This window comes from Treponema parvum, from assembly GCF_017893945.1.
GTDB lineage: Bacteria > Spirochaetota > Spirochaetia > Treponematales > Treponemataceae > Treponema_D > Treponema_D parvum_A.
Genome location: NZ_CP054257.1, coordinates 1 through 57,671 on the forward strand (window position 1 = coordinate 1; position 57,671 = coordinate 57,671).

Here is a 57,671-nt window from a genome sequence, read left to right on the forward strand (position 1 = left end):
TTATTTTTTATAATCTTTTACCTGCCTCATGAGCATTTGAACCAGCGAATTTAAAGAAGAATCCGTCTTGAGCATATTTTCAATCTTTTCATACGAATGCATCGCCGTAGTATGATCTCTTCCTCCGAATTCGTTTCCCAGTTCGGGGAATGAGTATTCGGTCAATTCTCTTGCTATGTATAAGGATATCTGCCTTGGAAATACGAATTTTTTGTCCCGTTTTTTGCTTTTAATGTCCGAAATTGAAATATTAAAATGATCGGCCACTATTTTTTGAACAGTATCTATCGTTATCGTTCCGGACATTGGAGAGCTGAAAATGTCTCTCAGTTGTTCTTGGGCTATCTCTATCGTAAGATTTTTGTTTATAAGCTCCGAATATCCTATCATCTTGGTTAAAGCCGATTCAAGATCGCGCACGTTTGTAACTACGTTTTTTGCTATGTAAGAAACCACTTCTTCGGGGATCTTTTTTTGAAGCATTTCAAGTTTTTTTAAAAGAATCGCATAGCGGGTTTCAAAATCGGGCGGCTGAAGATCTACTACAAGTCCGTTTGAAAACCTTGAGCGAAGTCTGTCGGTCATATCTTTAAGTTCAGTTACGGGCCTGTCGCATGTGAATACCATTTGCGAGCTGCTGTCGTGTAAAGCGTTAAACGTGTGAAAAAGTTCTTCCTGAGTTTGTGTTTTTCCCTGTAAAAAATGAATGTCGTCCAAAAGCAGAACGTCAAGATTTCTGTATTTGGATTTGAATTTGGCTATGGTTTTATTTCCTATGGAGGTGGTGAATTCGTTTATGAACGTTTCCGCCGGAACGTAACAGATTTTAAATTTTTCTCCTTTATCCTGATATATGTAATTTCCTATAGCTTCCATGAGATGAGTTTTTCCCAAGCCTACGCCGCCGTAGAGCAATATAGGGTTGTAAGTTTTTCCGGGATTTTTTGCTACGGCTATGGAAGCGTTGTAGGCGTAATCGCTGTTACTTCCGGGAATAAAGGTTTCGAACGTGTAATTAGGATAGAGCTGCGGATGCCGTTTCGCTTCAGTTTTAACGCGGGTGTTGTTTAACGAGGAATTTTGAGGGTCGTTTTGCTTTTTGCCGGTCTGCTCTTCGATAGGATAATCTTTTTGACTTTGTGAAAAAACGGATTCGTTGTTTACAAGATGTTTTAATGAAATGTTTTTTTGCCCGGTAAGATCTTTGATTTTATCGGTTATCCTTTGAACGTTTCCTTTAGATACCATCGATTGCCATAAAAACTCCGAAGCGACGGAAACGGTTATGGTTGAAATAGTGTCTTCTTCGTATTTCATGTTGTACCAAAGTTTAAAATCCGTTTCTTTTCCGGCTTTTTTATATTCTTCGTGGATTTGATTTAAAGCGAATGTCCAAACATCTTTGTAATTATGTTCACCCATAAATCTCATTATAAACCGTCTTTACTTTTTTCTGCAATATCGATATACTATTATTTACGTTTCTATTTTCCGCAATGTGCTTATTTCATATAATAGAAGGAATTACATTAATCAAATTTAAGGACGAAAATAATGACAGCTACATATTCAGCCGGTAATATTCAAGTTCTCAAAGGACTTGAAGCGGTTCGTAAAAGACCGGGAATGTATATCGGATCGACCGGTCCGGAAGGTTTAAACCATCTGGTGTATGAAGTTGTCGATAACAGCATAGACGAGGCAATGGCCGGTTTTTGCGATACTATAACCGTAGCTCTTGAAAAGGACGATATCTGCCGCGTCGTGGATAACGGGCGGGGCATTCCGGTCGACATACACCCTACGGAACACATAAGCGCGCTTGAACTTGTTTTAACAAGGCTGCATGCCGGCGGTAAATTCGATAAGGGATCTTATAAGGTTTCAGGCGGACTTCACGGCGTAGGCGTAAGCTGCGTAAACGCTCTTTCCGAATGGATGGAAGCCTTTATCGAGCGCGACGGAAAAAAATACGTTCAAAAATATGAAACGGGAATTCCGAAGACTAAGGTGGAAGTTGTAGGAGATTCTGAAAGTCACGGCACGATGATCAGGTGGAAAGCGGACAAATCCATCTTTACCGAAACTACGACTTACAATTTTGACGTTCTTGCAAAGCGCTTAAGAGAATTGGCTTTTTTAAACAGCGGGATTACTATTGTATTTCGCGACGAAAGACTTGAAATGCCCAAAGAAGTAGTGTTTAAATTCGAAGGCGGAATAAAACACTTTGTGTCTTATCTTGACGAAGGAAAATCTACCGTTCCGGCCGAGCCGATTTATATGGAAGGTTCCGAAAACGACGTCCTTGCGGAAATTGCCATGCAGTACAACGACGGATATGTGGAAAATATTTACAGCTATGTAAACGACATCAATACGCGCGAGGGAGGAACACACTTAGAGGGATTTAAAACAGGCCTTACCTTTGTGATGAACAAATTCCTTGAAAAATATCCTAAGTTGCAAAAGCGGCTCGACAAGGATGAAAAACTGTCCGGAGAAGATGTAAGGGCAGGCTTAACGGCGGTTTTGTCCGTAAAAGTTCCAGAACCTCAGTTTGAAGGACAGACAAAAACAAAACTCGGCAACACTGAAGTTCGCAGCATAGTGGAAAATCTCATAAAAGAAAAACTTGTGTTGTTTTTTGAGCAAAATCCTTCGGAAACCGAAAAGATCCTTGAAAAGTCCGTGAGCGAAGCCGCCGCGAGAATCGCCGCACGTAAAGCTAAAGACGCTACGCGCAAAAAATCCGGCTTGGACAGTTTCGGCCTTCCCGGAAAACTTTCGGATTGTTCGTTAAAAGATCCTTCTCTTTGTGAAGTATACATAGTTGAAGGAGATTCGGCCGGCGGTTCGGCAAAAAAAGGAAGGGACAGCAAAACACAGGCCATCCTTCCTCTTTGGGGCAAAATGCTCAATGTTGAAAAAGCCCGTATAGACAAGGTTATAAACAATGAAAAGCTTGAGCCGGTAATTGCGTCCCTCGGAGCGGGAATCGGAAAGGAATTCAATATTTCAAAACTCCGCTATCACAAGATAATAATCATGGCGGATGCCGACGTTGACGGATCTCACATACGTACCTTGCTTTTAACGTTTTTTTTCAGATACATGCCGCAGATCATAGAAGACGGATATGTTTATCTTGCCATGCCGCCGCTATATAGAATCAGCTACCAAAAGAAAGAATGGTATGTTTATGACGACGATGAAAAAACCAGAATTATTTCGGACATAGGAGCCGACACGGATAAAATATCGGTACAACGCTATAAGGGATTGGGTGAAATGGACGGAACTCAATTGTGGGAAACCACGATGGATCCTTCCCGCAGAAAGATGAAAAGAGTTACATTGCCGGACGCCGTTGCGGCGGATAAGATCTTCAGCGTCCTTATGGGAGAAGAAGTTGAACCCAGACGGCAATTCATAGAAGAAAACGCCGTTTACGCCAACCTTGACGTTTAAAGGATTTTTTAATGGAAGAGATAAAAACGCCCGAAGGCGGAACCCTGATTCCCATACCTATCGATACTGAAGTAAAGCAGGCCTATATAGATTATTCCATGTCCGTCATCGTAAGCCGCGCTTTGCCGGATGTCCGCGACGGTTTAAAACCCGTTCATAGAAGAATTTTATACGCAATGGAAGAGCGGGGCCTGCGCAATAACGGACCTACGCGAAAATGCGCTAAGATCGTAGGCGACGTTTTGGGAAGTTATCACCCTCACGGAGACGCTTCGGTTTATGACGCGCTTGTGCGATTGGGGCAGGATTTTTCTTTACGATATCCCGTTATCACTCCTCAGGGAAATTTCGGAACCATAGCCGGAGATCCGGCGGCAGCCTACCGTTATACCGAAGCGAAGATGGCAAAACTTGCCGAAGAGATGACGGTCGACATAGGTAAGGATACGGTTAATTTTATTCCCAACTTTGACGAAACCACTCAGGAACCGACGGTTCTTCCGGCAAAATTTCCGTTTCTTTTGGCGAACGGCTCGTCCGGAATCGCCGTAGGTATGGCTACAAATATGCCGCCTCACAACTTAAAGGAAATAGCGTCGGCGGTGACGGCTTACATAAACAATCCTGACATCGACGTAGATGAACTTTGTAAATATATAAAAGGACCGGATTTTCCGACCGGCGGAATAATTTTCGGCAAAGCGGGCATAAAAAAAGCTTATAAGACCGGCCGCGGTAAGATCATCGTAAGAGGAAAATTTACGATAGAAACTTTAAAAAACGGAAAAGAGTCTATCGTCTTTACGGAAGTTCCTTACGGTATAAATACTAAGGTTTTGTGTGAAAGAATAGCGGAGTTGGCAAGAAACAAGGCTATAGACGGCATCGCCGGTATAAACGACGAATCGTCGGATCGCGTCGGCATGAGAATAGTTGTCGATCTGAAGCGGGGGGCTATCACAAAAATAGTATTGAACCAGCTTTTTACCAAGACGGCGCTGCAATCGAATTTCGGCGTTATAAACCTTGCGCTTGTAAAGGGTCGGCCTCAAATCTTAAATCTTAAAGATCTTGTAAAATACTTTGTCGAACACAGAGACGAAGTGGTTACCAGACGCACAAAGTATGATTTGGCTAAGGCCTTGGCGAGAGCCCACATACTTGAAGCTCTAATAATTGCGATCAACAATATCGACGAAGTTATAAAACTCATTCGATCCAGCCGCGACACGGAAGACGCAAAGAACGCTCTTATGCAGAGGTTTTCTTTTGACGACGTTCAGGCGCAGGCTATCGTCGACATGCAGCTTAAACGTCTCACTCATCTGCAGATCGATGAGCTTAAAAAAGAAATAGCCGAGCTTGAAGCGTTGATAGCTCATCTTCGCGATTTGCTGGAACACCATGAAAAAATATTGGAATTGATAAAAACCGAAACCAACGAAATAGCGGAAAAATACGGCGACGACAGAAAAACCGATATTGTAGCCGACGAAGTCGAAGATATCAACGTCGAGGATATGATAAAAGAAGAAGACGTCGTTATTTTGATTTCGAAACTGGGTTATATAAAGCGCGTACCGGCGGTTCTGTATAAACAACAGGGCAGAGGCGGAAAAGGAAGCGCAAGCGCAAACCTTGTTGAAAACGATTATATTAATCAGCTTTTTATAGCTTCCACTCACGATTACCTTATGTTCATAACGAACGAGGGCAGGGCTTATTGGATCAAAGTGCATGAAATTCCCGAAGCGGCAAGGACGAGCAGGGGTTCCCACATAAAAAGCCTTTTGGCCGTTTCCGCAAACGAAGAGATAACTACGATAGTGGCGCTTAAGGATTTTGAGGAAAACACTTATCTTTTTATGGCTACTGCAAACGGAATCGTAAAAAAGACGCCCGTAACGGATTTTTCCAACGCAAAGACAAGGGGAATTATTTCCATAAAATTGGATGACGGCGACAAGCTCGTAAGCTCCATTTTAACGACGGGTTCGGATGAAATAATGTTCGTTACCAGAAGAGGTCAGGCGCTCAGAGTTTCCGAAACGGATATACGGCAGATGGGACGGGCCAGTCGAGGAGTACGCGGTATTCGTTTACGCGACGGAGACGAGTTGACCGGCGCCGTAAGAATAGAAAATGACAAATCCATCTTGGTGATGACGGAAAAAGGATACGGAAAACGCATAGACTTCGATCAATTCCTTTCGCACGGCAGAGGAACCGGCGGCCAGCGCATATTCGGAAACACCGAAGCCCGCGGAGAAATAATAGGGATTTTGGCGACTGCAGAAACGGATGAGATTGTCTGTATGACAAGCCAAGGAAAGACGCTGCGGGTACTCGCTTCGGCTATAAATAAACAGGGAACAAACGCCAGCGGAGTGAGCATTCTTAAAATAGAAGACCCCGATTATCTGATCGGAATCGACCGCGTAGCCCAAAACAACGAAAAAGACAAATAGAAAACCGCCTTGTGCATCCGATAATGTTTCACGTGAAACATTATCGGAATTTTTTGCGGTTTTAAATCCGCCGGCGTCAGTCGCTTATTTGCATTCTCAACAGTTTGGAATTTCTGTTTGCCGTCCATGTTTTTTTTCTTTTTTCCGGAAGAGTTTGAATGTCTGCGGCTTTAAATCCTAAATTTTCAAACCAATCGGCGGTTTGAGTCGTCAGGACGAAAATATTTTTCAGTTTTTGTTTTTTTGCCCGCTGGGTAAGGTGAGATATTAACTTCGGACCTATTCCCGTGTGGGAATAGGATTCGTCTACGGCGAGGGCCGCTATTTCACCCTGTGCGCCTTCAAAGATGTGAAGAGCGGCGCAAGCGCGTATACCGTCGTCCAGTTCATATATTATAAAGTCGTTTATTTCGTTAAAAAGGGAGCTTTCCGTTCGCGGCAAAAGAATTCCTTTTTCGACAAAGGGACGCATAAGTCTTAAAACCGCCGGAATATCTTCAGGCCGCATTTCACGTATACGACCGTAATTGTTTGTGTAAATCATAGTGCCGGATCCCAGCTCGGAAAAAATTTCACAGGGAATCACGCCGTCCGACAAGCCGTTTAAGATATGTACTCTGTGCACTCCGAGGTCGCAGGCTTTTTTTGATAAGCGCAAAAGAGAAAGAATTTTTTCTTTTATTCGTTTTTCTCTTGTTCGTGCGGAAGGTTCGACACCCTGATAGCTGCGGTTTTGCTCGGAATCTGCGGCCGGGTTACCGATTTGATTGTTTGATCGATCGTCTGCACGGCTGTCCGTGCAATCCCCCGTGCAAGAGGGCGCACAATCGTCCGCCGGGCTTTTTTGATTTATATCCATAAAAGCGTTTAATTCTTCTATGTTTAAAGCGGGAAGATGCCCTTCTTTTGATAGGATCATATTGTCGGGAATTATAAAATTTTCCTTTGAAATTTCCGCTTCGGGAACCACAAAAAAAAGTTTATCCGCTTGTAAATATACGGCTATCTCCTGCGCAAGCTGTAAAGAAGAAATATTGTAAGGCTTTCCCGTAAGACTCCAGCCTATGCACGGAAATATGGGAATGAACCGTTTTTCCAGTATCGTGCGTATGGAATCTATTTCAAGTTTGTCTATTTCTCCGGAAGTCGCAAAGTCAAAACCGTCTATCACGCCCATTCCCCTCGCTCTTACCCAGTTTCCTATTACGGCGTTTATGTGTTCCCCCGCCAAACCGGTCATAACTATGTTTGAAATTTCAAAGGCGGCGGTTTTTATAAGAGGCATGGCGTCTTCGCTCGTAATGCGGCAGCCGTTTTTTATTTTCCAGGGGATGTTAGCTTTTGTCAGAGTTTTATCGATGTAGTTCCTCGCTCCGGGTATGATGACTACGTTTAAGCCTGATGCGTGAATGAGGGCGATGTCGCGGATGTGGCTTGAAAACAAAGGAGAGTCTATGAGTTCATCATCGATGTATATGACTACGGTTGCGTCTTTAAATTTTTTTATGTATCGAATAACGCTTCTTATCTGTTCCGCTTTTGCCGTTTCCGTTTTCATTTTTGCCCCCGCTGATTTTAAAGTCGCACAACTGTGAATTCGATTTTATCACACGGAAGACATTTTTTAAACCGAGAAGGAAAACAAGGACGATAAAACAGTATTTAAAAAGAGATGAAACTGCACTATGCAACTGCTTTGTAGACAAAACGCTTAAATATGTGGTAAAATAATCCCACGAGGAGATAAAATGCCGAGAATCGTTCCTATAAGGGATTTAAAAAACACTACAGCAATTTCACAAATATGCCATGAGGATAAAGAACCTATTTTCGTTACGAAAAACGGTTATGGTGACATGGTAATTATGAGTATGGAAACCTATGAGAAAAATCTTTTTCTTTCTAACGTTTACGGTAAACTTGAAGAAGCAAAACAGGATATGAAAAACGGCAGATATTCTTCCGTAGAGGATGCCGTTGCTCGTATAAAGGAAAAACATGGCCTATAATGTTCGAATTATGGAAAAAGAGATTACAATAATTTAATATAAATAAAGCCGGCCGAGTCCGCTTTAAATCAGTTCTTCGAGGTCTATTTCACCGGCAACGCACGGAACGTTTATAGCCCAGTTTTCAAGGACAGCCGGATGGATCTCGCCGAACACGCCTACCTGCTTACCGTTTACGATAACGGCTGCCTGTCTGCCCGGTATAAAGCGCGGATCGCTGCTTTCTTTTACTTCATATTTGTGGTCAAGATAATACAAGAGGGCGGAAACTTCTCCGGCGGCGCCGTTAAAATTGGCGTTGTTTGCGGCTGTCAAAAAACCCAGGTTCTGTCTTGTTCTTGTTCCCGTGTTCTCTTTTTCACAGATATAAGCTACTTTACCTATTTCAAAAATTTTGTGCGGAAAGACGGCGTTTGCGGAAATGCTTTCGGCCTTAAGCAGGGACGGAATTACGGAAGATCGTATGAACTGATAATTTTCGCTCATGGGGTTGGCAATTTCTATCACATTCGAACCGTCCGTGTTCATTTTTTCAATATAGTCCTGTCTGCTGCCCACGTAGTTGAATATCATTTCCTGATAGCCGAGTCCCACCATAAGGGTTTTGGTTTTTCTGGAAAATTCCGTAAGAGGCAAAAGGCGGCCTATCGTAAAGTCGCCCGGTTTTTCGGGTTTAAAAGTCGTAAGATCAAGTCCAATCATAACGTCTTCGATTATGTCGACTTCGTGTAAAAAATCATTGCGGTAGGGCGGCGGATTTAATATAAATTGGGTATCTTCGCCGCCGTCTTTGTATTTTATGTTTTTTACGCTTACGGCGTTACCCATGCGCTCAAGAGCCGCCGTAACTTCCTTTTGCGTTAATTCCAATCCCAAAAGCTTATTTATGTGTGAAAGAGAAGTCGTTGTGGGAAGCTGGAAATAATACGGCGCGACTATGTCTTTTCCCAGCCCGGTATCGTAAGGATGGCAGACTTTTACGGGCAAAATTTCATATCCGCAGTCGGCAAAATCGCAGGCGACCATGTTGGCCGAAAGTATGAGATTTTCGATATTGTCGCCGGTAAGCTCTACCATTAGATCTTTTTCTCCGACTTGTACGGCGCCCAATGTGGCGCTGTTGATTATAGGCGCCATGGACAAGATTTCACCTTTGTCGTCTACCAGCAGGGGAAATTTTTTCATGTCTTTTAAAATCCAGCCGTAGTCTTTCCCTTTTGGATGATCTGTAAGGATCTGCCTGCATGTCATGGGCTCGGTAACCTGCAGGGGGACAAAGGACGTTTTATCGGGATCTACAGCCTTATAGTGAACAGGGAATTTTATTTGCGACACATTGTATATTCCCATGGAAATGGATTTTCTCTTTCTTCCGAAATTCCAGGCAAGTTTTTCCTGTGTCTGGATGATATCCAAGAGCATGGGTTCGTCGATAGCCTTGCCGGAAATGACGAAGGCTACCATGTAAGGCCGAATGTTTTTTAATTCCGGATCGACGGTCGCGATTCTGTTTCCAATGTCTTTAACGTCTCCTTTTTTTGACATAAAAGACGAATAATCGACGCTTTTTTTCCCGCTGTAAAGGCGTATCTGCCTTGCGATTCCGTTTGTAGACCAAAGATCCGGGCGGTTGGTATCGTTTAGTTCGATTTTTATGGTGCGCAGGTCTTCCGGTAAAGATTCATCGGGTTTTTCATCAAGCTCGGCCTTTCCGCAGGTCAGTATTTTTTCAAGAGATTCATAATCATATTTTTTACCGATCTGTTTAAAAAACAAAGATTCGTTCACTTCTATTTTGGGCATATAAGACCTCGCAGATTTTCGACATTTTCGTTGTTCAATGAAATGGCGTGTTTTGAAAATGAGGTACTCAAGGCGAGGTTCCGGCAGCGTGACGCTTCGAGCGTTATGCTTACGGAATTCTACTCTAAAAGCTCGACCGCGGCATACACAGCGAGTTTGCAACGCAAACTCGGTAGTGAGGCGAAGCCGAACGGCGTTCTCGCCGAAAGTACATTTCTTATTATGTCTTGCTTTCAAAGCTCGACATTCAGACTATTGTAGTATAACAAAATAGGTTTATGCTGTCCATAATTCGGAAATTATCGGCATTCCGGCCGGAATAGATGACCTATCTATAAGACTTCAGTCAACCAACATTTCTTTTAGAATGTTTTTTACTGCCGAAATTTCTTTTTTAGTTATTTTTCCCAAATGCTTTACAAGTCTGGTATTATCAACGGTTCTTATCTGATCCAAAACAATCCACCCGTTTTTCCCCTCAAACTTAACAGGAATTCTGGTCGGATATTGGCGGGATTTACTCGTCATGGGCGCAATGATAACGGTATCGATATGATGATTCATCTCATCGGGGGAAATGACAAGGCACGGTCTTGTTTTCTTTATCTCGTGTCCCACAGTCGGGTCAAGACTCACGCGATAAACATTATACTGACTCGCTACCATTCCCATTCAAACGCTCCCGAAACCGGAATATCGTCCAAAATATCTTCCTTGTTTTGGTGCATGGCGCAAAAGGCCTCTGCCCAACCGGAACGAGGTTGTTCTGTTACAGGCGTAAGCCATATTCCTTTTTCCGTTACTTCCATGTTCATTTTGTCTTTTACGAAAAATTTATCCAGAACGGGTTTCGGAAATCTTACTCCGCGAGAATTGCCGATCGGAACTATGGAAACCAACATAAAGCACCCCTTTATTGATGTAATTATTATGTAATAACATGGTTTTGTCAAGGAAAAATCGCTAAAAATCGCTAAAGGCGAGTTTTTAGAGCTGCCCTAAAACAACGGAATGTTCGGCAGTTTTTTATAAAAGCAACGGAGGTTTAAGAATGGTTCGCCTATAAAACAGTTCGTCATCTCATCGCATTATCAGATGCTTGGCTGCGGGATTATATCGTTAAAACTCGACGTTTTATGCCGCGTTTATTGATCATGCAAAGTAAAGTCAATAATATAGTGACATGAATATAAACATACTTGAAGTGCCGCTTGATTTTGGGGCAAGCCGGCACGGGTCGGATATGGGGCCGGCGGCGATAAGGCTTGCGGGGCTTCAAAGCCGGCTTGAACAACTCGGACACAAAATTGTAGATTACCGTTCAACCGTAAAAATAGAATCCGAAGATTATAAAAAAGAAGGCAATCCTAAGGCAAAATACCTATTGCCTATAGTTGCCGCCTGCACTCAGCTTGCAAGAGAAGTTGAAAGCATTGCGGACAGGGAAGAATTTCCTTTGATTTTAGGAGGAGATCATTCCATTGTGCTGGGGTCTCTGGCGGGAATGGCGGCCGCATGCAAAAAAAAGCAACAGCGGCTCGGCGTTTTGTACGTAGACGCTCACGGGGACTTTAATACGGCGGAGACTACGATTTCGGGAAATGTGCACGGCGAATGCCTTGCGGCTTCATGCGGATACGGATTAAAAGAGTTGACGGATTTGTACTTTGCCGGAAGAAAAGTAGATCCTGCAAACGTGTGCTTTGTAGGAACACGCGATCTTGATCCCGGTGAAAAAGCTCTCATGAAAAAAGCAGGGGTTACGGTCTTTAGCATGAGCGACATAGACAAGCAGGGTTTTCCGGTGATATTGAAAAAGATAATTGAGTTTTTTAGAGAAAGAGCGGACGCGGTACACCTGAGCTTCGATATGGACGTTCTTGATCCCATGTTCGCTCCTGGCACGGGAATCCCGCTGCAAGCCGGCCTTTCAAACAGGGAAGGTCTTCTCATAATGGAAGAAATGTGCGGTACCGGAATGGTAAAATCGGCGGAAATCGTAGAAGTAAACCCTGTATTGGATATAAGGAACATGACGGCGGCTTTAGCCGTAGATCTCATAGCAAGATTGTTGGGAGATAAGATTTATTAAGAGGCTCGGCTTTTTGTCCGCCGGAATCTTCGTTTTTGTTTTTTCTTTGCCGGCGCTGCAGATACAGACAAAATCTTCTCTTATGGATATGAGCTGGACTATTGAAAAGACGGCGGGAGCTCTGAGCGTAATAAATGAAATAAAAGGCAATTCGGGAGAAACGGACAGATCCTTTTCAAAATTCATGAATTATTCCGGAGCCTTAATCGTAGTAGAGATAAACGATTTTTTTCTTATAAAATCGCTGACTAATTTCGGAGTGCTTTATCACCCGCAGGGAATCGCCTGGTCGGATATAATGAATAAAACGAGCGACATATATTCGGTCTCTACTCAGGAGACTATAGGAATTCCGATCCGCATAGGTTACGGGATAACCGCATATCCGTTCGTGGGATATTCTTATTTAAAACTTGATTATAAAAACGACTATGAGTTTTTACCTAGGAATTTTTACGGGCATACGATATATCATGATTTTTTATTCGGAGTTGAACATAGGTTTTATTTAAAAAAATGGTTCGGGATGGATATAAAAGGCATGGTTACGCCCTTTTCCTATTATTATCCTTTGAAAAGCGATTATTCTTTCTGCTTTGAATGGGGTGCCGATTTATTTTTTGAATATGAATATTTCGGTTTACATCTTTATGTTTCACGCCGCAATACGCTGGAAAAGGGGGACAATTACGAACGCTATTTTTCTTCCATAGGCGACATCGGAATCACGTTCCGCATCGGAGCGAAAACGGCTGAAATGTAAGTTGACGCAGAACCGTATAAGCCCCGCGGTGTACCGGTGCGAAGATGACAGCGGAAACGGCGCAAAGCAGGCGCAGCTTCGGAGCGAAACGAAGCGATCAACACGGTGCGGAATCGGCGCGGATCGGACTTTAAAAAATCTTGCCGCCGAAAGCGGTTTTTTATTATATTTTTATAAGCCGGTTCATTTTCGAGATTGATAGAACTCGAAATTTTCCAACCTTTTAGTGTGTCGACAAAATGTCAAGTTTTGAAAACACAGCGCTTAAGGCAAGGTTCCGGCAGCGTGACGCTTCGAGCGTTATGCTTGCAAATTCTAATTTTAATTGTATGAGGAAAAATTTATGGCAAAACATCAATTTCAAACAGAGGTTAATCAGCTTTTAAAACTCATAATACATTCCATGTATTCGAACAAAGATATTTTTTTAAGGGAAATAGTTTCAAACGCATCCGACGCTATCGACAAGTTGAAGTATTTGACGGTTTCCGACGATTTATATAAGTCTATAAAATTCGATCCGAGGATAGACATTTCCTTTGATGAAAAAGAAAACGTGCTGACAGTGCAGGATTCAGGATTGGGAATGGATGAAAAAGATCTCACCGAAAATCTGGGCACAATCGCCCGTTCCGGGACCAAGGCCTTTCTTGAAAAACTCGGCAGCGACGCGGCAAAAAATTCATCGCTGATAGGACAGTTCGGAGTCGGTTTTTATTCGGCGTTTATGGCTTCAAAAAGGATAGACGTCTATACGCGCAAGGCCGGCGACAAATCCGGAAAACTTTGGCATTGGTCGAGCGACGGAGTTAATTCTTATGAAATAGAAGAAACGGACGCCGCCGGTGAAATTTCAAAAAAATTCGGATTCGACGATAAAGAAAAAGTCGGTTCGGTAATAGAAATGCACCTTAACGACGAAAGCAAAGAATACGCGAGCCGCTGGAAAATAGAAGAACTTATAAAAAGATACAGCGACCACATAGCCTTTCCCATCTTTTTGCACTATGTTCAAAATAAGTACGACGATAAAGGAAAGATTACCGGATCCGAAAATAAGGTTGATCAGGTAAACAGCGCGAGCGCTTTATGGAAGCGTCCCAAGTCGGAACTGAAAGACGAAGACTATAACGACTTTTATAAGACTTTAAGCCACGACACCCTAGATCCTTTGATGTATGTGCACACTCATGCCGAAGGAACGCAGGAATACACGACGCTGTTTTATGTTCCACAGCAGGCTCCGTTCGATATGTACCAGGCGGACTATAAGAGCGGAGTAAAGCTTTATGTAAAGCGCGTTTTTATTACGGACGACGACAGGGAACTGTTGCCGGCGTATTTAAGATTTGTCCGCGGTATTATAGACAGTGAAGATCTTCCTCTGAACGTAAGCCGTGAAATTCTTCAGAAAAACAGGATTTTGGAAAATATCCGCACAGCGTCCGTAAAAAAATTGCTGGGAGAATTTAAAAAGATGGGAGACGCCGCCGACAAAGCGCGCAAGGCGGAAAAACCTGGCGATGACGAAAAAAAGGCTTTGGAAAACTGGAATAAGTTTGTTTCCGCTTTTAACCGTCCCGTAAAAGAAGGGCTTTATTCCGATTATGCAAACCGTGAAGAAATTGCAGATATCGTGAGGTTTAAAAGCACCGACGAGAGCGGTACCGGAGACGATAAGTGGACCAGCTTTGCCGACTATGTGCAGCGCATGAAACCTGAGCAAAAAGCCATTTACTATATAACCGGGACGGATGAAAAAAATCTGCGCTTAAGCCCGCTGCTTGAAGCCTACAGAAAAAAAGGCTTTGAAGTTCTTATTATGTTTGACGAAATAGACGATATTGTAATTCCCGCTTTCGGCAAATATAAGGATTTCGAACTAAAGGCCGTAAACCGTGCAGGAAGCGACGAAGAGCTCGGCGTAGATAAAAAAGAAGCTGAAAAAAAGGACAAGGAATTCAAGCCCGTAGTTGAAAAAATAAAAAAAGCTTTGGGAGACAGGGTAAAGGACGTTCGTTTGAGCAAGCGGCTTTCCGATAGTCCTGCTTGTATCGTAGTTGATGAAAACGATCCTTCTTTGCAGATGGAGCGCATGATGAAAGCTATGGGACAAAAAAGCTTTGCGGAAGTTAAACCCATTCTGGAAGTAAACGCCGATCACGCGATACTTGCGAAAATTCGCGAATCTGAGGACGAACAATACATTGAAAAGATTTCTACGGTACTGTTGGATCAAGCCATGCTGATGGACGGCGCTGAAATAAAAGATCCTGCGGATTTTGTTAAAAAACTCAACGACCTGCTCAGCATTTGATTTTTTCGATGAGACGTCCGGAACAAGCAAAGTTCTTATGACCGGACATAACGGCGATAAAAAGGCGGCTTGAAAATTTTAGGCTGCCTTTTTTTGTATATTTGACAACAGAGTAAACTCAAAGGTATAATTTCCTGAAATGAATGTTTTTACCGGTATTTCGGCCTCCGGCGGCATAGGCTTGGGGACGGCCTTTATCATTCCCGAAACTGAAAAAAGAATTGTTCCGCAAAGATCTGTAAAACCCGAAGATATTGGAATCGGATGGGAACGTTTTAAAGCGGCTGTCGAAGCGGTTTCCGCGCGCCTTAAGGCACAGATAACTGAGACTGCGGCAAACAAGATACAAAAAGAAATATTTGAATCGTATCTTGCCATGCTGTCGGACGCGGTTTTCATAAAAGAAATTAAAACTTCTTACGAAAAAGAGCTTTACAATATCGAATATGTTCTTGACAAAAAAACCGGCGAATATGAGCAGCGCTTGCGCGATTCAAAAAACGAGTATTTAACCGAAAGAGCCAAAGATATCCGCGACGTCTTCGATCAGGTTTTAAATGAACTTTTGGATTATCATCCGTTTAACACAGACTCCGTTCCCGACGGGGCCGTCATAGTTGCAAGGGTCATGAATCCTACCGACGCTATAGTCCTTTCAAAAAGAAAAATAGCGGGACTTGCTTTGACGGAGGGCGGAAAATCAAGCCACGTTACAATTCTTGCAAGAAATTACGGTATACCTAGTGTTTTTGCCGTTACAGGAATTACCTCCGGAATACCTTCGGGGACTACGGTTATTGTTGACGGTGAAAAAGGAAAGATCATTGCGGATCCGGACGAAAAAACGCTTTCGCTTTATCGCCAAAGGATAAAAGACGAAGAAGAGCGCAAAAAAGTCTTGAACGTATTTAGGACAAAAGAAGCTTTGACCAAGGACGGCGTAAAATTTCATGTTTTTGCGAATATCGGAACTCCGGATGAAGCCCGTACCGCGCTAAAAGAAGGCGCCGACGGAATAGGCCTGTTCAGAACGGAATTTCTTTTTATGGCCGAAAATCAAAGCTTTTCGGAAGAAGCCCAGTTTGAAGCATACAAGGAAGTTTTGGAAACGATGGGCGGTAAACCCGTGACCATAAGAACGCTTGACGCCGGAGGCGATAAACTGATAAAAGGTTTGGGCGATATGACTTCCTCAATAACTTCCGCGCCGACCTTCTCACCGGCTTCCGCTCCGGATGCAAAAATTTCCGGCGGCTCAAGTCAATCCGGTCAATCCGATCGATTCAATCAACCCGTTCAATCCGATTTTAAAGAAAAAAATCCTCTGATGGGATTGAGGGCTATACGGTTCAGCCTGGCGCATCCTGAAATTTTAAAAACACAGCTCCGCGCTTTGTACAGAGCCGGAGTGTACGGCAATCTAAAAATAATGCTGCCGCTTATTTCGAGCGCGGAGCAAATTGAAAAAGCAAAAATTATAGCAGATACGGCGCAGAAAGAACTTGCCGCCGAAGGCGTGCCTTTTAAGAAGAATGTTCCTTTGGGAATCATGGTTGAAACGGCTGCAGCAGCTCTTATTTCAGACAGCCTTGCAAAGACGGCGGATTTTTTTTCGATAGGGACAAATGATCTTACGCAATATACGATAGGCATAGACAGAGAAAATCCTTTTGTGGCGGAGCTTTACGATGAATGTCATCCTGCCGTCTTGCGTATGATACAAAACACGCTGCAAAATGCGGCGGCGTCCGGTATATCCGTTTCCGTGTGCGGTGAAATGGCGAGCCGGCAAAACGGAGTTCTTGTTCTTGGCGGAATGGGAATAAGAAATTTGAGCATGACGGCCAAGCAGATATCGGCGGTAAAAGAGATACTTTCAAAATTTACGATAAAAGAGATGCAGGATATTTCATCAAAGGCCTTAAACAACTTAATTTAAATGCGGAAAAACATGTATAAAAAAACCGGAAAAACCGGACGGAATTCTTTTAAATCCTCAAAAAGAAAAAATGAAGGCATTGCGGAAAATGCAATTTTAAATCCTGAATTTCCGGTGCCGCCGGAATTTCCAGCGCAGGAAGAAGAAAGCGGTTTGAATTTCGATCCGGAAAAAACATATCACAATCTTCCTCTCATAGTAATAGCCGGCCGGCCCAACGTGGGAAAATCCACCTTATTTAACAGGTTTATGAAAAAAAGAATTTCCATCACGGATCCTACGCCGGGAGTTACCAGAGATCCCGTTGAAGGAACCGCCTTTATATGCGGAAAACCCGTTCATTTGACGGACACGGGCGGATACAAGCTTGATCATGCCGAAGGAACAAAGGAAGCTCTTTTAGATAAACTTGTCGTAAGCAAAATGCTTGAAACGCTTAAAAAAGCCGACCGCATTTTACTTTTGCTTGAAGCCGGGCAGATAACGGGCGAAGATGAGGAATTCATAGCCTTGTTGCGGCAATATTGGGACAAAGTCATAGCTGCGGTAAATAAGGCGGAAGGCGGCAGAAACGAAGGTTCCGCATGGAATTATATGAAATACGGATTTAAAGAGCTTATCTTTATATCCGCGGAACACGGGGACCGCATACCGGAACTTTCCGAAGCTATAGTCAAAGGTCTTGATTTTTCCAAGGTTACGGAAGGAGAAGAAAGAAATCCGATAAGGATTGCGGTTTTGGGAAAACCGAACACGGGGAAATCCACATTGACCAACAGGCTCACCCATACGGAAGCATCGATTGTAAGCGATTATGCGGGAACTACCCGCGATGTCGTTGAAGGTTCGTTCAGGTACAGCGGCCGTGATTTTCAAATTCTCGACACTGCGGGTATAAGGCGTAAAGCGCGCGTGACGGAGGACATAGAATATTATTCCGTGAACAGGGCCATAAAAACGCTTGATGATTGCGACATCGTTTTTTTAGTGATCGACGTTCGCACCGGCCTTGCGGAACAGGACAAAAAAATTTGCTCTTTAGCCTATGAGAGGGGACGCGCTATTATTTTTGTTATGAACAAATGGGACGCCGTAGACAAAAAAGAGACGAAATTCAAAGACATTGAAAAAGACATCAGAATAATGTTCGCTCATATGAATTTTGCGCCCATACTTCCTCTTTCCGCGAAGGAAGGAGACGGCATAAAACTTCTTATGGACACAGCCATTGAATTATACGGACAGCTTTCCAGAAAAATAGACACTTCCGCTTTGAATACGGCTCTTAAAGATTGGCTTTTCAAATATCCTCCGCCGGCTTCAAAAACCTTACATTTTCACATAAGGTACATGACGCAAAAAAGCGTAAATCCCGTAGGATTTATTATATTTGCAACTCGGCCGGAAGTTGTTCCTCAAACTTATATAGCTTATCTTAAAAACCGGATCAGGGAAGACTTAGGGTTCTCTAAAATTCCCGTTCAGCTGGAAATGAAGGCCAGCCGAGTAAAATGGGAAAAACGGGAAAAAAACTGATGGCACAGTATACGATCGGCGACGTTGAAGAATTGACGGGATTAAAAGCTCATGTGCTTCGTTATTGGGAAGAAGTCATTCCCGGTATGAGGCCTAAAAAAGATTTGGGCGGAAGACGCGTTTATACGCAGAGAGAAATAGACATCATACAGCGCTTAAAATATCTGATATATGAAAAAAAATTTACGATAGAAGGCGCAAGAGATAATATTATCGCCGACATGAATGTGGAAAGTGAAAATGCGGAGCTTATGCAAAACATTCGCGAAGCGAGAAAAGAACTTACGGATATTTTTTTGACAGTAAGGAAACACCGCATTGACGGCAAGGCGGACGTTAAAGATGAAACGCGATAAAGCGCCGACAACGCCCGACGGAAATGAAAAATGGTACGATAAATTTTCAAGGAAAAAGTCGCCTGATCGCTGTAAAACTTTAAAAGAAGAAAAATCCGGTAAAATTTATAAAAAAACGCTCAAAAATAAAAATACCGAAAACGCCGAAAGTGTGAAAATTCCTGTTTCGGGCGGCGGAAATAAAATAAGAGTTTTTGTAGCGGAGACGGCAAAGATGTTTCCCGAAGAAAATCTTCCCCCGGATTCAAAAAAGATACTTACGGAATTCTTATCAGTGATACAAAACATACGCCCTTTGAACAGCCGTCAGCTTGCGAAGATTCCCATGCAGATAAGAGAGCTCTCTCATGAACTGACGGATGAAAGACCCGACAGGCGAAAAAGCTATATGAACGAAACGGTTAAACTTTCTTCGTACGTGCGCTATTTTATGTGGTGGAACCTCATAAGGCTTACAAAACTGTTTGCAGGTTTTGCGCCTGAAAATCTTTGCCTTGAAGACGGAGACGTTTGTCTTGATGCGGGAAGCGGACCTTTGACGGTAGTGACAGCTTTGTGGCTTTCACGGCCGGAGCTTCGTAAAAAAAAATTGACATGGTACTGTCTTGATATTTCTCAGGCGGCTCTTACCCTTGGCGAAGAAATTTTTTTGTCGATCGCCGCTAAAACCTTACCCGAACCGGATTCTTTTCCGTGGAAAATCATCCGCTTAAAAGGCGAAATGGGATTGCCGGTAAAGCAAAGAGCGTCGTTTATAACCTGCGCCAACATGCTGAACGAAATGCTTGAGTATACGGCGCCGAGCGCAAGATCGAAATCCGATTTTTTTGCAAAAAAATTCTGCGAAGATCTGCTGAACTATGCGGATGAAAAGGCAAGCGTTCTCCTGATAGAACCCGGCGTTCCGCAGTCTGCGCGGCTCGTAAGTGCGATGAGAAAAATTTTTATTGATAAAGGATACGAGCCTGTTTTGCCCTGTCCGCACGCCGCCGTATGCCCTATGGACGGAAGGCGCGGCCAAAAATGGTGTAATTTTGCATTTACTACGGAAGATTCTCCTTTGCCGCTTTTAAAACTTTCGGCTGACGCGGGCTTACCCAAAGACAGGGCGGTTTTAAGTTTCGTATTGGTTTCAAACCGCTTTAAAAAACGGGAACACGATGAAACGGACATTTTAAGAATAGTATCGGATCCGATAAAGCTTCCGGACACAAAAAAAGGATATTACGCCTGTTCCAAACAAGGTATGCTGCTTGCGGTAGATGAAGGAGAGCGCGATATAAATTCCGGAGATAAAATATCAACAGAAAAGCTGCCGCAAAAAGGCGCGTACAGCCGCGATAAAAAAACGGGAGCCGGCGAAATATTTTTAAGAAAGTAAGCGGATCCGGACAATGCGTACTATGCGCCTTCCGTTGAAAACCTGAGAGATGCGGAAGCCGCTTCCTTAGTGCTTTATCAAGTGAAATTAAATTTCTACGTTGCCTTCGTACACCAGTTCCGTTGCGCCCGTAAGAAAGACCGTTTTTCCCGTGTATTTTACTATCAATTCGCCGCCGCGAACTTTTACCGTAATATTTTCGTTTAATTTGCAGTATCCGTTAAGAACGGCCGCTACGACCGCCGCGCAGGCTCCCGTTCCGCAGGCTGGGGTTTCGCCGTTTCCTCTTTCCCATGTACGCATTTTTAATTCGTTCGGGCCTGCGACGCGCACAAATTCGGTGTTTACCCTCTGCGGGAAGGCTTTGTTGTTTTCAAACAAGGGGCCGACTTTAAAAATGTCTACCTTGTCGACGAAGTCGCAAAAAACCACGCAGTGAGGAACTCCGACGGAAATACAGGAAACTTTGTATTTTTCATCGCCTACAGCAAGGGTTTCGTTGACAATAGCCTTTTTAGGCAAAAGGGCATTATCCTGCGTTTCGTTTGACGGAGGAAAAAACGGCGTGTCTTTCAGCGTTGTCGGTAAAGAAGCCGGTGAAAATTCCGGTTTTCCCATATCTACGGTTACGGACGATATTTTTCCGTTTTGTTTGTACAAGACCAAAGATTTTATGCCGCTTGCCGTTTCTATGGTTATCGCCGCCGTAGGATCGGTAACGAGCGCATGCCGCGCGGCGATTCCGTTTATGTTGTTGTCGAATAAATACTTTGCCACGCTGCGTATTGCGTTGCCCGCAAGCCTTCCTTCGGAGCCGTCCTGGTTAAAAAATTTCATGTAAGCGTCGGCCTTATCGCTCCTTTCTATGAGGGCTAAAGAATCCGCTCCTATGCCCGTACGGCGGTTGCAAAGCCTTACGCTCAGACCGGCGGGATTGTTGATAACCTGCGCCATCGCGTTCATGACGATAAAATCGTTGCCGGTACTGTGCATCTTGCTGAATCTTATTTTCTGCTTTGCCGATCTTAAATCGTTTATGTTTACAAGTTCTACGTTTTCGGCCGAATAATGGCTCATAAGGCAATTGGCTATGGCGTTGGCGGTGTCTATGGACGTAAGGCACGGAATGTCACGCTCTATGGCGTGTCTTCGCATTTTTACGCTGTCAGCTGCAGGATTTCGTCCCTTCGCGCTTGTGGAAACCACGTAGTCGATTTTTTCCGAATCCAAAAGCGTAAGAAAATTATTTTCGGAATTTTCATGGATTTTGTTTACGGTTACCACTTCCATACCGAAATCGCGGATTACCTTTGCGGTTCCTTCCGTTGCATAAAGGGTAAAGCCCATGTCGTAAAATTTGCGCGCCAGATCGGGAATTTCGTATTGATCGGTTTTGCGCACCGTGAACAGAACGCCGCCGCCTCTTTTCATTTTATAACCGGCTGCGATAAGTCCCTTGAAAATAGCTTCTTCCATAGTGGAAGCCAGGCCTAAAACTTCTCCCGTCGATTTCATTTCCGGGCCCAAATGGGTGTCCACATCCATGAGTTTTTCAAAGCTGAATACGGGAACTTTTACGGCGAAATACGGAGGAATTTTATAAAGTCCTAAACCGTAGCCCATCTCTTTTATGCTTTTACCCAGCATGGCCTGCGTGGCAAGTTCTACCATGGGAACGCCGGTCACCTTGCTGATATAGGGGACGGTGCGGCTTGAACGGGGATTAACTTCTATGATGTAAAGAGAATTGTTGTAAATCAGGTACTGAATATTGATAAGTCCCCGCGTTTTAAGGGCGAGAGCGAGTTCGCGGGATTGATTTATGATTTTTTCACGGAGAATATCGTTTAAGTTCCAAGAAGGATAAACGGCTATGGAATCTCCGGAATGAATGCCCGTCCTTTCTATGTGTTCCATTATTCCCGGAATAAGAATGTCTTTTCCGTCGCATATAGCGTCGACTTCCAGTTCCGTGCCCATCATGTATTTGTCTATTAAAACCGGGTTTTCAATTTCTTGGGCAAGGATGATGGACATGTACTCTTTTATGTCCGCCGGAGTAAAGGCGATGATCATGTTCTGTCCGCCTAGAACATATGAAGGGCGAAGTAAAACCGGATATCCTATCCGCTCCGCCGAAAGCAGAGCCTGTTCCGTCGTAAAAACGGTTTCTCCTTTTGGCCTGTTTATCTTTAACTTTTCACAAAGCTGTTCAAAACGCTCGCGGTCTTCAGCGATGTCTATAGAGTCGGCGCTGGTTCCCAGAATTTTAATTCCCTGCTTATCAAGAAATTTAGTAAGTTTTATTGCGGTTTGTCCGCCGAAGGCGACGACAACCCCGAAGGGCTTTTCCGTGTATATCACGTTCATAACGTCTTCCGGCGTAAGAGGTTCGAAATAAAGCCTGTCGGCAGTGTCGAAATCGGTAGAAACGGTTTCGGGGTTATTGTTTATAATCGCTACTTCGTAACCCAGTTTTTTCAGCGACCAAACGCATTGAACGGAAGCATAGTCGAATTCTATTCCCTGACCGATCCTTATAGGGCCGGAACCTAAAACAATAATAGTACCTTTTTTGCCTTCCGTATTTTTCCTGTTTTTAAGGAATTCGGCGGCTTCGTTTTGCTCGTCGTAGCCTGCGTAAAAATACGGAGTTTCCGCATTGAATTCTCCGGCGCAGGTATCGACCATTTTATATGTTGCGGGAATGTGCGCCAGTTTGCCTTCTTTCCGCAGTTTTTCCGCCGCTTTGGAGTCTTGTAAAATTCCCGAGCCGCCTGGAATTTTCACTTTCGACAAAGATTCTATTACCTTATCGGGAAAGCCTGATTTTTTTGCTTTTAAATAAAGTTCGTTTGAAAGCGTCGAAATTTTGTTTTTTACGCTTTCAAGTTCATCTTCAAGGGCTGCTATATTTTCCAACTTGGAAATAAACCATGCGTCTATCTTTGTAATTTCACTTATCTGTCTTACAGATAAGATTTTGCGTCTCAGGGCCTCGTAAACGGCAAAGATACGTAAATCCGTTATTTCACCGACTCTTTTTTTTATTTGCTCGTCGGTTTCTTGGGAAAAAGCTTTTAGGCGCAAAGAATAAACGCCTATTTCCGCCCCGCGGACGGCTTTCATCAAGGCTTCTTCGAAAGAGCGACCGATCGCCATTACTTCTCCTGTCGCCTTCATCTGAGTGCCTAAGGTTCTTTTGGCGTAGACGAATTTATCGAACGGCCATTTCGGGAATTTTACGACGATGTAATCCACTACCGGTTCGAAACATGCCGCCGTTTTTTGGGTAACGGCGTTAGGAATTTCATCCAAATTGTACCCGATTGCGATGAGGGTTGCGACTTTTGCTATAGGATATCCGGTCGCTTTTGACGCAAGAGCCGAAGACCTTGAAACGCGGGGATTTACTTCTATAACTGCATATTCAAAAGAATCGGGTTTTAGGGCAAACTGACAGTTACAACCGCCTTCGATCTTGAGCGCTGAAATTATATTAAGCGCGGAAGAACGCAACATTTGATATTCTTTGTCCGCCAGAGTGACGGCCGGCGCTACTACGATGGAATCTCCAGTGTGAATTCCTACAGGATCGAAATTTTCCATGGAACAGACGGTTATGACATTGCCCGAATGATCCCGTATGACTTCAAATTCTATTTCTTTCCAGCCGGAGATGCATTTTTCAACTAAAATTTGATGTATGGGAGAGCGATGAAGACCGTTGTGAGCGATTTCTTCCAGTTCTTTGCGGTCGTTTGCTATTCCTCCGCCCGTTCCGCCCAAGGTAAACGCAGGTCTTACGATCACAGGATATCCGATTTCGTTATCGGCAAAATCCAAAGCCCCTTCTAGAGTTGTTACCACTTTGGAGGGAATACAAGGCTCTCCGATGGAAAGCATGGTGTCTTTGAACATTTGACGGTCTTCAGCCTTGTCTATGGTTTCGGGATTCGCTCCGAGCAGCCGTACGTTGTGTTCCTTTAAAAATCCGGACTTTGCCAATTCCATGCTTAAAGTGAGCCCTGTCTGTCCGCCGAGCGTTGAAAGCAAGCTGTCGGGCTTTTCCTTTTCAATTATGCGCTTGACGGTTTCAGGTATCAGCGGCTCTATGTAAATAGAGTCCGCCATGGAATGGTCGGTCATGAGGGTTGCCGGATTTGAATTTACCAAAACAACGTTTATGCCCTGTTCTTTTAAAACCTTGCAGGCCTGTGTTCCTGCATAATCGAATTCCGCAGCCTGTCCTATGACGATGGGGCCGGAACCTATGACCATAATCTTTTTTATTGATGTGTTTAGCGGCATTAAAGACTCCCGGATTGTTCGGATATACGAGCGTTTTCTTTTATAGCGTCGGCAAAATATGAAATTGAATCGATGAGGGCGTAAGGCGTTTTAAAATTCTTAAAATGATCGGGATTGTTTATAAGAGAAATAAATTCGTCAAATAAGAAATTAGTATCCAAGGGTCCTCCGGCAGCTTCCGGATGAAATTGAACGGAAAAGGCGGGAATATCGGTATAGGTAATCCCTTCGCACGTTCCGTCGTTTGTGTTTGCAAAACTCAGTAAGGCCCCTTTAGGCAAAGAAGCGTTTTCTACGGCATAGCCGTGATTTTGGCTTGAAATATAAACGCGGCCGGTTGACAGATCTTTTACCGGATGATTTGATCCGCGGTGTCCGTATTTTAACTTTGAAGTTTTAGCTCCGCGGGCAAGGGCAAGGATTTGGTGCCCCAAACAGATACCGAAAACGGGAATGCGTTTTTCACACAGTTTTTTAAGCTGGTCGATGATTTCTTGATTATCCTTAGGATCCCCGGGGCCGTTTGAAAGCATTAAGCCGTCCGGCTTAAGATCGATGATTTCTTTTGCGGTGGATTTTGACGGAACGGAAATAACACAAACTCCGCGTTTTAAAAGTTCCCGCCGGATATTGGCTTTTGCGCCGAAATCCCAAAGGACGACTTTTTTATTTTTACCGTTTTTCATGGCCAATGATGCGTCGTTTATTTTAAGTCCGTCTTTTGTAACCGGAACCGCACGATATTTTGCGGCTTTCGCGAAAACCGTGTCTGCAGGCTCTTCGATTTTAACGGCGTCGCAGCTTACCGATTCTACGGCATTTTCAATTTTGTGTGCGCGGATTTTTTCCAGCAGCTTTTTCTTTTCTTCCGGAATATCAAGGGCGCCGAATTTCTTTTTCGCTTCCGGCGAATCGCCTGAAATCAGCATGGCATTCATGACGCCCGCTTCCCTTAAAATTTTTGTTAGAGAACGGGTGTCGATGTCGTACAAGCCTACAATGTTATTTGATTTTAAAAAAGAATCTATCGCGCCTTGGCTTCGAAAATTGGAAGGAAAATCACAATATGAGCGGACGACGTATCCTCTCAAGTGGGGCCGCGAGCTTTCAAAATCCTGCGGAATCAAACCGTAGTTCCCGATTAAAGGAAAGGTCTGCATGACGATTTGTCCGTAATAGCTGGGATCGGAAAGCGTTTCAATGTATCCGGTCATTCCCGTTGTAAAAACCGCTTCGCCTGTCACGCAGCCCAAAGCGCCGAAACTTTTTCCTTCAAAAACTTGTCCGTTTTCAAGTACAATACAGGCTCTAATACTCATTCTAAAGCCTCATTATACATTTTTTTAAAAGGAATGCCTAGACAGCTTGAAATGTTGAGTTTCAAAAGTATTTCTAGATAAAGCTTTGCTTTCGGCGAGAACGTCGTTTGGCTTCGCCTCACTACCGAGTTTGCTCTGCAAACTCGCAGTACATGCCGCGGTCGAGCTTTTAGGATTGTATATTGCTCAGTCAATAAAACACATTGCTTTTTCATTACTTTTGTATTATATTGTAAACATGGAGGTTCATATGAAAACAGCAGTAGTTCAAACAAGAGTTGACGCAGCTCTAAAACATGATGCAGATGCATTTTTTGAATCTATTGGAATGGATACAACTACGGCAATACGTATATTCTTGAAACAAACCTTAATTCAGCATAAAATTCCGTTTGAAATTATTCAAGACGGCTCTTTTTATTCTGAAAAAAATATGAAAGCATTGGAACATTCGAAAAAGCAAATGGAAAACGGGCAACATTCAATACATGAACTTGTTGAGATATAAAAGTGCACAAGGATTTTTCAGATGATGCATGGTTGGATTATACATATTGGATAAAGCAAGACAAAAAAACGCTGAAGAAAATTAATCAACTGCTTATTGATATTGAACGAAACGGCAATAACGGCATAGGACATCCTGAACCGTTAAAAGAAAATTTATGCGGATATTGGTCACGGACAATAGACGAGAAAAATAGACTTGTCTATAAAATAGAGGACGGACTAATAAAAATTATTCAATGTAAAAATCATTATGATGATAAATAGGAAAACAATTCAGAAAAAATTCATACAACTGAAATGGGTATTGAGAGAATAAAACGTAATTTTGAGAAAAAGACTCTATGACAATAAAAGAATTCGAAAATAAATATTGGTACATGAGCGAACTCAAAGCATTAGCAAAATCGCTTGAAATTCCTTTTGATACAAAAATACGAAAAGATCAGCTTGAAGACATTATTATTCAATTTTTGAAAACCGGAACGGTGAATAAAAAGAATAGTTATCGGAGTAAAAGCCGGAATATAGATATATTGAATAGTCATACTTATGTTGAAAATTTTAGCAACAAAAAAGAAACATGGGAATTCATACATAGTGAAATGGATAAACGGATTCCGGGATTAAAACCGAAATCAGGAGCAAAATATTGGCTTAATCGCTGGATTGAAAATAAACTTTCTCATGGTGAAAAAATAACTTATAATGATGTCATTTGTGAATATATTTGTTTAAATAAAACTGAAGGAAAGCTTCCACAAATTCCATCCTGTAAATTTAATAACTTTATAAGTGATTATCTGGCAAATGAAAAAAATGCAACAAGAGAAGATGCTTTGGAAGCGTGGAATAAACTAAAAGATATGAAGATCAAAAAAGATTATATAACGTGGAAAAAGAATAAGCATATATAGCAAATTTCATCTAAAATTGCTTTAGTCGGACAACAGCGGTACGCTCCGTTATAGGTTCAGCGAATGTTAGACGGATTATCCAGCATGCAACTTTTTTCCTTTTAACATTTGATTTGTGCGGTTTACTATCCGTGATGTTTTTGTTGAGGGGACTGATTCAGACTGAAAATAAATTTAGGAGGTTTTTATGTTTATTGAAATTAAACCTTATGAACAAGAAACTTTAGCGGTACGTTTTAAAGCAGGCAGAGAAGATTTTTCTAAAATCTTGCAAGCGATAAAAAAAGTACCAAACAGAGCTTGGGTCCCGGATCGGTGCATTTGGACTATCCCCGCTGATCGTAATTCTTGTGATATTTTATTGAATAGTATTTATAGTGAGGGTTTTTGCCGTGCGGATTTCGATTTTATCGAGAAAATTTGTCAAGGCGCTGATAGCGATCCTCATGATGCTATAGGCTTGAATACAGGAATGATTGAGGAAAGTAATCTGCCTACTGCACCGGATATTCAGGATATTTTAAGAAAACTGGATGCAGTGATTACTGCAAAACACTACAGCAAACGTACACGGGAAGCATACAGCTATTGGATAAGCCGCTTTATACGAGAACATCAAAATAAAAATTTTAAAACATTTTCCGCTGCAGAGATAAATTCCTTTGTGAGCCGTCTTGCAATAAAAGAAAAGGTTGCCGCTTCAAGTCAAAATCAAGCCCTTGCCGCTCTTTTGTTTCTGTATAAAAACATATTAGGCTTAACTATACAAAGTCCCGAGAATATCATCCGTGCTAAAAAGTCTCAAAAGTTGCCCGCTGTATTGAGCCGTGAGGAAACGGCAAAGATATTTTCGCTTTTACCAGATAATGATTACGGTCTTTGTATCCGCTTGCTCTATGGAACGGGAATGAGGCTGATGGAAGGCTTGCAATTACGGGTACAAGATATTGATTTTGATAAAAATGAAATTACGGTACACTGCGGAAAGGGCGCAAAAGACCGTAAAACGATGCTGCCGGTATCTCTGAAATTTCCGCTGCAAAAACATTTGGAAACAGTCCGCCGCATTCATGAGGCAGACTGCAAGGACGGTTTCGGCTCGGTATCACACTTCCCGCTGCCCTTGCGAAAAAATATCCCAATGCCGGTAAAACTTGGGCATGGCAGTGGGTGTTTCCCCAAGTACGCCGATGGCAAAATAATAAGACAGGCGAGCAGGGGCGGTACCATATTGATCCTTCGGTTATTCAGCGCACCCTGCATGAAGCTGTTTTACGGTCGGGTATTCCGAAACCGATCGGCTGCCACACGTTCCGCCACTCATTTGCAACACATCTACTGGAATCCGGTTACGATATCCGCACCATCCAAGAACTTCTCGGTCACAGCGATGTTTCAACCACTATGGTTTACACCCACGTCCTCAACCGCGGCGGTCTCGGCGTGCAAAGTCCTATCCTATCGACCGAATGTGATTCGTTTTAGCTTGTTTAGTGAAGATAGGCCTAATCTGACTATTGATGATGTGTTCCGGGTAGTATTATGGTAGAAAGATGTAATTTCTTGTCTTGTAGTAGTTTAGATTGTAAACGAGTAGTTCTTACGGTATTATGAGGAAAGGTCGAAAAGATGTTAGACGGACGGCGCATTACGCCGCGAAACATTATAAAGGAGTATTTAGAATGTTAGGAATTATTGTAAACTCTGTAACATTAGTAATTTGTTTAATCTGGTCTTTAAAAATTCCTGGGTTCGATTCTTTTGTTGCTCTTGGTTGTACTATATCTACTTTATTAAGTCAAATTGTTGATAAAGTAGTCCATAAATCAAAAGTTAATCAAAAAATTAAAAGTGGAAATAATTCTATTAATACACAAATAGGAAATATTAATAGGTAGTAATAAATGAGACAAACAATTAACAGTGGAAATGATTCTATAAATAATCAGGCTGAAATTATAAATAATTATTATGAAAATAAAAAATATTTTGATTTGTCTGATTCAAATTCTAGACAAAAATTTTTTATGAATTGTATAGCAGAAATTATAAAAAAAGAACATATTGAAATAATATCAATAAATCAGTTAAAAACAAAATTAGCTTTAGAAATTTTTCACAATTGTGCGAATTCTGAATATAATTATTCTATGGAAGAATTACTACCATCGTTTAATGCTTTCATTGAATCTAGTATTTTTTCAAAGGAAGAAGGATATAAATTATCATTTGGTGTATAAAGGAGGTAAGATAAAAAGGAAAACGAACAAGCGGTAATGTGATAAGCTGAAGTGATTCAGCGGAACCCAGGCAATAGTTCGTCATATTTTGTAGAGGCATGACCTCTGGAAAGGAGAATGAAGAGCTTTTGCCGTATCATACGATAGTCGTAAGAGACTGAATGGGAGATTGGAACACACTACCGATTAGACTTTCGGCTGAAGCAAAACGGAGGTCATCATGACAGTTTACATTGGCGTTGATTTACACAAGACACAGTTTACCGTGCATGTGAGAGTTGGGGACAGGATTGAAAGTTTGTCTGAAATCAAGCAGTACCCGACTACAGCAGCCGGTTATACGAAGTTTCTTGAAAGAATTGCCGGTTACAAGACAGCGGACTTTGCAGTGAAAATCGGAGTTGAATCAACCGGAAACACAAGATTCTTTAAGAATCAGGTTGAGAAAGCCGGAGCGGAAGTGACGGTAATCAATACGTTGAAGTTTAAGGTAATCAACGAATCGACGAAGAAAACCGACAAGCATGACGCTTCGACGATTTCGGAATTTCTTTCAAAGGATATGCTTCCTGAAAGCCATATCTGCAGCAAGGAAACGGAAAACTTGAGGCGGTTGTTGAAATCGCGAGAAAGACTTGTTCGTTCAATTGTGGGACAAAAGAATGAAGTTCATGCGCTTCTGGTAAGCATGGGGCTTACTGATGAACTTAGAAGCTTACAAAGTAAAAAAGGGCGCCAGAAAGTTCTGGACACCCTGTTGTCGCATAGCGACCTCGTGCTCGAAGCACAATCAGTAAAACTGATATTTCAAATCATAGAGCAGATGATAGAATCAGTCAAGATGATTGAAAAGCATTTAAGCGAATTAACAGAAGATGATGCAATGGTCAATCGTCTTATGACAATCCGCGGCTGCGGAAAAATCACGGCATGGATAATCAGAGCGTACACCGAAGATATAGGCAGGTTCGCGAATGCAAACAAATATGCGGCCTTTTGTGGACTTGTTCCGTGGGTACAGGATTCAAACGAGAGTGTTCGTCACGGAAAGATTACGAAGCGAGGACCACAGGAATTGAGGACGGCATACGTTCAGTTGGTGTTGGGAATTCGGCGATGCAAAGATACTTGGGAATGGAGAATCATGCAGCGACTGGATTATATGAAAAAGAACAAAGGCAGCGGCAAATCGATTGTTGCTGCTGCGAGGAAGATGGCAGAAATCGTGTGGGTATTGCTCACGGAAAAACAGGACTTTGATTCAAGTAAGATGATGGGTACTTATAAGCCTTTGACTCTTGCTGAACAAGCTCTTGCTGCCATGAATTAAATAGCTTAGAAAGTCACCTTGTTCGTTGACTTTTTATGGGAGTAAAAAATGGCAGAAGTGATTTCTCAAGAAGATTTAAAACAAATTATAGAAACAATACAAAAAAATAAAACTAAACCATCTCTGACGCCTGAAGAGAAAATTAAAAAACTATCAGCCTGTTTTGAACGTTATAATGAAAAAAACGAGTTCAAGCCCGGAGATATTGTTTTTTGGAAAGAAAATTTAAAGAACAGAAGACTTCCAAATTATGATGAGCCTAGTATAGTTCTTGAAGTATTGAAAGAACCTATTTATGACTCTGTTCCTGATTCTGGAAACTCTTCTTTTAAAGAACCCCTTACATTAAAACTAGGAACATTGCTTTTAGAAGGCAATGAAAATCGCTTTGTCGCCTTTTATTATGATGGTCAAAGGTTTTGTACAAGAGAAAGCAACTAACACCCGCTTCAACGCTGACATTGCCTTTGTCATGGAAATTGCTTATGTCGCTGCGCCGCTAAAGCGGCTGCGCTTTTTTTATGCAATTTCCACGCCAAGCCTTATACAGGCACGGCAATGCAGGTTAAGCGAGAAGTTAGGTTGACAAGCTGACCGCTTGCGGAAAGACTTGTGCGGAACCGACCTATAACATTTATTTCGATCTAAAAATAAATATTTATAGGAGATGTAAATTATGTTTTTAAATGTAAAAGGTTGTGATTCTTTCAAACTTGCATATGGTTATCAAGCTCCGACTCAAATGTCAATCAAAACAGAAGATGTTGAATCATTTATAAAGCTTGATCGTGGAGATGAATATAAAACCGGTTTGAGTATAAGATCTGGAAACGGAACTTCAAGATCTATTTACATTACTGAAGATTTTGATTCATTTGCAGCAAAGATGAACTAATTGTTTATGGTTCTAAGGAAACTTTATTTTCTTAGAACCATCTTTTTAATTTTTGAATTTAATTGGATAACAAACGCGATGTTAATTTTAAAAGAATGTAAGGAGAATCAAAATGACAAAAGTCAAAATTCAATCAGTACAGTATGAAAAATCTGATACAATTGAGATGCAAGGAACCAGTGCAGATACTAAACGTTATATACGTAATGGTTACTTCGTCAAAGAAGAGAGAAATGGGTACTGGGTACTTAATAAACCTTCGCGAGTATTAGCAGAAATTCTTATTAATAATAAGCCTGTTTTACAAAACATAAAAAATGAAATATTGAATTATTATAATCGTGATAGAATTTCGCAAAATCTTGTTCAAAAATTTGAAAATGACTTAGTATCTGGAAGTATTAGCTTGTATAGTGATTCAAATGGTGAATTTGTCATATCATAAAGTATAGTTCAAGAAATAAATATTAAGAAATTATATTAATATATTAGAAAAAGTAGATTATTGAGAAACCTAACACCCGCTTCAACCTGACATTGCGGACGAGCCGCAAATGCAGGTTAAGCGAATGTTATGCTCACACGCTAGTGGCGTGGTTGGAGAGAAAATGAAAAAAAAATATTTATTAATAGTAATTATTTTTTCTCTTATATTTATCAACTGCAAACAGAATAGAGAACTATTATTTGAAAAAATGATCAGTTCTGCATCAAAAAGAAAAGAGAAAATCTACTTATCATTTAATGATGCAAATCAGAAATCAGGGAATAAATATTATGATTATATAATCAATTCAAAAGGAATAAATCTCGATTATTACTATAAGTGGGCACTTACAAATCAAGAAACAAATTTTGTATTTGAATTAATGAACTGTGAATTAACAACTGGAGATTTGGCTTTAAGTATATTATGGGACAGATTCAGATTTGATGATGAAAATATGGAAGGATTATTTCCCATTGAAATTGTTGACAAATATAGAAAAACAGGAAGCAATAATTTATATAAATGGGTTCAAGAAGATATAAATCATAGAGTTTATATAACAAATAAAACTATGGAAATTATATTACAAAAAGAAGGGGTTAATCGAGAGATAAACATAAATGAAATTAAAAAGAGCATTATGAAAAAATATGTAAAAGGTAGAGATTACATAATAACCTGTGAGTTTCTGCGATGGGGGCCTACAGTTACTGGTGTATCATGGCCGAAGTATTATTTGTGGATAAATATTTTTAATCCAAATTCTTATGAACTTGTTGCAGAAGGAGCAATAAGAGTAGCTTTGATTGAAAATGAAAAAGAATCGCAAAAACTTGATATTACAGATTTTATTAAATTTGATGATAATAAACAAAATATTCAAGAATTTGAAAAGGTATTTCCTCATGCAATTGTAGAACAAATTGCATATAGAAATGATATAGAATATTAGCATAACACTGTTTTCAAAGCCGACAACGCAGACAAGCTGCGTTGCGGTTTAAAACCATGTTATGTGGACTGCCCTTCGGGCAGCTATTATGGAGAAAAGAATGGCATTTGATTTCAAGAAAGAATACCGGGAATTTTATCTTCCCAAAAATAAACCGGAAATTGTAACAGTCCCAAAAATGAATTATATTGCAGTTAGGGGAAAAGGAAATCCAAATGAAGAAGGCGGCGCTTATCAGCGGGCAGTTGGAGTATTATATGCGGTAGCGTATACCCTAAAAATGAGTTACAAGACTGATTATAAAATTAACGAATTTTTTGAATATGTTGTTCCTCCGTTGGAAGGTTTTTGGTGGCAGGCCGGAATTGACGGCGTAGACTATTCAGACAAATCAAGCTTCAATTGGATTTCGGTAATTCGTATTCCAGATTTTGTTACAAAAAAAGATTTTGATTGGGCTGTAAAGACTGCTGCTGAAAAGAAAAAAATCGATTGCTCCTCTGCGGAATTTCTATCGATTGAAGAAGGCTTGTGCGTTCAGATAATGCATAACGGTTCTTATGACGATGAACCGACAAGCGTAAAAATTATGGATGATTTCATTCGATCAAATGGATATGAAAACGATATGACGGAAAAACGTTTGCACCATGAACTTTATCTTTCAGACCCCAGAAAAAGTTCTCCTGAAAAATGGAAAACGGTCATCAGGCATCCGATAAAAAAAGCATAATTTTGTGAAAAATTGTTTGAAATATGGTATAATGAAAGTTGGAGGTGCAATATGTCAGATACCGCTTACGCAGATTTTACGGAACAAGTGCTTTCTCTTTCCTATGAACAGACAATTATTTTAATGGAAAAAATGCTCGAGTCTTTGAAAAAAAAACGGAATGAAGAAAACTATGCCGAAATGGAAACTGATATTGCCCGAAGTTCAATGAACACTATGTGGGAGGAATTAAAAAATAACACATGGTGAGATATGGACAATTGATTTTGGGCAGCCGGTAGGCAGTTTGCCGTCAAAAATACGTCCTGCCGTCGTAATGCAAAATGATTTGCTCGGAATAAAAGATCTGAATACAGTTGTGGTAATTCCTTTTACTTCGAATCTAGATCGAGCAGATTTTGAGCCTAATATTCTTATTGAAAAAGAAGAAACTGGGCTTTCGAAAGATTCGGTCGCAGTAATTCATCTTATTGGTGCGGTAAATAAATTTTGCCTTGAAAAGAAAGTGCCAAAACTTTCCGAAGAAAACTATCAGAAGCTTGTGAAAGCTGTGGTAAAATTAGTTGCAAATGAGTAAAAATCACATAACAAGTAGCTCAAAGCCGACAAACGGGACTGAGCCCGTTTGCGGTTTAAAACAATGTTAGACAGATGCCTTAGGGCACAATAAACTGTAACTATTGAAAAATAGGATGTATTTTTTATAAATTAAAGCTTAAAACTAAAATTAGTAACTTAGTTTTTTGAATAAAGTTATGTTTTATATAATGCCTGCTTGTGCAAGGAAAGATAAAACTTCTATTCAGAGAATCTTAAAACTTGGTAAAAAAATTAACAAACTATAAGTTCGTCAGATACTTTTGGTGATTGTATATAGTTAATCTATTAAAAAAATCAAACTTTAATTTTTGTATTTTAATATTAGTTTCTCCCATAAAAAGCCAAGAAGAAAGTATCAACTTTCGATTGACTTTTTACGCACGTTCGCAACGAAGTGAGAACGTGCAGATGATATACAAGTTTGTGCTTGAGCAAACTTGAGTAAATAAAAGTTGTGCCATTTGTACGGCTTTTATTTTACACTCCTTGACAAATACTTCTGTTTGGCATTAGTATAGAAATATGATAAGAAGTTTTGATGATATAGAAACAGAATCAATATGCAAAGGTAATAAAAGTAAAAAGTTACCGATGACAATTCAGAATGTTGCAAGAAGAAAACTTCGAATGATTGAAGCTGCAAAAGTTGTAGAAGATTTAAGGCTCCCTCCAGGTAATCGTTTAGAAAAACTTGTTGGGAATTTAGACGGATTTTATTCAATCAGAATAAATGATCAATGGAGAATTGTCTTTAAGTTTGAAAATGGAGGTGCAGAAAATGTTAGAATCACAGATTATCACTGATGAAGATGAAAAATTACCCAATATTCATCCTGGAGAAATTCTCAAAGAAGATTTTTTAGATGCGATGAATATTTCTGCATATCGTCTGGCAAAAGAAATCAATGTTCCTGAAACAAGAATCTCAGAAATAATTCACGGAAAGCGTTCAATTACTGCGGATACCGCTATCAGGTTTTCAAAATTCTTTGGAACGACAGCTGAATTTTGGCTCAATCTTCAGAATCTGTATGATTTGGAAGAAGAAAACAATAATCACTCCCGAGAATTTGAAACAATAAAAATGTATGCATATGCCTAAATTGTCTAACGCCCGCTTCAACGCTGACATTTGTTTTGTCACGAAAGTTGCTTGGACGGTCGCCTCATTAAGAATGAACATCCGTGTTCATTCTTAATGGACGAGTTTTCCTACGAAAACTCGCTACTGCTTATACCACGGACATCCGTGTCCGTTTTTGTGCAACTTTCGCGCCAACTTTGCCTTACGCTTCGGCAAAGGCACAAATGCAGGTTAAGCGAATGTTGAACGGACGCTGCTAACGCGCATGTTAAATAAGACTAATGTATGTTTTCTAAATTTTATACCTCAAGGAAAGGTAAGGAGGCTTGTAAGATGAAAAAAATAATATTAACTATTCTAATCATTTTTATCGTCTTTTCTGGAAATATATTTGCAGAGGACTTAGATAATCAGGAAAAAATCATAAGCATCGATTTTGATTTTACCAGAAAATTCGGCTTAGCAAGTAATCAATTTGCTGTATGGGTTGAAAACGAAAAAGGTATTCTCGTAAAAAATTTATTTGTTACGGATTTTACAGCAGGGAAGGGTTGGGAAAAAAGAGCGGAAAGTATACCTTTATGGAGAAAAGCGGTAAAAGATACCGGTATAGACGGAATAAGCAGTGCGACTCCTAAATCCGGAAAGGTTCAATTGGAATGGGATATCAAAAATGAAAATGGAGAATTTGTAGAAAAGGGAACCTATAAAATATGTATTGAAGCAAATATAAAATGGGAAAACACCGTATTATTTACATGTGAGATAAAAATAGATGATAAGATTACAATAGGTGAAATTACCGAAAAAATATCGGGCAAAGGTTATGATAAACAAAACCTAATAAGTAATGTAAAGATAAAATAAATTTTACTTTCATGAGGTAATTATGAACAAAATTGCCATCATCTACGCTTCGATCCATCATAAAAATACCGAAAAATTGGTAACAGAAATTTCAAAAGAGATAGAAATCGATATCTTTAATATTAATAAAGTAAAAGAAGTAGATTTTTCAAAATATGAAACAATAGGTTTTGCCTCAGGAATATATATGGGGAAATTCCATCAATCAATTTATAAATTTTTAGAAAAGCATGAAGCAGATATACCGAAGAAAACTTTTGTACTCTGTACCAGCGGAATTGGAAAAGGACGATACGCAAAAAAATTCTATTCTTATTTACAAGACAGAGGTTTTGAAGTTTTAGGAGCTTTTGAATGCAAGGGATTCGATACCTACGGCTTATTTAAATTCTTTGGAGGTCTAGCCAAAGGACATCCCAATACTAAGGATATTGAAAATGTAGTTACATTTATGAAAAGTATTGGAGCAAAAATACTGCTGTAAGTGGAAAATTTCTCAATGATTATTTATACACACTAGCTTATTAGAACTTTAATATAAGCAATGTAAAGAAAAAAGTAGTTATTATAATGTATCTATTTTATGCGAAACGTGATTATGGAAAATTATTATAAGCATCTAACACCCGCTTCAACCTGACATTTGTTTTGTCACGAAAGTTGTTTAGGCGGTCGCTGCAAAAGCAGACCCAGCATATCCTAAAAGCTGTAACATTGCACTTCTCTCATCCAACATCTACCATTCTGAAACGAGCCAGTTCTCCTCATCCATACCTGAAACAGTGGAGTTACGGATTATTAACCGACCTTCCATCCTGAAACCAACAGGTTCATGAATCAAATCATCTTTGTTGCGATCCATCAGAGAGAACAGAAGGTTTGCAGCCTTAACGCCAGCACTCACCTTAGGAACATGGATAGTGGAAATGGAAGGTTCCGTAATGGTTGAAACGAATGAATCATCATAACCTATTATCTTCACATCCTCAGGGACATGCTTCCCTTTTTGTTTCAGAGCTTTTAGAGCACCAATTGCCATCTGATCATTACCACAGAACACTCCATCAAGCTGAGGGAATTTCTCCAGAAGTTCTATCATCGCTTTGTAACCACTCTGATGAGAATAGTCTCCATAGGAAATCATTGTCTGCATATTTACACCCATATGATTTTCATCCATACAAGTGAGGTAACCTACCACACGCTGTTGCGCAACATGCATGGAAGTAGGTCCTGAAATATGGACAACATGACGGCATCCACAATCAATCAGATGCTGAACTGCAATCTTTGCATTCCCCAAGGAATCATAATATACGGAGTCTATCCCTATGGAAGTCAGATCTCTCTCAATGCTGACAAGAGGAGTATATTTCTTTCTATTGCCATGCTCCTTGATTGTTGAGAAATAATCTCCAAGAGTCTCAATCTTTGCAGCTGTGACGAAAATCACGCCATCCACTCGAGTGTTGAAGAACTTGTTGAAGATTTCCTTTTCATTGTCAACAGCAATTTCGTTTCCGTTCATTCCCTGAGCATCAGAAATCAAAAGACTGTAGCCTTTCTTTGTCGCCACTGAATTGATTCCCTTTATTATGTAGGGATAGAATACGCCACAGATATCCTCAACGATAATACCAATCTGACCTGTCTTGCTGTCCTTGAGACTTCTGGCAATAGGATCAACCTGATAATTCAGTTCCTTGGCGATTTTTTCAACTTTCTCTATTGTTTTCTGGCTTACACTTCTCGTTTTATTCAGGACATTGGAGACAGTGGAGATTGAAACCCCAGCAAGTCTTGCTACATCTTTTATGCTGTAATTTGGCACTAACATATCCTCCAAAACGAGCTGGCTGAACTACTGACCGTAGTAGGTTTTTGGCCCGTGTTTTCGGAAATAGTGCTTGTCCAAAACATACTGAACCATATTGTTCTCGGGATTCAGCATCAAAGTCCTGAAATCCATGTTAGCCACTTCCTCCATCACAACTGCCTTGTAGACCGAGACAACGGCATCTTCTCCCCACGAGAATGGGCCATGGTTCTTGACTATGATTCCTAGAATAACCATTACAGTGTAGCCATATTTCTCAATAGTTTCAATTATTACTTTTCCAGTATCACGGGAATCAAGTTTTTAAACGGAGAGCTCACCAAAATTGATTTCCGTACATTGCCCCATGTATACAGAACAACGCCCTTCGCAACCAAATCCGAGTTGGTATGACAAACCTCTTTCTTCAATTCCTCTAACATCTTGAAAACTTCTTTAAGACTATTCTACAATCGGTGGCTCGTATCCAAGTTTCTTTCTGATTTCATCCAGAGTCTCCATCGAAGAAATGATTTCATCATGAGGAAGAGCTTTGCATTCTACGCAATGATTCTCAATTGCCTCAATACTTGCCTGAACTTCATATTCAAAACCTGTAATCTGTTTTGGCAACGTGTATGTTGCGATCTTATGATACTCTGAATCGAACACTTCTATCAATTCCGGATTGTTAATGTTCTGTATTTCAATGTATCCCCTTGTCCCGAATATACTTCCATTTCTGTTCAAGACGGCCACCGCACTGCATTGCATAGTGGCGACTTTGTCTCCAAAGAGTAATGTAATGCTGTCTATCGCATCGACGTCGTTTCTAAACACTGCAGAAGCTTTGATGTCAGTAATCTCCGTTCCGAATATCATCCTCGCGAAATGGACAAGATAGCACCCCACATCCCAAAGAGCGCCACCAGCTAAATTAATGTCCCAGATTCTCTTGATAGCAGACAATTCATAGCCAAGATTTGCAGTCAATGATGTCACCTGACCTATTACCCCACTCTTGATTATGTCGTCAACAATTTTTCTTGATGGCATGTATCTAGTCCACATCGCTTCGGTTGCAAGAAGTCCGTTCTTTTCAGCAAGCGCAATAATCTTTTTTGTTTGCTCAGCATTCACCGTGAAAGGCTTCTCACACAGAACATGTTTGCCATGCTCAAGACAAAGCTTCATGTATCTATAATGAAGTGAATGAGGAACAGCGATATAGACAATATCCACTTCCCTATCTTCCACCATCTCCTCATATGACCCATAGGCCTTTGCAAAGCCGTATCTAGCAGCAAATTCCGTTGCACGGTCTAAATCTCTCGCAGCAACCGCATATGCCTCAACTAAAGGCATATGCGATATCGTGCAGGCCATCTTATTGGCAATTGTTCCAGCTCCTAATATGGCAAACTTCATCATCTATTTCACTTCATTGGGTACATTAGGGCAATTCGGTCCGAAATGCTTCAGCATCACCAATGGTTCTACCTTGCTAAGATTCGTTACAAGAACACCATTCTTTGATACCTTTTCTGATACGAAGAATTCATCCGAGCTCTGCTGTCCGAAATGCAGTAAAGTGGCAGATTCGGCGTCATAGACTCCAAACTTACCATGTCCCTGAATGAATATGCATCCATAGGCCGCTCCATCCTTGATCTGCGCACTTTTTCCAGGATTGATTGTCAGCTCTTTTGCGGCAAAGTACGGATTTGCATAGACAATCCATTTTGAAGTATATTTCTCGTTTTCAGCTTCGATAATCGGCTCGCGGAAGAAATGCTTTCTGTAATGAGGATCCACGTTCTTGTCCCAATCCAGAAGATTAATCACGTCATCAAGACTCTTGCGCCCTACAGGAAGCTCCTCATCAAGCATATTGGGAGGGTAGACTTCTCCCGACACAATATTCTCAAATACCGAATTGACATCAGAATTCCACTGTGGTTCGTATGTAAGGACTGAGGCAGGCGCATGAATCACTCCTGCAGGTGTATACCAGCCTGTTCCAAGCTGAATCCTGTATGCACGTGACAGATCAGTGATTCTGGTATCATCATCACGGAACTTCGCGATACGGGCTTTCACCTCTTCCTTTGTCACATCAGGATCAAATCCGAAATATGTATAGTCGGCTTCTCCTGTATGGTTGTTCATCTGCTTCGGAAAGAAGTAGCTCTCAGGCTTGCCAAGTTTTCCAACACGCGCAGCATCCTCAAAGCGAAGATGAAGATGATGAAACAACGGCGCCTCATTGTCAAAGAACTTGGAATACATTGGCCATCCGTTGTACTTATCCATCAGCTCCTGACCTACAAGCTGAGCACCAAGCACCTTCACTGCGTCACGAAGAGCAAACTTTTTGTCATTGGCATAATCAACACATACATAGGATAGACCTTCGTCTGCTTTTGCCGCAGGTCCGTTCTGTGCTGCAATCGTAGAAGAAAACCATCTCTCCGTAATGGAACCTCGCTCCATTCCAAATACAAAATAATCATCCGGATGCAGTCGCAGTCGCTTTCCGGCCTTATTGAACAATCTGGGAACAAAAGCAGGGAACAGTCTGAAAATCCCCGCCCCCTTTTCAAACGTCTCACGTATTGTCTTTTCATCACTTACAGAATTCTTGACAACAAGATTTCCTGTTTTTTTGGCTTCCGCCAGTTGCTGATCAAGTTTTTCACTTGCCTTCATTCCTATTTCTTTACTTGTCATTTCAAATCCTCTCAATTTTAAAACTTCTTTATCCATATAATTCAAATCAATATTTAATTGATTCAAACTCTCTCTTCCCTTTCAGAATAGAAAACACCAGATCATATTCAACCGATTCATCAGGTTCCAGATATTTCATCGAACCGTTAGAAACAGCATCAGCAACTCCGTCAATAGTAGCATTAGCAGGCTCGAGACCTGTTACATAATCATTTACACCCATCATCTTCCATTGGATGAAATGATCAAGTGTAAATGCATCAAAATCAATCGATACACCAAAATCAAGCAGCACGTTGAATACACCTACTCTGGCACGCCCATTGCCGTTCTTCTTGAGCTTATGGTAATAACACATCTCCTCATATTTAGGATCGGGATCTTCAAGATTTATCCATCGTTTAATTCCAGACTGGGAATGTTCATTTCGAGGTATCACCTCGTCCGATGGGATATAAATCTCACTGTCGGGTGATAGAAGCGGATAACCGATATTACAGTGGTAAAGAATCATGTGACGAGTTCTTCTTGCACCATCGTTTGTTACTCTGTCATGCAAATAAATTTTTCTTTCCCTGTAGTAACATTTGATAGTTCTATGCAAAGTCAGCCTTTCACCGAAAATTATTCCATCATTGACATCACCTTCAATCAATACATACGGATTCTCATCCTCCACCAGAGAATACCTAAAGTTCTCTGCAGGAGTGTTGGATATATTTCCATGAAGTCCATAAGACTGACCTTCGAATTCGCAAGGGACGCCAACTATCTTCAGCCCGCAGGTCGTAAGGAAACCTGGAGCGAAACTCTTGAGAAACCCAAGTTCTTTGTCATCAAAATATGAAGGGTGAACGATACCGCATGGGGCAAGAAATCCAACATTTTCTCCATTGAAATCCAAATATGGAATATCAAGCCCTCTACTTATGTTCACATCAAAATGCATGCCTGAGCGATTCGAGACATCTATCATCTCAACTCCTGCTGCTTTTCCGTCTTTTCTCTCTATCCTATTTATTCTGAACAGCTGGTCACGATTACCAATCAGTCTCTTTTCTTCCTTGTAAGTCATCCTCATCACCTAGCAACAGCCTTTCTGAAGAATAATATTCCCGTATCTAACCTCATCACCAGTCTGAACGACCACATATGCTTTCTCGGCCAGATCATAGAAATCTAAGCGATCAAGAAAGGCGAAATCCTTGAATGCTCCATCCTTGTCATATTTTTCTAATAGCTTTCTGTACGTTTTCCACACCTCTGGCACGGGTTCGGTCGGAAGGTTCCTCATAAGCCTTACTGAATCATCGACAAACGAATCAAGCGGGAACAAAGGTAGCACTGCTTCCAAAAGCGGTTCAAGTGACACACTATCCATACGAATCAAACGTTTTGAATGAGATGTGCCTGGGAAATTCGCATCAGCCAAGACAAGAAAATCTGCATGTCCCATTTCCATCATATATTTTACAAATTCAGGTGGAAGAATCTTCGGTATTCCTCTAAGTATTTCAATACTCCTTGATTAAAAAAGCATCGCTCGAAGTTCAATTCAGGCGATGCTTCGATACGACTCGGCGGATAACATATAACCTATCCACCGATCAGATAATTGTTACTTTGTGATGGCAGATACGCCACCAGCAAGATAAGCATCAACATTCTCTGCTGTGATTCCAACAAATGGGATACGGGTATCCTTCTTATATTGCTCACCCTTGACAATCCGCACAGCAACATCAATTGACCCGCCACCCTGTCCCGAAGCATCCTGGAGAACAGAAATCTTGTAAGTTCCCGCTTTTACAGCCTGAACAGCATCGGTAATTGCATCAACACCACCGACAATAACATCGGACCTTCCAGCAGCCAGACAGGCAGAAAGAGCTCCCATACCCATGTCATCATTCTCACAGACAATGGCATTGAGCTTACTTCCATAAGTGGTCAGCCAGTCCTCAGCAAGAGCCATGGCCTCATCTCTCTTCCAGTTTGCAGTCTGCACGGAAAGGACATTGAACTTGTCCAGCATTCCTACAGCCTTGAACCCAGCATAGCGTCCAACCTGTCCTGATTGTCCCATAGGCCCTTCAATAATACAGATGTTTGAGCCTGCGGGAAGGTTGTCACACATCCACTTTCCAAGAATCTCACCGGACTCCTGGTCTGTACACCCTACGAATGCAGTGTAGTTGGTATCGGCGATATCACCGTTGCAAACAACAATCGGAATTTTAGCTTCATTGCACATTGAGACAACAGGTGCGCTACCTTCAACACTCTGCGGAATCACAATCACTGCATCGACTTTCTGTGCGATGAAGTTCTCGACATCACTGATCTGGGTGTTCACATCACCTCTTGCATCAGACATAAGCAACTTCACACCAAGTCTCTTTGCCTCTACCTTTGCTGCATCACTAATGTTCTTTACGAACACATCCGAGTTGTCCTTGCTTGAGAAACCGATTGTAATCTGCTTCGTTCCTTTGGCGGTTTCTGATCCGCCCTGTGCGAGCACAGCGAACATTGCCATGCATACTACCAACAGAATAACGATGATTTTTTTCATTTTCCATTCTCCTTTTCCGTTTTCTATTTCCTCACCTTTCGGTGCTGAATTCATTACTTGTTCTTCTTTCCCTTGCTCTTCATATCAACGAATACAGCTACTATAATCAGACATCCCTTTACAATCTGCTGATAGAACGAATTGATGTTTAAAAGATTCATAGAATTGCTCAGTAGGCCGATGAGAACGAATCCAAGGAAGGTTCCAGTTAGTGATCCTACACCACCGTTCATACTAGTTCCACCTATAGCAACAGCTGCAATTGCATCAAGTTCGTATCCGTCTCCTGAGTTCGGTTGTCCTGAACTGATTCTTGCTGACAGTATCAATCCTACGACACAGGCACAGATTGCCGAAATGATATATGCAGCCATCTCAACATGTTTCGTTTTAACACCAGAAAGCCTAGCTGCATTCTTGTTTCCACCGACTGCAAAGAAGTGTCTTCCAAATGTCGTATAGTTCAGTATGATAAATCCGATCACACACACAACAATCAGCAGAATTACAGGTATCGGTACTCCTGCGATATATCCTTGACCAATAGCCTTGAACGCCAGATTAGAAATGATGTATGGCCTTCCATTCGAATAAGCAAGAGCAAAACCCCTTCCTATCGTCACCGTTGCAAGAGTAGCTACGAACGGTTGAAACTGAAAATATGCGACCAGCGTTCCGTTGAAGATGCCGAATATAATTGCGACACCAAGAGCAATCATGCAGACTATAAACCAATTCAAACCACTTTCAAGCAAATTACCACAGATAACGCTCACAACTCCGACAACAGCACCGACAGAAAGGTCAATATCGCCAAGAAGAATTACAAATGTCATTCCTACAGCAATTATTCCATTGATGGATATCTGTCGAAATATATTGACAATGTTCTTCTTTGTCATGAATACAGGCGAAAGAAAACTCATCGCCACAACGATAACCAGTACAACTACTACCAGAGCGAATCTTGGCAGTATTCTCTTGAACCTTTCCTTATCAATTGTCAACTGTTTCATTAGTGAGCCTCTCCAAAAGCCATGCTTAAAATCGTCTGCTGCGAGAAATCCTTTCTATCGGTAAGTTCTCCCATGATTTTTCCGCCAGACATGACTAGAATCCTATCCGCAACCCCTATTAGTTCCGGAAGTTCGGAGGAAATCATTATTATGGCGATCCCTCTCTTTGCCAAATCGACCATGATGTTATATATGGTCGCCTTTGCACCAACATCGATACCTCTGGTAGGCTCATCCATTATCAGAACTTTCGGCTTAGACATCAGCGACTTCGCCAGAACGACTTTTTGCTGATTCCCACCAGAAAGGCTACCGATTTCATCCTCTATGCCGTTCATCTTCACGGTCACCTCATCAGCAAACTTATTGCATTTCTTCTTCTCAAGATACTTTCGGATGAAGCACCCTGAAGAAACCTCTGAGAGATTCTGCAGAGCGATATTCTCACGAATACATCTTCCAGAAACTAGTCCTAGAAGTTTTCTGTCCTCAGGAACCATTATGACATGATGCTTTATAGCTTCATGTGGATTATTGATATGAATTTCTTCTCCATCTAGGAATATCTGTCCTGACGTTAACTTGTCATAACCGACAATCGCCCTCATCACTTCACTTCTTCCTGCACCTACAAGTCCTGCGAACCCCAGAATCTCACCTGCATGGACAGAAAAATCCACACCATTGAAAACACCATCACGAGTGAAATCCTTGACTTCAAGAACCTTCTTTCCTCTTTTTGCAGTATTATGAGGATATCCGCTTCCAAGTTCACGTCCAACCATCATATTGATCAATTCTTTTGTCGAAGCACCCTTTGCATCAACACATCCTATGAACTTTCCATCTCTCAGAACAGAAATCCTGTCGGCAATTTCAAACACTTCCTCCATTCTGTGAGAAATGTAAATAATTCCTACTTGCTGCGTCTTCAGATTAGCAATAATCTTAAAAAGAACCTCTGACTCGTTCTCTGAAAGGGAAGAAGTGGGTTCATCCATGATAATTATCTTCGAGTTGTAGGAAACAGCCTTGATGATCTCAACTACCTGCACCTGAGCGATGTTTAGATTGTTCATCTTAACCGACGGCTTGATGTATTTGGAAACTTCATACCTGTCCAGCAACTCCTGAGTACTGAGATTCATTGCCTTCCGATCCACGAACGGAAGCCCCTTGATTTTCTGCTTCTCTCTTCCCAGAAAGATATTCTCAGCCACAGTCATTTCTGGAATTGGGGTCAGTTCCTGATGAATCATTGATATACCCGCATTCAAGGCCTCTTTAGGATCCCGAAACTCAACCTCTTTTCCATTTATTAACACTTTTCCAGCATCCTTGGTATATATTCCCATGATGATTTTCATCAGTGTAGACTTGCCTGCACCGTTCTCGCCCATCAATGCATGAACTTCGCCAGGCATTACGGTCAGTCCGGCTCCATCCAATACCTTAACTCCGGAAAATGACTTACATATTCCACAAGCTTCAAGTAAGTAATTCTCATTTACCACTTGTCAACTCCTTCGCATTGAATTATCTAGAGAGGCAGATCCGGGTTTTCTGAGAAATGCTTCAGAATAACAATCGGATCGGTAGATGAATCGTTATGAATAACAACTCCGTCCTTTGCAGCCCTTTCAGTTACAAAGTATTCATCATGGGTAAGCTCTCCGTAACGAATCAGAACAGGAGATTCTATCAGTTGACCACCGAAGGTACCATGTCCTTGAAGGCAAATCAGACCATAAGGTGCATTATCCTTGATGGTAACAGTGCTTCTTGGTAGAACTGTCAGCCTCTTTGCACAAACAAAGTTGTTCTTGTAGCAGATCCATTCTTCTACATAACCGTCAGAAATCATGTCCTCCATCTTTCTTACAGGTCTCGGCTTCATGAAGTGCTTGCTGTGAAAGTCAGGATCGACATTAACATCCCAGTCTATTACATTAAGAAGATAATCATAGTTTCCAACCTCTTCTGGGGGTGTGTTTTTCCACAGAAGATCTTCGCTCACAAGTTGTCCGTTCATAAGTACAGACTGATACATAGAATAGACATCAGAAGCAAACTGAGGTTCATATGTACAAAGGGAACCTGGTGCATGCATGACTCCAGGTGGGACATCCCATCCCGTATCCAACTCAAGCTTGTATGCTCTGGAAAGGGCAAGAATATTGTTATCGCCCTTAGTGAAATTTTTCAGAGACTTAAGAACCTGATCCTTGGTTACCTCAGGATTGAATCCGAAAAAGGTAAAAGGGAACTCCCCCCCATGGTTGTTCATCTGTGCTGGGAAGAAATACATCTCAGGCTTACCACTTGATCCGACTCTTTTTGCATGTTGATCTCTATGATGGATATGATGTGGGAGCGGTCCTGCATTATCAAAAAACTTGGAGAACATCGGCCATCTACGGTACTTGTCCCAAAGATAATTACCGATTATTTCCGAACCAAGCAACTCCACTGCATCCCTTAAAAGAACTTTTTTCTTCCCATCCTCATCAACAACAATATAACTGAGACCTTCGTCTTCAGGTGTTCCAGGTCCGTTCTCTGCCCATGTTGTGGATGAGAACCATCTCTCATCAATACCGCCTCTTTGTCCAAGTACATAATAATCATCTGGATGGAGTTTGATCCGCTTTCCAGGCCGACAGAAAGATCTGGGAACCCAAGTTGGCGACAACCGTAAAACACCCTTTCCGTTTTCCAAGGCCTGTTCAGCCAACGCTTTTTTATTTGCCATAACAGCGCACTCCTTTTGCATTGACACATAACTGCGGGCGAGACGCATTCAATAAAAAAGTGCTCTCGACAAATATTATGCTAAACCACAAAAACGTTTTTGTAAAGTAAAACTTTAAAAAACTTCTAAAGTTAAACAATACTGTCGGAATTGTATAAATGTTGAGTATTTTTAGTCCTTTTTATTTGTTATTTCAAAAAATTTTATAAAAACGTTTTTATTTTGAAGATTGTGTGCTACTATAAACAGGGTAAATTAAAATCGTTTTTATAGAAATGCAATTCCCTTTTGTATTATTGTGGACTTGACGTGATTTCACCAACAGAACACATGGATATGCAATGTGTGCCGGGGTTGTAACAGGAGATTATCCTGAATATATAAAAGAGATTACAAAAATGGGACAATTCCCAGAAAAGCAAGGAGGAAAAGACAAATGCGTTACTACATCGGATTGGATAATGGCGGAACAAACATCAAGGCCTGCATATTCACTCAAGAAGGAAAGCAGATAGCGCTTGCCCAGAAAAGTACTCATGTGATTTCAACGCAGGCTGGTATGGTCGAGATTGATATGAATGAGACAAAAGCCGTTAACCTAATGCTCCTGAAGCAAGTAATCGATCAGAGCAAAATCAATGTCTTTGATATTTCCGGAATTGCAATATGCGGACATGGAAAGGGCTTGTATCTTGTCTCAAAGGACGGTAAGCCGTGCCGTCCGGGAATTCTGTCTGGAGACACACGTGCGCAAGCAATAGTAGACAGGTGGAACAGAGATGGGACTTCAGAAAGGATATACAAGAAGACCTATCAGAAGATTATGGCATCACAGGCTGTCGCATTGCTTACATGGCTCAAGGAGAATGAACCGAAGAGTCTCAAAAATCTTGGATGGATATTTGAATGCAAGGACTATGTTCGCTTTACACTGACAGATACGGCAAAAGCAGAGCTGACTGATTATTCGGGGGCTAATCTTGTGAATCTCAATACGCGAAATTACGACAAGGATCTTCTTGCAGACTTCGGGTTGGGGGATTTTATCGATAACCTTCCTCCTCTGGTATCCTCGACTGACTACTGCGGAGGAATCACCGCTGAAGTCGCCAAAGCGACAGGTCTAAAGGAAGGAACCCCAGTATTCGGCGGAATGTTTGATATCGATGCCTGTGCCATAGCAGTGCATGTTGCCGACACACAGCATATCTGCATGATTGCGGGGACATGGTGCATGAATGAATTTCTGAGTGAGGAACCTATCGGCGAGCACAAGATTGCCATGAATTCCATTTTTTGCGATTCAAGATACTACCTTCAGGAAGAGTCAAGCCCAACGGCTGCTGTGAATCTTGAGTGGTGGGTAAAGAAAATTATGCCTGAATTCTATACACAGTGTAAGAGGGAAGGAAAAAATCCGTATCAGGAAATAGACAATCAGATTTCAAGTATTCCAGCTGATGAATTCTATCCGATTTTCTTCCCATTTATTCTTGCAAGCAATGCCAACCCTTATGCAAAGTCATGCTTCATCGGCATGTCCTACTACCAAGAAAGAAAGCATCTTTTGAAGAGCATCTTCGAAGGCGTCATATTCTCCCATCGTTATCATCTCGAAAAACTGCTTTCAGGCAAGAAGACAGATACCCCAAGCATACGACTTGCAGGCGGGGCAGCCAATTCGAAACCATGGGTTCAAATGTTCGCCGACATCACCCAGATTCCAGTTGAAACAAGCGTCACTGAAACAGGAACACTTGGATGTGCAATGTGTGTCGGGGTTGCAACAGGAGATTACCCTGACTACGAGAGTGTTGCTGACAAGATGTCTAAAATACGTAAGCCTATTGTGCCCGATCCAAGTAAGAAGGCGTTCTACGACAGGCGTTTTGAAATATACAAGAAACTTCTTGACGATCTTGATCCAATCTGGAAGGAAATTGAGGTCTTATCGTAATGGAGGCTGTCTGTGCGATGCTTTATTTATTAACGGTATTGTTAATACCGTTGTTTCACATGATATAAAACCTTTGAGGGGGCATGATATTTTAGCTGGTCGAGCCATTCCTGTAAAATGGCATTCACTTGCGCCGGAAATTAATTTAACTAAGGAACAATATGATGCCCGTCAAGCACTATGGGAAAAAGAAGGACCCCCCCCAAAAAAAAATGCATGCAGCTGTAAAACCCGGTTCCGTTCTTGTATTTGATAACGGAGGTGACACGCAAGCTGCCATTTTCGGCGAAATGAGCTGCACCATGGCTCGTGCACACGGTTGTGTCGGCGTAGTAAATAACGGTTTTACTCGTGATTGCCAGTATATTTTAAAAATGGAGAATTTCCCATACTATACAAGAGGTACAACGCCGAATGCATACGGCGGATGGCGTGTAGTTGCCGTCAACGAACCGATATATCTTCCCGGTCATCTCACTCATTACGTTATTGTGAATCCCGGTGATTTTATTTTCGGAGATGATGATGGTTTGCAAATTATCCCTGAACCATATGTCGACTCCGTTCTGTTAAAAGCAGAAGAAATATTAAGCTTTGAAAATCAGGAACGGAAAATGATAGCGGACGGTTTGCCGATAGAAGAAGTATACAAAAAATTCGGTGATCTGTAATAGATTTTTGCTTTAATAGCTGCTTTGCTTTGCGATTCTTTGCGTGCCGGCTTCATGGCAATCATTGCCACTGCCGACAAATAGGCGGTTTTGCTTTTATGCGAAATATAAGCCGATGTATCTCTAGGTACATCGGCTTGTGGCGAATTTTGTCAAGGCCGAAATATAGCTTTTATAATGCCGGATATCAGATATCATGTAAAATCTTGTAAACCAATGGCAATATGTAAGCTTTCCCTTGCAGTCCCCGGCCGGAAAGATCAACCTTCCCGCTCGGAGGGCGTATCTTCGGCGGGGCGGTAGACTATAGCCGTATTGCCTATAATTCTGACAAGGGATGCGGAGAGCGCTTCACAAAGTTTTTGAGACAGAATTTCTTTTTCTTCTTTAAAACTTATGAATTTAATTTTTATAAGCTCGTGGCAGGCGAGAGACTGATCGATCTTTTTGATTACGGCGTCGGTCAGCCCGTTTTGTCCTATTTGTACGACAGGCTTTACGGTTTGAGCCATACGGCTTAAAATTTTTCTTTGGCTGCTGTTCAGTTCGCTCATAAAAATCCTATAATCCTATATCCTACAATAGATGAATACCGGCTTTTTTGCATTCTTTTCGCATAGCGTCAGGCCAAGTGCTTACCTGCGTTTCTCCTATGTGCGCTTTTCGCAAAAAATACATGCAAAGGCGCGACTGCCCTATTCCGCCGCCGATGGTTTGGGTAAGGTTTCCTTTCAGGAGCTTTTTGTGAAAATCGAGTTTTGTCTTTTCCAAGCAGCCGCGCTCTTGCAGTTGAAGAAGAAGGCTTTCTGGGGAAACTCGAATTCCCATGGAAGACAGTTCGAACGCCGAGCCTAAGACAGGATTCCACACTATGATGTCTCCGTTTAAGCCGGTGTGCCCGTTTTCGTCTTCGGTTATCCAATCGTCGTAATCGGGCGCTCTGCCGTCATGTACGGTTCCGTCGGGCAGCTTTCCTCCGATTCCCGTTATAAAAACGGCGCCGTATTTTTTTGCGGCGTTTAATTCCCGCTGTTTCGGAGTGAGCGAAGGAAATTCTCTTTGCAAGTCGTCCGCATATAGAATTTTGATTTCTTCCGGCAGCACGGGTTTGATTTTAGGATAATGATCGTAAATGTAAAATTCGGTTCGCTTCAAACACCGGTATATCTTTGCCACTATTCCGTGTAAAAACGATAAATTCCTGTCGGCCTTATTCATCGCCATACACCAGTCCCACTGATCGACGTATAAGGAATGTATGGCGTCGAGATCTTCGTCGGGGCGAATGGCGTTCATGTCCGTGTAAATTCCGAATCCCGGAGATAATTTCATTTCCGTCACTTTGAGGCGCTTCCATTTTGCAAGCGATTGAACGATTTCAAGTTTTTCGTCGTTCATATCTTTAACGGGAAAAGAAACAGGCCGCTCGATACCGTTAAGGTCGTCGTTAAGACCTTTTCCCGATTTTACAAAAAGAGGAGCCGTAACGCGTTTTAAATTCAATTCGGTAGAGAGCGCAGTCTGAAAAAAGTTTTTTATCATTATGATGGCGTGTTCGGTTTCCGCAACGGAAAGCAGGGATTTATAGTTTTTGGGCAATGTAAAGTTTGACATCGTTACCTCGTAAATATTTTCTTATTTTAACGACAGAATGTTTATTCGTCCATAGCGGTTTTGCTTTTCTTCAGGGCAATTGCGGCGTCTTTTTCAGGATGGACGCGGCGCCTTAAGTGAGCGCGAAGAGTGAAGCTTTCGGCATACATAGTAAGGCGAAACTCGAGGGTTTCCGCACAGCGGCAGCCCTCTGCCTCGCTTTTCGCCGCCTTTTCGCGCCGAATTTACTTGTCTGAGAAAAAGATGTTGAGTAAATTTCAATATATAAGGTGAATTTTATGGAACAAAAAGAGAATATGCTCGATGCGGCTGTTATAGGAACGGGTCCGGCAGGAGTTTCTGCGGCGTTGACTTTAGCCGCACGTGGAAAGAGGTTTAAAATTTTCGGAAGCCCTGAGCTTAGTCCGAAAATTTCAAAGGCTCATGCGATAAATAATTATCCGGGATTATACGGAAAAACCGGCGCCCAAGTTGCCGAAGAATTTAGAAAGCATTTGGAATTTCTGAAAATCGAAATAACGGACGCGCGCATAACGAATATTTACGATATGACGGATCACTTTACTCTTTTGTCCGGACAGGAACAGTTTGAAGCAAGGACGATAATAATTGCTACCGGTGTGGATTTCGGCAAAGCGCTCCCCGGCGAAGAAAATTTTTTGGGACGGGGAGTGAGCTATTGCGCAACTTGCGACGGAATGCTTTACAAGGGAAAGACGACGGCCGTTATCGCTTATGCAAAATCGGAGGAAGCGGAAGCTGAGTTTTTGGCTTCGATATGCAAAAAGGTTTACTTTATACCTATGTATAAAGAAGACGTTTCTCTTGCCTTAAATTCCGTAATTGATATAATTAAAGACGTTCCCGAAGAAATAAAAGGACAATTAAAAGTGCAAAAACTTATTTTAAAAAAACAGGAACTGGAAACGGACTGTATTTTTATACTGAGGGAGAGCATTTCTCCTTCGGCGCTGTTGCAAGGCCTTAAATTGGACGGTACGCATATAGCCGTTGACAGAAATTGCAGAACGAACATACCGGGCTGTTTTGCCGCCGGAGACATTACGGGAATTCCGTATCAATATGCAAAGTCCGCAGGTGAAGGAAATGTAGCGGCCCTGGCGGCCGTATCTTATTTAAATGCAAAGGATAAAGTATGAAAAAGTTAAAAATAATCGCAGCAATTTGTTTATCGGTTTTGTCAATTTCATGTTCGAAGAGTAGTAAAACCGCCGGTGAAATTCAAAACACAAGCGTAAGAAAAATATACGTAGCGCATTCGCAGTCTTATATTCCCTACGCCTTTGTAAATGAAAAAAACGAATCCGACGGATTTGAAGTTGCGCTTTGGAAAGAAATAGACAAGCGCCTGAGCCAGTATGAGGTGGAATTTGTTCCCACGTCAAGCGAAGACCTTCTCATAGGCGTGGAAACGGGAAAGTACAATGTGGGCATAAAAGGAATTTGGTCTACGGAACAACGACGTCAAAAATACTTGTTCCCCAAAAATTATCTCGGAGCGAGCGTGATCGGTTTGACGTTCAGAAAAGAAAACGCAAACGTCATACACGACTTGGAAAGTTTTGCAGCCTTCAGCGGAAAACTTGTTCCCATATCTCCGCAATCGGCGCAATATGCGATCATTACCGACTTTAACGATAAGCACCCCGATAAACCTATTAAACTTATTCCGGCGGACGTCTTTGACATTCCCGAGTCTTATTCATGGGTTTTGGAGGGAAGATACGACGGTTTTTTTGACCTTCAGGTCGCTTATAAGCGCAATATAGAAGCCGAAAACGGATCTTATCATAAATATGCGGACAAGCTTTCTTATGTAGTATACGAAGCTGTTCCCACGTGGCCGCTGTTTTCCAAAAATGAAAAGCAGCTTGCCGACGACTATGACAAAACAATAGCTCAAATTTTTGCCGACGGTACATATGCTTTGCTTTCAAAAAGTTTTTTTGGAGAAGACGTATCAAAATACGTAAAAAAATAGTATCTTCAATTTATGCGGCCCTTTGACGTAAGTTATATTTGGAAATACATGGTGGTCCTTTTGCCGTTTATGAGGATCACCTTGCAGGTAACCTTACTTTCAACTTTTTTCGGGGCATTGTTCGGATCTTTTTTGGCTTTGGGAAGGCTTTCTTCTTCAAAACCTGCGCGTTTTTTGTCCGTTTTATACATACACGTTATAAGATGCACACCTTCGATCGTCTTATTGTTTATTGTTTTTTACGGGCTGCCTGCGCTTTATAAAGCCTTTACAGGTATCACGCTTCACGCCGGCAATACGGAAAGATTTTTTTCCGTAGTTACGGTTCTTTCGTTATTGTCCGCGGCATCCATGTGCGAACTTATAAGATCGGCGGTTTTGTCGGTAGACGACGGACAAAGGGAAGCGGCTTTTTGCTGCGGTATGTCCAAGATACAAACCGCTTTTCTCATAGTGATTCCTCAAGCTATTCCCGCCGCCATTCCGAATTTTTGTAATACCGTAACCGGTATTTTAAAACAAGGCGCACTCGCTTTTACCATAGGATTTATAGACATAATGGGGCAAACGCAGATAGTGATAAACCGCGCCTACGGAGCGCACGGGCTTGAAGCGTATATCGCGCTGGCTGTCATATATTGGACTGTAACGCTTATAATTGAAAAATTGCTGAACATTGCGGAAAAATATTTTTCTAAAGGAAGAAATTCTTTGGAAGCGGCGTCCGAAAGGGAGGATTCGTGGAACTGAATTTTCCTTTTTTAAAAAACACTTTTTTTGCCGTTCTTCACGGAATTCCGACGGCTTCGGCAATAACATTTTTTTCTTTAACGCTTGCCGCCGTTCCCGCTTTTTTTATGGCGCTGGCAAGAATTTATAAAATAAAGATACTTTCAAATCTGGTAAAAATTTACGTATCGTTTATACGCGGAACGCCGATGGTGATACAGATCCTTATCATATACAGTTTGCTGCCCAGCCTGATAAACCGAACTATATCGGCCTTAGGCCTGCCTGTGAGCGTGTTTGACATTGATCCGTTTTTTTATGCGATTGTCGTTTTTACGCTGCATTCGGCGGCGGCTTTTTCGGAGATTATAAGGTCTGCGATTTTGACTGTTGATCGCGGGCAAATGGACGCCTGCCTTGCGCTGGGAATGAAGCCGCTTAAGGCGTTCCGTCTGGTAATAGTTCCCCAGGCGGCGGTAAACGCCGTAGCAAACGTGGGAAACTTAACCGTAAATCTGTTTAAAGAGACGTCGCTTGCTTTTTTGATGACCGTAAAAGATATTACGGCTATAGCCAAAATAGAAGCGTCCTTCGGCTATAACTATATAGAAGCGTATCTTGACATATTTGCCGTTTATTTAGTGATCTGCTCGCTTTTTCAGTTCGCTTTTTATGTGTTGGAAAAAAAGGTTTTTGTAAGAAACTGACCGGGGACGGGAATATGGCAGGGAACGGTTTGCCGCCGCGGCTTCTCGGTATTATGCAAAGTTTGATCATCGCTGCCGCTAAATAGGCGCGGCGTCATTACGTGTTTTTACTGCCCCAAAACATGATCTTAAGCAGATTCTTAAAGCGCTCATTTTACGACGGATCGTCTTCAGTCCATATTTCAACAAGCCTTTTATCAAGAGAAGATATGATCGATCCGGGCTTAAATGAAATGTTTTTTTCAGTCAATCTGTCAAAGTATATGAATACACGGCTTAAAAAAAAGCCGATCCTTCCGGGAAGGTGCAGCTTAGGCGAAACGGCGAATTGGGACAAAAACACCATACCGCAAAGAAGCCCCGATCTGTGAAGACCGTTTTGCAGAGCGCCGTCCGTCACTGAAAATCCGCCTATTGAAAACATAACCCTGCCTGCAGGCGATAAAAGCGAAAAGAAAACTATTCCCGCAGTGATGATAACGGAAGGAAAAACAAGAATTTTTCCCTTTTTTAAAAGATTCAAGACAAAGAATAAAAAAACAAACGCCCACAGAATCTTTGAAGAGGGTAAAAATATAAAAAAAAGCAAAAGACACATCGAAAGAATGAAGAGAATTTCAGGGCGACAAACTTTGTTAAAAAAATATCCGGTGCGGCGAAAGACGGGATCAGGAAGCTTCATATCGGCCTCGTATAAGTGAAAACCACTTTGATTTTGACGTAAAAAATTCGGCAAAAATTCCTATAAGAACGCCGGTGACCAGTCCGCTTGCGAGCAGCACAGGAGCTATAAAACGCGTGTTTTTTCCGAAGATTATGAGCCGCGCAAGAGCGATTTGCGAAAGATTGTTTGCAAGGGATCCGGCGAGCGACAAGCCGATTACGGAAATATATTTTGATTTTTTTAAAACCGTATACAGGGCCAGCATGGTAATTCCGCTTGCAAAAGAACCCGCCGCTGAAAAAAGAAATATATATGAAAACAAGGTGCCCGAAACGAATCCCTGCGCAAGGATCTTAAGAAGGATCAAGAGCAGGACGTCCCGTTTTTTCAATACGGAAAGCGATAGTAAAACGGGCAAATTTGTGAGTCCCAGCCTCAAAAACGGCAAAGGCTTGGGAATTGCGTATTCTACGGCGGAAAGGAACATGCACAGCGCCGTAAAAAAAGAAATGAGCCGGACTTTATCATCGCGGGAATTGTAAGCCGTATCGGTCTGCATGAAAAACAGTCTAGCATAAAACGGCACGATTGTCTTGATAAGCGTAGTTCCTTAAACTGCCGTTTTATGGTAAAGTCTTGTCTATGTTCAAAACTTTCAATAAAAACAGAACCATTACCGGAATAGTTTTAGCCTTGATAAGCATATTTTTTTGGGGCATAACTTTCGTTTGCACGAAGTATTTATTGAGGACCTTTTCTTCTTTGGAAGTGCTGATTTTTCGTTTCTTTTTAGCTTACTGTATTTTATGGTGTATATATCCGCATCCTTATCCCTCTCAGAAAAAAAAGCACGAATTTTTGTTTGCTTTTGCGGGGCTTTTCGGTGTAACGGTCTATCAATTTATGGAAAACATTGCCATAGAATACACGTCCGCTTCAAATGTGAGCATAATAGTTTCGATTTGTCCGATTTTCACGGCGGTGATAGCGCAGATATTTTTACATGAAAAGCATCTGTCTTTTAAATTTTTTGCAGGTTTCGCTTTGGCGATCTGGGGAATTGCCATGGTAAGCTTTAACGGAAAAATCACGTCGGGCCTTAATCCTAAGGGGGACGTCCTTGCTCTTATAGCGTCGGTTTCGTGGGGTTTTTATTCTCTGTTTATGTCGAAGATAAACGAATTAGGGTACTCTTCCGTTCCTGCTACAAGAAAGATATTTTTTTACGCGCTGCTTTTTATGCTGCCCATCGCGTCGGCGCGGGTTATAGGAATCGGCACGGCGAGCATGGACGTTTCGCTTTCTCTTAAAATGAACGCATTAAGGTTTTCCGATCCGCTCAACTGGTTCGGTCTTTTATTTTTAGGCATTCTTGCTTCGGGATTTTGTTTTGTCGCATGGAGTATCGCCTGCCGTTTTTTAGGCACTGTGAGAACTACGGTCGGACTGTATCTCATACCCGTCGTAACCATAACGGTTGCGTTTTTTGCACTGCATGAGCCTATTACGGTTATGGGTTCGATCGGCGCGGCGCTTACCATAACGGGACTTTTCGTTTCCGAGTGGAAGGCAAAAACTAAGAGCAGTTAAGTTTCAATTAGCCGGTAGAAACTCGCCTGAAATCTTGAAAAAACGGTTAACGACGAGTTTCGGACAAAGCCGACGCTTATTGGACTATACGCTGCTCGAAACTTCGCGCTTACGCGCTCATTGCGGGGTAGGCGTCTCTACGGAAAGCGGCATTCATACTATAAAATCAGTTCCGAAAGCTTTACCATTATAGGCAGCGTGGCGACGCATACTGCGGAAGAAACCGAAACCAAAAGGCTGCTGTAAGATTCTTCTTTTCCGTAAAGAACGGAAAAACTGGCGATAGTCATTCCTACGGGACAGCTTGCGGCTATAAAGACAATCAAAATTATTTCTTTTTGTAAGTCCGAAAAGTCAAAGAAGTTTATTGTCAACTTGAGCAGGATCAGAAGCAAAACGGGAATTATAATCAGCCTGAAAACAACGACTCTTGCGACGCGGAAAAAAGGAGTTTTTTCGCCTTTTACC

General features: G+C 41.6%; 56 protein-coding genes and 1 pseudogene (1 of these 57 running past the window's edge). 35 read left to right on the top strand and 22 right to left on the bottom strand.

The features are described from left to right. Entirely contained in the window at positions 1 to 1,422 is a 1,422-nt protein-coding gene (gene dnaA / locus HRI96_RS00005; protein ID WP_210117518.1) for a chromosomal replication initiator protein DnaA, read from the bottom strand. Positions 1,423 to 1,554: 132 nt separating this feature from the next. Between dnaA and gyrB the strand changes: the two genes are divergently transcribed. Together gyrB and gyrA are read left to right on the top strand one after the other, a co-directional pair. Beyond that, the gene (gyrB, locus tag HRI96_RS00010) at positions 1,555 to 3,471 is read left to right on the top strand and encodes a DNA topoisomerase (ATP-hydrolyzing) subunit B (protein ID WP_210117519.1); all 1,917 of its coding nucleotides are present in this window, start codon (positions 1,555 to 1,557) and stop codon (positions 3,469 to 3,471) included. Between the two features lie 11 nt (positions 3,472 to 3,482). After that, entirely contained in the window at positions 3,483 to 5,939 is a 2,457-nt protein-coding gene (gyrA, locus tag HRI96_RS00015) for a DNA topoisomerase (ATP-hydrolyzing) subunit A (protein ID WP_210117520.1), read from the top strand. Positions 5,940 to 6,015: 76 nt separating this feature from the next. Here gyrA and HRI96_RS00020 read toward each other — a convergent pair whose 3' ends face one another. Beyond that, entirely contained in the window at positions 6,016 to 7,497 is a 1,482-nt protein-coding gene (locus HRI96_RS00020; protein ID WP_210117521.1) for a GNAT family N-acetyltransferase, read from the bottom strand. 190 nt (positions 7,498 to 7,687) lie between these two features. Between HRI96_RS00020 and HRI96_RS00025 the strand changes: the two genes are divergently transcribed. Then, positions 7,688 to 7,948, top strand: a complete 261-nt coding sequence (locus tag HRI96_RS00025) for a type II toxin-antitoxin system Phd/YefM family antitoxin (protein ID WP_210117522.1) — start codon at positions 7,688 to 7,690, stop codon at positions 7,946 to 7,948. Between the two features lie 63 nt (positions 7,949 to 8,011). Here the strand turns inward: HRI96_RS00025 and pheT are convergent, their stop codons facing one another. From pheT to HRI96_RS00040, 3 genes are all read right to left on the bottom strand, one after another. After that, a complete protein-coding gene (gene pheT / locus HRI96_RS00030) occupies positions 8,012 to 9,751 on the bottom strand; it encodes a phenylalanine--tRNA ligase subunit beta (protein ID WP_210117523.1) in 1,740 nt (579 codons plus the stop codon). Positions 9,752 to 10,093: 342 nt separating this feature from the next. Continuing rightward, positions 10,094 to 10,423 (bottom strand): type II toxin-antitoxin system PemK/MazF family toxin, encoded by a 330-nt coding sequence (locus tag HRI96_RS00035; protein WP_210117524.1) that lies wholly within the window; start codon positions 10,421 to 10,423, stop codon positions 10,094 to 10,096. Further along, the gene (locus HRI96_RS00040; protein WP_210117525.1) at positions 10,411 to 10,653 is read right to left on the bottom strand and encodes an AbrB/MazE/SpoVT family DNA-binding domain-containing protein; all 243 of its coding nucleotides are present in this window, start codon (positions 10,651 to 10,653) and stop codon (positions 10,411 to 10,413) included. The genes HRI96_RS00035 and HRI96_RS00040 overlap by 13 nt, the downstream gene beginning before the upstream one ends. Before the next feature lie 281 nt (positions 10,654 to 10,934). Between HRI96_RS00040 and rocF the strand changes: the two genes are divergently transcribed. The 7 genes from rocF (at position 10,935) to HRI96_RS00075 (ending at position 20,135) form a co-directional block, all read left to right on the top strand. Continuing rightward, positions 10,935 to 11,843, top strand: a complete 909-nt coding sequence (gene rocF / locus HRI96_RS00045; RefSeq protein ID WP_210117526.1) for an arginase — start codon at positions 10,935 to 10,937, stop codon at positions 11,841 to 11,843. Between the two features lie 13 nt (positions 11,844 to 11,856). Beyond that, the gene (locus tag HRI96_RS00050) at positions 11,857 to 12,606 is read left to right on the top strand and encodes a hypothetical protein (RefSeq protein WP_210117527.1); all 750 of its coding nucleotides are present in this window, start codon (positions 11,857 to 11,859) and stop codon (positions 12,604 to 12,606) included. A 343-nt stretch (positions 12,607 to 12,949) separates the two neighbouring features. Beyond that, positions 12,950 to 14,923, top strand: coding sequence for a molecular chaperone HtpG (gene htpG / locus HRI96_RS00055; protein ID WP_210117528.1), 1,974 nt, complete (start codon positions 12,950 to 12,952; stop codon positions 14,921 to 14,923). Positions 14,924 to 15,062: 139 nt separating this feature from the next. Further along, positions 15,063 to 16,862: a phosphoenolpyruvate--protein phosphotransferase gene (locus HRI96_RS00060; RefSeq protein WP_210117529.1), complete on the top strand. Its 1,800-nt coding sequence runs from the start codon at positions 15,063 to 15,065 to the stop codon at positions 16,860 to 16,862. Between the two features lie 12 nt (positions 16,863 to 16,874). Further along, positions 16,875 to 18,398 carry a ribosome biogenesis GTPase Der gene (gene der, locus HRI96_RS00065; RefSeq protein ID WP_210117530.1) on the top strand — a complete coding sequence of 508 codons (1,524 nt, stop codon included), beginning with the start codon at positions 16,875 to 16,877 and terminating at the stop codon, positions 18,396 to 18,398. Then, the gene (locus tag HRI96_RS00070) at positions 18,398 to 18,754 is read left to right on the top strand and encodes a MerR family transcriptional regulator (protein WP_210117531.1); all 357 of its coding nucleotides are present in this window, start codon (positions 18,398 to 18,400) and stop codon (positions 18,752 to 18,754) included. Before der ends, HRI96_RS00070 begins: the two co-directional genes overlap by 1 nt. Beyond that, positions 18,741 to 20,135: a small ribosomal subunit Rsm22 family protein gene (locus tag HRI96_RS00075; protein WP_210117532.1), complete on the top strand. Its 1,395-nt coding sequence runs from the start codon at positions 18,741 to 18,743 to the stop codon at positions 20,133 to 20,135. The genes HRI96_RS00070 and HRI96_RS00075 overlap by 14 nt, the downstream gene beginning before the upstream one ends. 87 nt (positions 20,136 to 20,222) lie before the next feature. Here HRI96_RS00075 and carB read toward each other — a convergent pair whose 3' ends face one another. Together carB and HRI96_RS00085 are read right to left on the bottom strand one after the other, a co-directional pair. After that, the gene (gene carB / locus HRI96_RS00080; RefSeq protein ID WP_210117533.1) at positions 20,223 to 24,446 is read right to left on the bottom strand and encodes a carbamoyl-phosphate synthase large subunit; all 4,224 of its coding nucleotides are present in this window, start codon (positions 24,444 to 24,446) and stop codon (positions 20,223 to 20,225) included. Beyond that, positions 24,446 to 25,765, bottom strand: a complete 1,320-nt coding sequence (locus tag HRI96_RS00085) for a carbamoyl phosphate synthase small subunit (protein WP_210117534.1) — start codon at positions 25,763 to 25,765, stop codon at positions 24,446 to 24,448. The genes carB and HRI96_RS00085 overlap by 1 nt, the downstream gene beginning before the upstream one ends. Before the next feature lie 250 nt (positions 25,766 to 26,015). Between HRI96_RS00085 and HRI96_RS00090 the strand changes: the two genes are divergently transcribed. The 18 genes and pseudogenes from HRI96_RS00090 (at position 26,016) to HRI96_RS00175 (ending at position 36,864) form a co-directional block, all read left to right on the top strand. Next, on the top strand, positions 26,016 to 26,273 hold the full coding sequence (locus tag HRI96_RS00090) for a type II toxin-antitoxin system RelB/DinJ family antitoxin (protein ID WP_210117535.1): 258 nt from the start codon (positions 26,016 to 26,018) through the stop codon (positions 26,271 to 26,273). A 2-nt stretch (positions 26,274 to 26,275) separates the two neighbouring features. After that, positions 26,276 to 26,539 carry a Txe/YoeB family addiction module toxin gene (locus HRI96_RS00095; RefSeq protein WP_210117536.1) on the top strand — a complete coding sequence of 88 codons (264 nt, stop codon included), beginning with the start codon at positions 26,276 to 26,278 and terminating at the stop codon, positions 26,537 to 26,539. A 77-nt stretch (positions 26,540 to 26,616) separates the two neighbouring features. Next, complete coding sequence (locus tag HRI96_RS00100) at positions 26,617 to 27,189, top strand: hypothetical protein (RefSeq protein WP_210117537.1); 573 nt, start codon at positions 26,617 to 26,619, stop codon at positions 27,187 to 27,189. A gap of 187 nt (positions 27,190 to 27,376) precedes the next feature. Further along, positions 27,377 to 28,674: pseudogene (locus tag HRI96_RS11840) on the top strand (integron integrase). Between the two features lie 197 nt (positions 28,675 to 28,871). After that, positions 28,872 to 29,087, top strand: a complete 216-nt coding sequence (locus HRI96_RS00110) for a hypothetical protein (protein WP_210117538.1) — start codon at positions 28,872 to 28,874, stop codon at positions 29,085 to 29,087. Between the two features lie 6 nt (positions 29,088 to 29,093). Continuing rightward, the gene (locus HRI96_RS00115; RefSeq protein ID WP_210117539.1) at positions 29,094 to 29,429 is read left to right on the top strand and encodes a hypothetical protein; all 336 of its coding nucleotides are present in this window, start codon (positions 29,094 to 29,096) and stop codon (positions 29,427 to 29,429) included. Between the two features lie 220 nt (positions 29,430 to 29,649). Continuing rightward, positions 29,650 to 30,759, top strand: a complete 1,110-nt coding sequence (locus HRI96_RS00120; RefSeq protein ID WP_210117540.1) for an IS110 family RNA-guided transposase — start codon at positions 29,650 to 29,652, stop codon at positions 30,757 to 30,759. 48 nt (positions 30,760 to 30,807) lie between these two features. Continuing rightward, entirely contained in the window at positions 30,808 to 31,200 is a 393-nt protein-coding gene (locus tag HRI96_RS00125) for a hypothetical protein (RefSeq protein ID WP_210117541.1), read from the top strand. Between the two features lie 235 nt (positions 31,201 to 31,435). Beyond that, positions 31,436 to 31,654: a hypothetical protein gene (locus HRI96_RS00130; RefSeq protein WP_210117542.1), complete on the top strand. Its 219-nt coding sequence runs from the start codon at positions 31,436 to 31,438 to the stop codon at positions 31,652 to 31,654. Positions 31,655 to 31,766: 112 nt separating this feature from the next. Further along, complete coding sequence (locus HRI96_RS00135) at positions 31,767 to 32,099, top strand: hypothetical protein (protein WP_210117543.1); 333 nt, start codon at positions 31,767 to 31,769, stop codon at positions 32,097 to 32,099. 163 nt (positions 32,100 to 32,262) lie between these two features. Continuing rightward, positions 32,263 to 33,096 (top strand): hypothetical protein, encoded by an 834-nt coding sequence (locus HRI96_RS00140; protein WP_010957063.1) that lies wholly within the window; start codon positions 32,263 to 32,265, stop codon positions 33,094 to 33,096. Between the two features lie 100 nt (positions 33,097 to 33,196). After that, the gene (locus tag HRI96_RS00145) at positions 33,197 to 33,829 is read left to right on the top strand and encodes a GyrI-like domain-containing protein (protein WP_210117544.1); all 633 of its coding nucleotides are present in this window, start codon (positions 33,197 to 33,199) and stop codon (positions 33,827 to 33,829) included. A 51-nt stretch (positions 33,830 to 33,880) separates the two neighbouring features. Further along, positions 33,881 to 34,078 carry a hypothetical protein gene (locus HRI96_RS00150; protein WP_210117545.1) on the top strand — a complete coding sequence of 66 codons (198 nt, stop codon included), beginning with the start codon at positions 33,881 to 33,883 and terminating at the stop codon, positions 34,076 to 34,078. A gap of 37 nt (positions 34,079 to 34,115) precedes the next feature. Continuing rightward, a complete protein-coding gene (locus HRI96_RS00155) occupies positions 34,116 to 34,406 on the top strand; it encodes a type II toxin-antitoxin system PemK/MazF family toxin (RefSeq protein WP_256729245.1) in 291 nt (96 codons plus the stop codon). 545 nt (positions 34,407 to 34,951) lie between these two features. Then, positions 34,952 to 35,233 carry a type II toxin-antitoxin system RelE/ParE family toxin gene (locus HRI96_RS00160; protein WP_210117546.1) on the top strand — a complete coding sequence of 94 codons (282 nt, stop codon included), beginning with the start codon at positions 34,952 to 34,954 and terminating at the stop codon, positions 35,231 to 35,233. Next, entirely contained in the window at positions 35,208 to 35,531 is a 324-nt protein-coding gene (locus HRI96_RS00165) for a HigA family addiction module antitoxin (RefSeq protein ID WP_210117547.1), read from the top strand. The genes HRI96_RS00160 and HRI96_RS00165 overlap by 26 nt, the downstream gene beginning before the upstream one ends. A 315-nt stretch (positions 35,532 to 35,846) precedes the next feature. Beyond that, positions 35,847 to 36,380: a DUF2271 domain-containing protein gene (locus tag HRI96_RS00170; RefSeq protein ID WP_210117548.1), complete on the top strand. Its 534-nt coding sequence runs from the start codon at positions 35,847 to 35,849 to the stop codon at positions 36,378 to 36,380. 22 nt (positions 36,381 to 36,402) lie between these two features. Continuing rightward, positions 36,403 to 36,864 (top strand): flavodoxin domain-containing protein, encoded by a 462-nt coding sequence (locus HRI96_RS00175; RefSeq protein ID WP_210117549.1) that lies wholly within the window; start codon positions 36,403 to 36,405, stop codon positions 36,862 to 36,864. 252 nt (positions 36,865 to 37,116) lie between these two features. Here HRI96_RS00175 and HRI96_RS00180 read toward each other — a convergent pair whose 3' ends face one another. The 10 genes from HRI96_RS00180 to HRI96_RS00225 all read right to left on the bottom strand — a co-directional run bounded on the left by HRI96_RS00180 (position 37,117) and on the right by HRI96_RS00225 (position 47,269). Next, positions 37,117 to 38,211, bottom strand: coding sequence for a LacI family DNA-binding transcriptional regulator (locus HRI96_RS00180; protein WP_210117550.1), 1,095 nt, complete (start codon positions 38,209 to 38,211; stop codon positions 37,117 to 37,119). Between the two features lie 30 nt (positions 38,212 to 38,241). After that, positions 38,242 to 38,490: a class II aldolase/adducin family protein gene (locus HRI96_RS00185; protein WP_256729336.1), complete on the bottom strand. Its 249-nt coding sequence runs from the start codon at positions 38,488 to 38,490 to the stop codon at positions 38,242 to 38,244. A gap of 168 nt (positions 38,491 to 38,658) precedes the next feature. Then, positions 38,659 to 39,627 (bottom strand): Gfo/Idh/MocA family protein, encoded by a 969-nt coding sequence (locus tag HRI96_RS00190; protein ID WP_256729246.1) that lies wholly within the window; start codon positions 39,625 to 39,627, stop codon positions 38,659 to 38,661. Continuing rightward, entirely contained in the window at positions 39,628 to 40,992 is a 1,365-nt protein-coding gene (locus HRI96_RS00195; protein WP_256729247.1) for a cupin domain-containing protein, read from the bottom strand. It lies immediately after the preceding gene. Further along, positions 40,973 to 42,001: an aldose 1-epimerase family protein gene (locus HRI96_RS00200; RefSeq protein ID WP_210117552.1), complete on the bottom strand. Its 1,029-nt coding sequence runs from the start codon at positions 41,999 to 42,001 to the stop codon at positions 40,973 to 40,975. The genes HRI96_RS00195 and HRI96_RS00200 overlap by 20 nt, the downstream gene beginning before the upstream one ends. A 9-nt stretch (positions 42,002 to 42,010) precedes the next feature. Continuing rightward, on the bottom strand, positions 42,011 to 42,445 hold the full coding sequence (locus HRI96_RS00205) for an RbsD/FucU family protein (protein ID WP_346267180.1): 435 nt from the start codon (positions 42,443 to 42,445) through the stop codon (positions 42,011 to 42,013). 99 nt (positions 42,446 to 42,544) lie between these two features. After that, the gene (locus tag HRI96_RS00210; protein ID WP_210117554.1) at positions 42,545 to 43,501 is read right to left on the bottom strand and encodes a substrate-binding domain-containing protein; all 957 of its coding nucleotides are present in this window, start codon (positions 43,499 to 43,501) and stop codon (positions 42,545 to 42,547) included. A 53-nt stretch (positions 43,502 to 43,554) separates the two neighbouring features. Further along, positions 43,555 to 44,517 carry an ABC transporter permease gene (locus tag HRI96_RS00215; protein WP_210117555.1) on the bottom strand — a complete coding sequence of 321 codons (963 nt, stop codon included), beginning with the start codon at positions 44,515 to 44,517 and terminating at the stop codon, positions 43,555 to 43,557. Then, positions 44,517 to 46,031, bottom strand: coding sequence for a sugar ABC transporter ATP-binding protein (locus HRI96_RS00220; protein ID WP_256729248.1), 1,515 nt, complete (start codon positions 46,029 to 46,031; stop codon positions 44,517 to 44,519). The genes HRI96_RS00215 and HRI96_RS00220 overlap by 1 nt, the downstream gene beginning before the upstream one ends. Positions 46,032 to 46,057: 26 nt before the next feature. Next, a complete protein-coding gene (locus HRI96_RS00225) occupies positions 46,058 to 47,269 on the bottom strand; it encodes a cupin domain-containing protein (protein WP_210117556.1) in 1,212 nt (403 codons plus the stop codon). 436 nt (positions 47,270 to 47,705) lie between these two features. On the opposite strand from HRI96_RS00225, the gene HRI96_RS00230 reads away from it, so the two are divergent. Both HRI96_RS00230 and HRI96_RS00235 read left to right on the top strand, forming a co-directional pair. Next, a complete protein-coding gene (locus tag HRI96_RS00230) occupies positions 47,706 to 49,226 on the top strand; it encodes an FGGY-family carbohydrate kinase (RefSeq protein ID WP_210117557.1) in 1,521 nt (506 codons plus the stop codon). A gap of 161 nt (positions 49,227 to 49,387) precedes the next feature. Continuing rightward, positions 49,388 to 49,897: an RraA family protein gene (locus HRI96_RS00235; RefSeq protein WP_210117558.1), complete on the top strand. Its 510-nt coding sequence runs from the start codon at positions 49,388 to 49,390 to the stop codon at positions 49,895 to 49,897. Positions 49,898 to 50,157: 260 nt separating this feature from the next. Here the strand turns inward: HRI96_RS00235 and HRI96_RS00240 are convergent, their stop codons facing one another. Both HRI96_RS00240 and asnA read right to left on the bottom strand, forming a co-directional pair. Beyond that, positions 50,158 to 50,451 carry a YhbY family RNA-binding protein gene (locus HRI96_RS00240; protein ID WP_210117559.1) on the bottom strand — a complete coding sequence of 98 codons (294 nt, stop codon included), beginning with the start codon at positions 50,449 to 50,451 and terminating at the stop codon, positions 50,158 to 50,160. Positions 50,452 to 50,473: 22 nt separating this feature from the next. Continuing rightward, complete coding sequence (asnA, locus tag HRI96_RS00245) at positions 50,474 to 51,511, bottom strand: aspartate--ammonia ligase (protein WP_210117560.1); 1,038 nt, start codon at positions 51,509 to 51,511, stop codon at positions 50,474 to 50,476. Positions 51,512 to 51,789: 278 nt separating this feature from the next. Here asnA and HRI96_RS00250 point away from each other — a divergent pair, with 278 nt between their 5' ends. Genes HRI96_RS00250 through HRI96_RS00265 form a run of 4 tightly spaced genes read left to right on the top strand, consistent with a single transcriptional unit; the run spans position 51,790 to position 54,949 of the window. Further along, the gene (locus HRI96_RS00250; RefSeq protein WP_256729249.1) at positions 51,790 to 52,671 is read left to right on the top strand and encodes an NAD(P)/FAD-dependent oxidoreductase; all 882 of its coding nucleotides are present in this window, start codon (positions 51,790 to 51,792) and stop codon (positions 52,669 to 52,671) included. Further along, a complete protein-coding gene (locus HRI96_RS00255) occupies positions 52,668 to 53,513 on the top strand; it encodes a transporter substrate-binding domain-containing protein (protein ID WP_210117561.1) in 846 nt (281 codons plus the stop codon). Before HRI96_RS00250 ends, HRI96_RS00255 begins: the two co-directional genes overlap by 4 nt. Before the next feature lie 12 nt (positions 53,514 to 53,525). Next, positions 53,526 to 54,263: an amino acid ABC transporter permease gene (locus HRI96_RS00260; protein ID WP_210117562.1), complete on the top strand. Its 738-nt coding sequence runs from the start codon at positions 53,526 to 53,528 to the stop codon at positions 54,261 to 54,263. Next, the gene (locus HRI96_RS00265) at positions 54,254 to 54,949 is read left to right on the top strand and encodes an amino acid ABC transporter permease (RefSeq protein WP_210117563.1); all 696 of its coding nucleotides are present in this window, start codon (positions 54,254 to 54,256) and stop codon (positions 54,947 to 54,949) included. Before HRI96_RS00260 ends, HRI96_RS00265 begins: the two co-directional genes overlap by 10 nt. A 154-nt stretch (positions 54,950 to 55,103) precedes the next feature. Here the strand turns inward: HRI96_RS00265 and HRI96_RS00270 are convergent, their stop codons facing one another. After that, positions 55,104 to 55,631 (bottom strand): hypothetical protein, encoded by a 528-nt coding sequence (locus HRI96_RS00270; RefSeq protein ID WP_210117564.1) that lies wholly within the window; start codon positions 55,629 to 55,631, stop codon positions 55,104 to 55,106. Continuing rightward, positions 55,618 to 56,172 (bottom strand): Gx transporter family protein, encoded by a 555-nt coding sequence (locus HRI96_RS00275; RefSeq protein ID WP_210117565.1) that lies wholly within the window; start codon positions 56,170 to 56,172, stop codon positions 55,618 to 55,620. The genes HRI96_RS00270 and HRI96_RS00275 overlap by 14 nt, the downstream gene beginning before the upstream one ends. A gap of 83 nt (positions 56,173 to 56,255) precedes the next feature. On the opposite strand from HRI96_RS00275, the gene HRI96_RS00280 reads away from it, so the two are divergent. After that, positions 56,256 to 57,203 (top strand): DMT family transporter, encoded by a 948-nt coding sequence (locus HRI96_RS00280; protein WP_210117566.1) that lies wholly within the window; start codon positions 56,256 to 56,258, stop codon positions 57,201 to 57,203. A 158-nt stretch (positions 57,204 to 57,361) separates the two neighbouring features. Here the strand turns inward: HRI96_RS00280 and HRI96_RS00285 are convergent, their stop codons facing one another. Next, positions 57,362 to 57,671 carry the 3' portion of an AEC family transporter gene (locus tag HRI96_RS00285; protein WP_210117567.1) on the bottom strand. Its footprint extends 638 nt past the window's final position, so the window shows 310 of its 948 coding nt (coding positions 639-948); the start codon falls outside the window, past its right edge; the stop codon is at positions 57,362 to 57,364.

What these genes read in the sequence shown, in the direction of transcription:
- dnaA (WP_210117518.1), bottom strand. Translation starts at nt 1,422, where the DNA reads ATGGGTGAACATAATTACAAAGATGTTTGGACATTCGCTTTAAATCAA.
- gyrB (WP_210117519.1), top strand. Translation starts at nt 1,555, where the DNA reads ATGACAGCTACATATTCAGCCGGTAATATTCAAGTTCTCAAAGGACTT.
- gyrA (WP_210117520.1), top strand. Translation starts at nt 3,483, where the DNA reads ATGGAAGAGATAAAAACGCCCGAAGGCGGAACCCTGATTCCCATACCT.
- HRI96_RS00020 (WP_210117521.1), bottom strand. Translation starts at nt 7,497, where the DNA reads ATGAAAACGGAAACGGCAAAAGCGGAACAGATAAGAAGCGTTATTCGA.
- HRI96_RS00025 (WP_210117522.1), top strand. Translation starts at nt 7,688, where the DNA reads ATGCCGAGAATCGTTCCTATAAGGGATTTAAAAAACACTACAGCAATT.
- pheT (WP_210117523.1), bottom strand. Translation starts at nt 9,751, where the DNA reads ATGCCCAAAATAGAAGTGAACGAATCTTTGTTTTTTAAACAGATCGGT.
- HRI96_RS00035 (WP_210117524.1), bottom strand. Translation starts at nt 10,423, where the DNA reads ATGGGAATGGTAGCGAGTCAGTATAATGTTTATCGCGTGAGTCTTGAC.
- HRI96_RS00040 (WP_210117525.1), bottom strand. Translation starts at nt 10,653, where the DNA reads ATGTTGGTTTCCATAGTTCCGATCGGCAATTCTCGCGGAGTAAGATTT.
- rocF (WP_210117526.1), top strand. Translation starts at nt 10,935, where the DNA reads ATGAATATAAACATACTTGAAGTGCCGCTTGATTTTGGGGCAAGCCGG.
- htpG (WP_210117528.1), top strand. Translation starts at nt 12,950, where the DNA reads ATGGCAAAACATCAATTTCAAACAGAGGTTAATCAGCTTTTAAAACTC.
- HRI96_RS00060 (WP_210117529.1), top strand. Translation starts at nt 15,063, where the DNA reads ATGAATGTTTTTACCGGTATTTCGGCCTCCGGCGGCATAGGCTTGGGG.
- der (WP_210117530.1), top strand. Translation starts at nt 16,875, where the DNA reads ATGTATAAAAAAACCGGAAAAACCGGACGGAATTCTTTTAAATCCTCA.
- HRI96_RS00070 (WP_210117531.1), top strand. Translation starts at nt 18,398, where the DNA reads ATGGCACAGTATACGATCGGCGACGTTGAAGAATTGACGGGATTAAAA.
- HRI96_RS00075 (WP_210117532.1), top strand. Translation starts at nt 18,741, where the DNA reads ATGAAACGCGATAAAGCGCCGACAACGCCCGACGGAAATGAAAAATGG.
- carB (WP_210117533.1), bottom strand. Translation starts at nt 24,446, where the DNA reads ATGCCGCTAAACACATCAATAAAAAAGATTATGGTCATAGGTTCCGGC.
- HRI96_RS00085 (WP_210117534.1), bottom strand. Translation starts at nt 25,765, where the DNA reads ATGAGTATTAGAGCCTGTATTGTACTTGAAAACGGACAAGTTTTTGAA.
- HRI96_RS00090 (WP_210117535.1), top strand. Translation starts at nt 26,016, where the DNA reads ATGAAAACAGCAGTAGTTCAAACAAGAGTTGACGCAGCTCTAAAACAT.
- HRI96_RS00100 (WP_210117537.1), top strand. Translation starts at nt 26,617, where the DNA reads ATGACAATAAAAGAATTCGAAAATAAATATTGGTACATGAGCGAACTC.
- HRI96_RS00110 (WP_210117538.1), top strand. Translation starts at nt 28,872, where the DNA reads ATGTTAGGAATTATTGTAAACTCTGTAACATTAGTAATTTGTTTAATC.
- HRI96_RS00115 (WP_210117539.1), top strand. Translation starts at nt 29,094, where the DNA reads ATGAGACAAACAATTAACAGTGGAAATGATTCTATAAATAATCAGGCT.
- HRI96_RS00120 (WP_210117540.1), top strand. Translation starts at nt 29,650, where the DNA reads ATGACAGTTTACATTGGCGTTGATTTACACAAGACACAGTTTACCGTG.
- HRI96_RS00125 (WP_210117541.1), top strand. Translation starts at nt 30,808, where the DNA reads ATGGCAGAAGTGATTTCTCAAGAAGATTTAAAACAAATTATAGAAACA.
- HRI96_RS00130 (WP_210117542.1), top strand. Translation starts at nt 31,436, where the DNA reads ATGTTTTTAAATGTAAAAGGTTGTGATTCTTTCAAACTTGCATATGGT.
- HRI96_RS00135 (WP_210117543.1), top strand. Translation starts at nt 31,767, where the DNA reads ATGACAAAAGTCAAAATTCAATCAGTACAGTATGAAAAATCTGATACA.
- HRI96_RS00140 (WP_010957063.1), top strand. Translation starts at nt 32,263, where the DNA reads ATGAAAAAAAAATATTTATTAATAGTAATTATTTTTTCTCTTATATTT.
- HRI96_RS00145 (WP_210117544.1), top strand. Translation starts at nt 33,197, where the DNA reads ATGGCATTTGATTTCAAGAAAGAATACCGGGAATTTTATCTTCCCAAA.
- HRI96_RS00150 (WP_210117545.1), top strand. Translation starts at nt 33,881, where the DNA reads ATGTCAGATACCGCTTACGCAGATTTTACGGAACAAGTGCTTTCTCTT.
- HRI96_RS00160 (WP_210117546.1), top strand. Translation starts at nt 34,952, where the DNA reads ATGATAAGAAGTTTTGATGATATAGAAACAGAATCAATATGCAAAGGT.
- HRI96_RS00165 (WP_210117547.1), top strand. Translation starts at nt 35,208, where the DNA reads ATGTTAGAATCACAGATTATCACTGATGAAGATGAAAAATTACCCAAT.
- HRI96_RS00170 (WP_210117548.1), top strand. Translation starts at nt 35,847, where the DNA reads ATGAAAAAAATAATATTAACTATTCTAATCATTTTTATCGTCTTTTCT.
- HRI96_RS00175 (WP_210117549.1), top strand. Translation starts at nt 36,403, where the DNA reads ATGAACAAAATTGCCATCATCTACGCTTCGATCCATCATAAAAATACC.
- HRI96_RS00190 (WP_256729246.1), bottom strand. Translation starts at nt 39,627, where the DNA reads ATGATGAAGTTTGCCATATTAGGAGCTGGAACAATTGCCAATAAGATG.
- HRI96_RS00200 (WP_210117552.1), bottom strand. Translation starts at nt 42,001, where the DNA reads ATGACTTACAAGGAAGAAAAGAGACTGATTGGTAATCGTGACCAGCTG.
- HRI96_RS00210 (WP_210117554.1), bottom strand. Translation starts at nt 43,501, where the DNA reads ATGAAAAAAATCATCGTTATTCTGTTGGTAGTATGCATGGCAATGTTC.
- HRI96_RS00215 (WP_210117555.1), bottom strand. Translation starts at nt 44,517, where the DNA reads ATGAAACAGTTGACAATTGATAAGGAAAGGTTCAAGAGAATACTGCCA.
- HRI96_RS00225 (WP_210117556.1), bottom strand. Translation starts at nt 47,269, where the DNA reads ATGGCAAATAAAAAAGCGTTGGCTGAACAGGCCTTGGAAAACGGAAAG.
- HRI96_RS00230 (WP_210117557.1), top strand. Translation starts at nt 47,706, where the DNA reads ATGCGTTACTACATCGGATTGGATAATGGCGGAACAAACATCAAGGCC.
- HRI96_RS00235 (WP_210117558.1), top strand. Translation starts at nt 49,388, where the DNA reads ATGATGCCCGTCAAGCACTATGGGAAAAAGAAGGACCCCCCCCAAAAA.
- HRI96_RS00240 (WP_210117559.1), bottom strand. Translation starts at nt 50,451, where the DNA reads ATGAGCGAACTGAACAGCAGCCAAAGAAAAATTTTAAGCCGTATGGCT.
- asnA (WP_210117560.1), bottom strand. Translation starts at nt 51,511, where the DNA reads ATGTCAAACTTTACATTGCCCAAAAACTATAAATCCCTGCTTTCCGTT.
- HRI96_RS00250 (WP_256729249.1), top strand. Translation starts at nt 51,790, where the DNA reads ATGGAACAAAAAGAGAATATGCTCGATGCGGCTGTTATAGGAACGGGT.
- HRI96_RS00255 (WP_210117561.1), top strand. Translation starts at nt 52,668, where the DNA reads ATGAAAAAGTTAAAAATAATCGCAGCAATTTGTTTATCGGTTTTGTCA.
- HRI96_RS00260 (WP_210117562.1), top strand. Translation starts at nt 53,526, where the DNA reads ATGCGGCCCTTTGACGTAAGTTATATTTGGAAATACATGGTGGTCCTT.
- HRI96_RS00270 (WP_210117564.1), bottom strand. Translation starts at nt 55,631, where the DNA reads ATGAAGCTTCCTGATCCCGTCTTTCGCCGCACCGGATATTTTTTTAAC.
- HRI96_RS00275 (WP_210117565.1), bottom strand. Translation starts at nt 56,172, where the DNA reads ATGCAGACCGATACGGCTTACAATTCCCGCGATGATAAAGTCCGGCTC.
- HRI96_RS00280 (WP_210117566.1), top strand. Translation starts at nt 56,256, where the DNA reads ATGTTCAAAACTTTCAATAAAAACAGAACCATTACCGGAATAGTTTTA.